We start from the raw sequence: 55,065 nt of genomic DNA, 5'->3' as shown, positions 1-55,065 counted from the left end.
CAACTATGAAAGACCACACCAAGCAAACAAAGGAAGGCCACCTCTAATGGCTGCTTAACCTCTACTTTTAACTTCGGTTATTTATGGGAGGATTACCCAATAATCATTTCGATATTGATAGAGTACACAGCATAGGATTTGAACTTGCTGAGTATTAAAATTTAAAATGTATGATGCTGATTGACCATTTAGAAAATGATCAATCCAATACTTACACTGAATAAAATATTGAATGGATTCAGCGTAGTGAAGCTGTGCTGAATAGAAGTGTTGAAAGGCTTCATATAATGTACTGAGTGAATGTTTGAATTGTTGTTCACCCACCTGTTCGAAACAGACATCATAAACAAAATCTTCAATTGCAATGCAAAGATTAGATTCATTCCAGATCACTGTAGTCAAATTCATGTCGTGATACTCATCATGTTAGGATTCATATCACAGCCATGTCTGTAATCTTTTAATTGTTTACCCATATATATGAGTAAAGAATCATTCAAAAATTAAGCAAGATATTGATAAATATATAATTAACAATATATTTAATAATTTTAATAACCTACTAAGGCCAATCTACGGCTTAACAACAAATTGGTTAGACCTACTGAGCATAGAACACATGAATTAACCGAGCAAAGAGAAGCTAAAGTTAATTTTTTGGGTTACTACTATTATCATTTGTTGTCTTAGAACCTTTGATCAGTACCTTTGGCACATCTTTTTGGCTATCGAGCTGAAATAAATCACGATAGACAATAAATTTGATGAGAGTTTCCAAAATGAAGTGATGAGCATTTTTTTCTTTAGCCCGAATCAATAAAAAACTTTCAGTATATTCAGATTTGGAACGATAAATGGGCAACAACTCAATTGATGTATGTCGGATACATGTATGCGGCACACCCAAAAAAGTCGTGCATTTTTCTATAATAAAATGATTCCAATATTCTGATAGCAATTGTTCAATATGACTCACCTGTTTCTCACAGCCTTTTTCAAGAAACATGTATATATCCACGTAAGGATTATTATGAGCATCTGATTGCCACAAACCTAAGTAACCTAACAACCATTTGAGCGGTTTGGCACGCTTTCCCGTTCTTAAAAAACTGGTAAATGCTTTTGATAAATTGTCTTGGCTCAATACACCGCTGCTCAATTCACAACTTAACTTGACATGCAGCAGATAAACATCTTCTGTTAATAGCAGCTTAACATATCGTTGTGAACTCGCTAAACGTTTATCACAGACCTTTCGCTTATGATCAAGAGGCTTTGTTGCACAAACCTATCTGTAAAGGCTTTTTCAGCGATATAATTTTCAAATGAAGAAGCCTACACACAAAATCTACCGCACAACCAATTGGCCCGCATATAACCGAGCACTCATGAGTCGCGGAAATATTGCCATTTGGTTTGATCCTGCTACGCAATGGTATGCGCCATCAAAAGGTAAACAAGGGCGAAATCAAACCTACTCCGACGCAGCCATCCAATGCTGCTTAATGATTAAATCCTTATTCCGTCTATCTTTACGTATAGTCACTGGCTTTGTGCAAAGTCTGATTAAACTTTGCGGATTAAATTGGACCGCACCAGATTACAGTACGCTTTGTAGAAGACAAAAGCATATTGATATTGCAATCAGCTACCAAAAAAGTAGCGATGGGCTGCATCTACTCGTAGACTCTACAGGCATGAAGTTTCTAGGTGAGGGCGAATGGAAACGCAAGAAACATGGAGCTGAATATCGTCGCCAATGGCGTAAACTACATATTGGTATAGATGCCAAAACCCTACAAATACGCGCTATTCAGCTCACAACCAATAATGTCAGTGATTCACAGGTGCTTGGTGATTTACTTAATCAGATTCCACAAGATGAGCAGATTGACTCTGTTTATACCGATGGAGCTTATGACACCAAGCAATGCCGTCAGGTCATTGCAGATCGGCAAGCGCATGCGGTGATTCCACCTAGAAAAAATGCGAAATCATGGAAAGATACAAAGAGTAGCTCGCTAGAGCGAAATGAATTACTTCGAACAATTAAACGTTTAGGCAGGACACTATGGAAAAAATGGTCAGGCTATCATCGGCGAAGTTTGGTTGAAACTAAGATGCATTGCATCAAATTATTAGGAGATAAACTCAGTGCAAGGAGTTTTGATAGCCAAGTGAATGAGATCCATGCACGTGTAGCAGTCCTTAACAGATTTACGGAATTAGGTCGACCACTTACCCAAGTTACGCCTTAAATTTGGCTCAATTAGGGGCGCTTTGCATTTCAAATCTTTGTGCAACAAAGCCTGATCAAGATATAAACTTAATGTGTCAGAATTACTCTCAAGATACATTTTAAAATCAGCATTATTTTCAGATGTTAAAAAAATACTATTCATTGACTTATGCTGGAGTTCATACCAAAAGGATGCAAATTCATTAACATATTTGGCACTATGAAAATTTATTGATTCCTCAAGGATTAGTGTACTTGTGGAAAAGTTTAAATTTTCAAACATTGATAGTGCATTCAAACCGACATTTCGTTTTTTATCGTCCAGCGACAATTGGTTCAGTAAGCTACTTCGCTTCAACAGCGACAATAGCCGCTTACCAGTCAGACTCAAACATTTCCGAAGCTCTTTGTCAGTTAATGGCTGATCTGATGGCCGTATAGGGATTAAAAAGGGTTGCTCAATATTTTGCTGCAACATTACAGCCATAATTTCAAAATCAAGTAAATATTGTTTTAAACATTGATTATCAGCGAATCGTTCACTGTAATACAACTCGGCCAGATCTATGTATATTTTCATTTTCTTTGACAATTGGCGAGTCGACCAAATTTTCTTTTCATCTGTTTGAGTAACTAATTGTTGCAATTTGAGCACTGGCTTAGGATTAACTATAACAACATCCATAACTTGAGGTATAGCAGGAGTCAACGCGAAGCAAGTAAAATTGATTTCGTAAGGTTGTTCATTCAGCTCATTGATACATTCCAACTTAATATAGTCATCAACTAAAGAAAAATAACTTAAAATCCAATACTTGAATTGCTCGATCTTTCCGCGATTTGCTTTACCTATATGGCCAACTGCTTTATTTGAAAAGTTTTTACGGACAACTTCATTCCAATTTCGTATCTTTATATAAAATTGATTCCTAAAGTTTAAATCAAACAAATATTGCAAATGTTCAACTAAATTCTTTTCATCAAATTTCGGAGAATGCTTAAGAATAAGAATACAATGCAAATTCACACCTAAATGAAAATCATGCTCAAATTTTATGTTTGCACGAACAAAGTTGGGTAAGTTTTGTAAAATATTACCTACCAATTCGTATTTTTGGTAAATGAGATTGAAAAAATTATCGAAGTTATTGGCATAGTGGTTTTGATAATGATTGATAAATCGGATATCAACACAAAGAACATATAAACTTCCCAGTTGTTCAAACAATTGATCAAAAGATACATACAATCTGTCTAAATGATCCCGTCTTTCTATTCTTTTTTCCCCTCTAGAGATGTAATCACACTCGTCTTGCTCTTGAATTTTAGATATACCATCAAAGCACTTTTCTTTAGGAAAACTGTCTACATTCCAATTTTTATCGATTTCAATATTAATATCATCAATTTGAAAAAATGGCTGGTTAAGTAAGTGCAACTCTTTCAGATCAGTGACTTCTTCCATCCGAAGTCGTTGCGATAATTTTATTATTCGCTCTGGATTTATGTAGATTTTTTTAAAAATATTGAAATTATCACTAAATTATACGTTTGATAATTTCATCATATTACGATGAAAACGCAATGCACTGAAAGTTGCATGTACTTTATCAACCCGCTTTTGGTCATTATTTATGATCGCATTTTCATAATTATTTAGGCTGGTATTCACCCTATCCAAAGCATCATCCACGAAAAATTCGATGTTTTTCAGAGTATGTATTGATTCATTAAAAAATAAATCGCTTTCAAAATTTTCAGATTTTCGCGTTCTAACGGATCGCTGAACACGCTGGTCTAAAATTTTAAAAATGTCATTTTTTTTAATTTCTATTCTTTTCATTTTTCAATTAAATATCAGTTAAAGTAAGCATTATAGCAGACAAATTAATTCCATATTTACACTATTAATCACATTTATATAAACTATTAATTCATAATCAAAATACACATAACTTTTTAGAATTCAGATGAAAATGATTATTATTACTATTTGGTGAGGGTGAAATTTATCCATGACTTATTCTTTTTCTGAAAAATATAATTTTACGAATAATGGAAAAAATAAATTAGATTAAGAAGTTTGAAGAAATAAGAATCGAACTTAGATCAGCAGTTTCAGATATCAAATATAAGTAAGGCACAATTAAGTTTATCTTAATAATAATTTTAATACATACACTATGCCCAATAACATAGCGTTTCAATAAATTAGACGTTCAATCATTTCATAACCTGCTCCCCATACCACTGCATAATTTTTACCCGTTCGTCCCAATACTGTGCTCGGTTATATGCCGACCGGATTCGGTTCTGTAGTCGATGGGTAAGCCCTAAACCTGCAGTACTTCAATCATCATGCTCGTCAACGATATACGATGCGGAAGATGGTTTTTCATACGTGACAGCTAATGTCGTTGAATAAATCCATAAATAATTTAATTAGCATTTAAGAATATCAAGCCCATTAAAATGGGCTTGATATTCTTAAAAATTAGGTAAATTTCACTCAACTATTCATCTCTGATTTCAATAGATGCAAACTCTTGTTCAGGCGTGCCTTCCACCAGATGATGTCTGCTATACAGCAGATAATACAGAATGAATAAACCATAAATTAGCGCTGCCAAACACCATACTTTTGGATTAACCATTAAACCAGCCACCACTGCAGCACAGGCCAAAACCAATGCAATACTTGAAGTGACGATGCCGCCGGGTGTTTTATATGGTCGTGCTAAATCTGGACGGGAAAAACGCAATTTAATATGCGACATCATCATCAACACATAAGAAATGGTGGCACCAAACACCGCAATCAAAATCAGCAAATCTCCTTCACCCGTTAATGACAATACAAAGCCAATTACCCCAGGAATCACAATCGCCCATTTCGGCGCTTGTTTATTATTGGTGAGCGATAATATTTTCGGTAAATAACCCGCACGCGATAGGGCAAACACTTGACGCGAATAAGCATAAATAATCGAGAAGAAGCTTGCTACTAAACCTGCTAATCCCACAAAATTCACAAAACTGGCAATCCATGAATGCTGTCCATAGACTGCAATTAATGCATCAACCAATGGTGCTCCTGAGTTTTTCACTTGCTCTGCACCCATCGCACCAGCACTTAAAAACAAAATCAGCAGGGCAAATGCAGCCAGAATCAACATTGAACCAATTAAACCACGTGGTAAAGATTTGACTGGATCTTTGGCTTCTTCAGCAGCCAAAGGCACGCCTTCAACTGCAAGGAAAAACCAGATTGCAAACGGGACAGCAGCCCAAATGCCCATGTAACCGAGAGGCAAAAATGAACTCGCCCCCGCAGTATTTGGCATTACTGCAATATTAAATAAATTGGCAGCATTAAAGTGTGGAACCATTGTCACTATAAACACCAACAGCGCCACACAAGCAATTGCGGTAATGCCAAACATTATTTTCAGAGCCTCACCTGCACCTTTTAAATGAATTGCCATGAAAAACACATAGCAAAACAGATAAATCGGCCAGCCACCTATGCCAAATAAAGCTTCACAATAATTGCCAATAAAAACTGCAATTGCGGCAGGTGCGACTGCATATTCAATCAGAATTGCAGTCCCTGTAAGATAACCACCAAATTGCCCAAACGCCACTCGCGCAAAACTATAGCCCCCGCCTGCTGTTGGCAGCATGGTCGACATTTCTGACATCGACAAGCTCATGCATAGATACATAAATGCCACTACAATCGTAGCAACAAATAATCCGCCCCAACCACCTTGCGCAATACCAAAATTCCAACCTGCGAAGTCACCCGAAATCACATAAGACACCCCTAACCCCACCAACAGTAACCAACCGACGGCACCCTTTTTCAGTTGGCGTTGGGCAAAATATTCGGTGTTATCTGCGACACTCTCCGTCATTATCATTTCATTTTTCATGATGCTCGATCACCTTTTCACCAAATTCGACCACTTTAATATCGGTGAAATATCGGCTTTAAACTTGACAATAAATCATGAGCATAGTCGCTTGAAGTCAAGTTGCTCTTTTTTTTCTTTTATAAGATCAGCTCAAAGTCTGGGACTCCGCACCCAAGATCAGCATGAAAAGGAGTACAACATGAGCGTCCAACAAAATGAATATTTAAGCATTCAACAACTCTACGAATTGGCAAAAAAAGCCATGCAAACCTATCCAGCATGCTATCAAGGCGAGATCAAATTACTCTGCCAATCTGAAAATGCCACCTTTGTTGTGAAAACCGCTCAACAACAATATGCACTACGCATTCATCGTCCCAATTATCATTCAAAACAACAAATCAAAAGTGAACTAGCATGGTTAGATGCGTTAAATGCGCATGGCATCGCGGTGCCGATTGCCATTGCCGACTGTCATGGAGATAAAGTCCAAACATTGGCACTCAGTCCAGATATTTCAAGGCATGCAGTGCTGTTTCATTGGGTAAAAGGTGTGATGCCTACAGCAGATAATGTCGATCCATGTGATTTTAAGCAGTTGGGTGAAATCACAGCACAACTGCACCTGCACAGTAAAACATGGGAGATGCCCGCCGACTTCCAACGTATTGTTTGGGATCATGAAAGTATGGTTTTTGCCGATGGACATTGGGGTGACTGGCGTCATGCCCCACAGTTAAAATCGGTAGATCATGCCGTGATTGATGAGGCAATTTGCCGTGTTGCCTCCGAGCTAAATCAATTTGGGAAGTCCAAAGATCGCTATGGGCTGATCCATGCTGATCTCAGACTGACCAATCTGTTGTTGAATGAAAAAAAGGTTGGTGTGATTGATTTTGACGACTGCGGCATGGGCTGGTTTATGCATGACTTAGCTGCAGCAATTAGTTTTAATGAACACTATACTGCTGCACCCAAGTGGGTCGAACAATGGTTGAATGGTTATGAAAAAATTGGGCATGTGAGTGCAGAAGAGTATGCGTTGGTTCCCACCTTTATTATGCAACGTAGAATCCAATTGATGGCTTGGTTCGGTTCACATGCCTATACCGACATGGCCAAAAGTTTGGGAGCGCAATGGTCGGATGAAACTGTGCGACTTTGCAAAAAATATCTTAACAACCGGATTCCAGCAGGTATATAAAAAAATACCTGTAGGCAGTATCAAACCGTAAAAACATTGAATGGCATAGCTCTTGCTTAATTTAGAACAATATCGGTTCTGTATTAAAAGAGGCTATGCATGATTCAATTTAATCCTCTCTCCATCAACGCTCAAGACATCAGCAATCAAGGCATTTTATCAGCTGCCGCGACAGGCCTGAGTAACTTTATTCTGCATAAAGGTGCCGATGTCGATCGCATTTTTGGGATCAGTGGTATTAATCCTGAATTATTGCTCAGCCCCACCCTCAGTTTGCAACTCACCAATTATTGCGAAGTCTTGGAACAATCCGCAAAACTATCACATTGCGATAATTTCGGACTGCATTATGGACAGCAATTTCATCCCAAAGCCTTAGGACTGATTGGTTATATTGGTTTATGTTCAACATCACTGGAAGATGCATTAAAGAACATGACCTCGCATTTTAATCTGCATCAAAAAGATACTTTATGCCGTATGGTTGAAGTCAATGATGCCTATCGTTTCGACTACCAAGTCCAGCATGGTGCAATTTTATCGCGACGACAAGATGCCGAACTTACAGTGGGCATGTTTATGAATGTAATTCGTGAAGTCTTGGGCACACACTATTCACCACGCGAAATTCATTTTGAACACCCACGTCCCGAGTTTTGGCAAGAACACAGCAAACTGTTTAATGCATCAGTGTTTTTTGATCAACCATTCAATTCAATTTTGATTGCCAAATCAGACCTTAAAACCGCAATGCCACAGTCAGACCCGTTGCTGCTCACCATGATGCTCGACACTTTAAAAATTCTGAATACGCAATCGCAGTCACAAAGTTTAACCAATCAAGTCCGTGCGCACATTCAGCAAGATTTGATTCATGGTGAACCTAATTTGGAAAAAGTTGCACTAGATTTACATATGAGTCCATGTACCTTATCACGGCGCTTAAAATCACACGACATCACCTTTACTCAACTAATTGATCAAGTTCGTTATGAACTGGCCAAACTCTATATTCAACAGAAGAATTTACCGATTTCTGAAGTAGCATTTTTATTAGGCTATTCCGAAGTCAGTGCCTTTTCCCGTGCATTCAAGCGTTGGTTTGGCTGTACGCCGCGCCAATTACGACATTAAGAGGTAAGAGATCAATAAAAAAGAAACCCCGCTCAATGAGCGGGGTTAAATATGTATGACATTTAAGTTTATTTTTGCAGTTTACTTAAGGCTTGATCCAACGCCCCAACTAACCAATCAATATCCTTTTCTTGGAACACCAATGGTGGACGTAACTTCAAGACATTGCCATATGGTCCTGCAACAGAGGTCAGCACACGATGCGTATTACGCAATTCTTCAATCAAATCCAATGCCAGAGCTTTATCAGGCATTTTGGTGAAACGATCTTGTACCAATTCGAAACCAATAAATAAACCAGCACCACGCACATCACCAACACAGTCATACTTTTCCATCAGCTTACGCAATTCTGTCAAAAGTAGACCACCAAGGCGCTGACTATGGGCTTGTAACTCTTCTTCTTGAATAGATTTCAGCACGGCCTGCGCCGCTGCCATCGCCACAGGATTCCCCCCAAAGGTATTGAAATAAGGGATTTTTTGACTAAAGGCAGACAACACATGATCTTTCGCGAGTAAACCTGATACTGGAATACCATTGCCCATCGGCTTGCCTGTGGTAATGATGTCTGGCACTACGCCATGACGCCCAAAGCCCCAAAAAGAATCACCTGTACGAGCAAAACCAGGCTGCACTTCATCGGCAATGAAAATACCATCATTGGCATGTACCACATCCACGGCTTTTTTCAAAAAACCAACAGGATTTGGCATCACCCCATCTGAGGAAAAAATGGAATCGGCTAAGAAGCCCGCAAACTTGATGCCATTGGCATTCATATCATCAATTTGTGCTTGAATTTGCGCGGCGAACCAGTCACCTAAATCTTCACCCTCAAAACGATATTGATCAGGTGCTGACACCAAACGAGTTGTAGCAGCTAAGGTCTGTCCTGTACCAAGCGCAGGCGAACAGCCCGAAGTAAGATCACTAGTACCATGATAGGCTTCTTGAGACACAATAATGCCCGTACCACCACTGTATTCACGGGCAATACGAATAGCCAAATCATTCGCCTCAGAACCCGTACACATATACATGGCTTTGTTAATTTCAGTCGGTGTGGTCGCTAAAAGCTCGTCGGTATAATCTAAAATGCGCTCATGTAAATAACGAGTATGTGTATTCAACATTTGCATTTGTTCATTGACAGCATTGATGACCGCAGGATGGCAATGTCCTATACTAGCGACATTGTTATAAGCATCCAAGTATTGATTGCCTGCAGCATCCCAAAGGTATTGTCCTTGCCCTTTTACAAGATGCACTGGGTTTCGATAAAACAAGCGGTAAGATTCACCTAAATTTTGGCTACGTCGATCGGTCAGTTTTCGGGTTTCAGAATCTAGTGCACTCGCATGCTCGGCACGGAAGCTATTGGTATCCATAATGGTAGATCGTGTATTCATCTACTATTCCTCTCTCACAAACTGTTTTTTAGTGCATTTGAATGATTTTTATATTGCACAGTGCTCATTTTAAAGACTTGACTTTAGAGCGCGATATGTAATTTTTGAAGTCAAATCTTATAAGATAATTTCTTCACAATACGAGCGATAGGATATCTATCTGAGCACTTTTACTATGAAAAGTGAATAAATAGCCTTTAAATGAATTCGCTAAAGAAGCCTGACAAAAAATAAAGTTGAATTCCATCATCCCTAATAAATGATAAAACTACTGAAATTTATTTACAGGCTCTATATTAGTAATATGCATTTATCAACATACAAACTGAACTTTGAGCTATTTAGCAATACTCATCCAATTTTTTACTTGCTCCCCGTACCATTCCATCAACCTTACCCGCTCATCCCAGTACTGTGCACGGTTATAGGCTGAGCGAATTCTGTTTTGAGGAACATGAGCAAGCTGGCGTTCAATGGCATCGGAATTAAATAGGTTTGACTCATTAAGGACCGTACTGAATAACGATCTAAAACCATGTGTTGTCATTCGACCTGCATAGCCTGACCGCTTAATCACAGCTAAGATCGATTCACTACGCATAGATTCTTTATTATTTAAACGATGTGGAAATAGCAGTTCCTGATTGTGAGTAAGTCTTAATGCATGAAGCTCTGCAATCATTCTGTCCGTCAATGGTACACGATGCGGAAGACGATTCTTCATACGTTCTTCAGGAATATCCCACTTACGCCCTTCCAAATCAAATTCATCCCAACGTGCTTGTAGTAACTCACTGACTCGAACACCAGTCAGCATAATTAAAATGATGGCATGATGTGTCTGAGCATCACTTGGATAAGCTCTAACTTTTCTTAGAAATTCAGGCATATCTGAAGCAGATAATGATGCTAAATTTTTCACACGCTTATTTTTTAGTGCATAGACCAAATCACCTGCAGGATTATCGTAGCGATAGCCGTGTGCAATAGCGTACTTCATGACCATGCCACAGCGAGATAAAGTACGTTTGGCTACTTCAAGTGAGCCTCTTGCCTCAATCTTTTTTATGATCTGTAAAATTTCAGGTGCTTGAATCTGATTAATACGCTTATTTTCTAATGAAAGATACAATTCATCTAGGGATGCTCTGACATTGCTAATGTGCTTCGGGGACCACGTTTCTTTCTGATTCTCAAACCAATCTTCAGCTACTTCTTTAAAGAAAGGCTTTATGTCCTCATGAAGTACTGATTTTGAATGTTTATACTTAAGTTCATAAGCCATTTCTCTAGCTTTTTTCAAACTAAGTTCTGGGTATGGTCCTAGTGACTCAGATTGACGCTGCCCATGAACGGTATAGCGGACATTCCAATACTTCTGACCTTTAGTCGTAATAATCAGCGATAAACCATGTGAATCTGATAGACGATATTGCTTATCTTTCGGTTGAGCTTTTCTACATTCTGCATCTGTAAGTGACATATCTTTAACCAGAATTTGTTGTGATAATTTCTGGGTAAATTTTGCCAATTTTTACCCACACAAAGCAAAAATAGGGTCAAATCGCTTAGTACAGTATCGGACAATACAGACAATAAAAAAGCCCTTAAACATTGAGTTTAAAGGCTTTTTTATATTCCGATGGACTACTTCGGAAAGAATTTTGGTGGAGGTGGCGGGAGTTGAACCCGCGTCCGCCAGCACTACGCTCAAGAATACTACATGCTTAGATATCGTCTACTGTTTTAACTTTTTGTGACCCGACGAACAGGGTACAAATCGCGATCCTCTTAATTTAGTACAAAACCCCGAGGATTGGTTTTATACGGACTTGTGTGCGTGCGCTTCAGTCGGACTCTCTAACCACAAGTATTCAGAGAGGCGGACAAGCTGCCCTTAGGCAGCTAGAGCGTATGATTCGTCGTTTGCGACTAAAAAATGCAAATTTGATTTACGAGAGAAAATGCGCTCTCGACATGCATCTATGAGTTTCATCACCAGCGTCGAAGCCAGAAACACCCCCAAAGTAGCGACAATCATAGCATAGTTGCTAGAAAATACGATCTATTTTCTAAACAAACACACATATTGATGCGCTTAATTACATAATTGCGCTAATATTTTGGTTTTCAAGTCCAACAATAAAATAATTTATGAGCTACTTACTTGCACTCGACCAAGGAACCACTTCGAGTCGTGCCATTATTTTCAATGAACAAGGTCAAGTTCAGGCAACGGCGCAACGCGAAACACGTATACATACCCCCCAATCTGGCTGGGTAGAACAAGATGCCCAAGAGATTTGGAGCTCACAAATTGCAGTTGTACAGCAGGCTCTGGCCTCTGCTCGTATTTTGGCCAAAGACATTAAAGCCATTGGTCTTACTAACCAAAGAGAAACGACTGTCGTATGGGATAAGCGTACAGGACAGCCGCTTGCACCAGCCATTATCTGGCAAGATCGTCGCGCATTTGAATGGTGCAATCAGCTCCTACAGCAAAACTTAAAAGATAGGATTCAATCCAAAACTGGACTCCGAATCGATCCTTATTTTAGTGCAGGAAAATTGGTCTGGTTACTTGAGCATGTCAATGGTCTACGCAGACTGGCTGAACAGGGGCATGTGGCCTTTGGCACGATTGATAGTTGGCTGATTTGGAATCTCACCCAAGGCGCTCAACATGTCATCGAAGTCAGCAATGCCTCTCGCACCATGCTCATGAACTTAAGTACCCAGCAGTGGGATGAAGAGCTCTTAGATCTATTTAATATTCCACCTACATTACTGCCAAGAATCATCAACTCAGATACCTACGTCGCAGATACCGCGGCAGGATTGCTCGGTGCCAATATTCCGATCACAGGCATATTAGGTGACCAGCAGTCTGCACTGTTTGGACAGTCCTGTTTTGACATTGGGACTGCAAAAAATACCTATGGCACAGGTTGTTTTATGCTGTTCAATACAGGCGAGACCGTTCAATACAGTAAAAACAAACTGCTTTCGACACTGGGTTGGAAAACGCAACATCAAACCACTTATGCCCTAGAAGGCAGTGTATTTATGGCAGGTGCGATTGTTCAGTGGCTACGGGATAATTTAGGCATTATTCAAAAAAGTAGCGATGTTGAAAAATTAGCTTGTACAGTTCAAGATACCGATGGCGTCATGTTGGTTCCTGCCTTTACTGGACTCGGTGCGCCACACTGGGACAGTGAAGCGCGTGCCCTATTATGTGGAATGTCACGCGGTACCAATAAGGCCCATATTGCTCGTGCGGCTTTAGAGTCCATTGCCTTTCAAGTTTCGGATGTACTGGCCGCCATGCAAGCCGACATTCAGCAGCCATTGAAAGAACTCCGTGTCGATGGTGGTGCCAGTCAAAATGACATGCTTATGCAGTTTCAAGCCGATATTTTAAATGTGCCTGTACTACGCCCTAAGATGCAGGAGTCGACCGCATGGGGCGCGGCGGCCATGGCGGGTTTAAGGTGTGGCGTATTTTCAAGTTTGGATGAAATTGCACAGTCTTGGCAGCTTGAACGTGCTTTTGAACCGAAAATGAGTCCAGATCAACGTGAATTTCACTTACAACAATGGCAATCTGCCTTGAAACGCGCAAAGTCAGAACTTTGATTATTTAACGCTATTGTTTTGATATCTCAAAATATCATAAAACGGCATAACATACATAGTAAAAACCGCTTCTAAAAGCGGTTTTTACTACCCTAATGCGCATGTCCGCCACCGCCTGCCCCTATTTTAGGTTTAGGACAGAGCCAAATAATGGATGCTGCAAATAGAAACACCAAAGCTAGGATTAGGAAAATATAGTTTGCCGACAAGGTCAATGCTTCTTTATCCACTAAACTAGAAATATAGCCTAATGCACCTTCCGCGCTCATTCCCTGCTGCATCAACACCGACTGGGTTTGATCTGTATGCAAACTGCCGACCATTTCGCTACGTGCAACTTTGGTATGGTCGTCCCAAATAGTGACAGCAATAGAGGCGCCTATCGCCCCTGCCATAGTTCTTAAGAAGTTCATTAAACCTGCGGCTGATGCCATTTCATGTGGCAATACCGATGACAGCGCCATATTTGATAATGGGATAAAGAAAAATGGTACAGCAAAGCCCTGCAAGATTTGTGGCAATGCCAATGCAAAAAAGTCTGCGTCTGTAGTCCAGAACGAGCGCATCAAGGTTACCCCGCCCAAGATACTCAAGCCAAAACTGGCCAGGGCACGTTGGTCATATTTGGTTGCTAATTTCGCCACAATAGGTGACATAGTTAAACTACCAAAACCCATGGTTGCGGTTAAATAACCAGCCCAAGTTGCGGTATAGCCCAAATTGATCTGTAACCACTGCGGAATCAGTACAATACTGCCGAAAAATGCGCCAAAGCCAAAGGCCAGTGCCAAGACAGAAATCGTGAAGCTACGGTATCTAAAGATTTGAATATTCACCACTGGATGCCGTTCGGTCAGCTCCCAAATGGTAAAAATCACCAAGCCAATCACAGCCGTTAAAGCCAGTATCACGATCGCAGGGCTATTAAACCAGTCGCGTTCATGCCCCAAATCGAGCATGAGCTGTAATGCCCCAATCCATAAAATCAGGAGGATCAATCCACCGCGATCAATTTTGAGTTTGGCCGTTGCGGTTTCCGCAGGTTTAAGCAGACGCATCGCTGCAAAAGCACATGCGATCCCAACAGGAATATTAATAAAGAAAATCCAATGCCAAGACATGTTGTCACTGATGGTTCCGCCTAAAATTGGACCAAGAATCGGGCCAACCACTGTCGTCATTGCCCACATGCCCATCGCTTGGGATTGCTTTTCTGGAGGGAAAATCCGCATCAGTAACATCTGACTGAGCGGCATGATCGGGCCACCAAATAAACCTTGACCAATTCGGCAGAAAACTAGCATTTCCAAACTGGTCGATAAACCACACAGTACCGAAAATATGGTGAAGCCAATCAAACTTAAGGTAAAAACCCTCACGCCACCAAAACGACCTGCGAGCCAGCCTGTTAAAGGGACACAAATCGCTTCAGCCACGGCATAAGAGGTAATCACCCATGTCCCTTGCGAACTCGATACTGCAAGGCTTCCCGTAATATGAGGCACAGAAACATTGGCAATGGTCATGTCTAGCACGACCATAAAGTTGGCCAAAGCAAGGACGAAAGCCGCCAGCATCAGGCGACCACCCTTTAAGTCACCATAGGGAACGTAGCTATTCATGCACAACTACTTCGATTTCAAATCGATTTGAGCTTCCATCGACAAGCCAACACGTAAAGGATGTTCAGCCAACTCTTTCGGGTCGAGTTGAATACGTACAGGCAAACGCTGTACCACTTTAATCCAGTTACCGGTGGCATTTTGTGCAGGAATCAGCGCGAAGGCAGAACCTGTTCCACCAGAGAAGCCCAAGACCGTGCCATGGAACTCAACTGAGTCGCCATACAAATCTGAGGTTAAAACTGCTTTTTGCCCTGGGCGTACATTTTCAAGCTGGCTTTCTTTAAAGTTCGCGTCGACATATAACTGTGAAATTGGCACCACCACCATGAGCACCGAACCCGGTGCGACACGCTGTCCAACTTGAATTTTTCGGCTCGTCACCACCCCATCAAATGGTGCTTTAATTTCAGTACGCTCTAAATCAAGTAAAGCTTGTTTTAGTTTTGCTTGAGCAACCAAAACATCGGGGGTCGAATTTTCATTGCTGCCTTGAATTAAGGCTTCATTTGCAGCCAAATTGCTTTGTGCAGCTTTCTGACTGGATTTAGCCTGCGCCAAACCCGCTTGCGCCAAGTTATAGCCTGCTTGCGCATTATTTAAAGCAGCTTGTGCCGTGCTTAATTCTTCTTTAGAAATCGCGCCTGTCGCACTCAACTGCTGACGACGATTCAAGTCATCTTGCGCTTTATCCAACTCTGCTTTGGCTTTAGCCACTTGTGCTTCAGCACTGTGAATGACGTCATCACTCACAAAGACTTGCGAGTTTAGAGAGCTGCTGTTAGCCGCGCTTTGTTTATACTGGCGCTGTGCTTTAAGTAGTTCGGCTTGAGCTTGGGCTACAGCAATTTCGGCATCACGATGATCGACCAAAACCAACACATCGCCTTGCTTTACAGTTTGCGTGTCACTGACCAACACTTTTTCAACTTGGCCTGTCACCATAGAGGTAATCGAGGCCGTTTCTGCGCCCACATAAGCATTATCCGTTGAAACCGAATGGTTAAAAAAAAGTTTCCAAATCAAAAATAAAATGGCAGCAATGATCAGAATCACAGCTACGAAACCTAAGCTTTTCTTACGTTTAGCTTTCAGTGCTTGATCATTGATTTGATCGGCTGGATCAGTATCTGGCAGTGTATTTGGGGCATCTGTCATTGATTTTTCCTAAATCTAACAGACTTGGTCAGCCGGCATCATCCCTACGAAAGGGACAGCAGACAAGTATTGTCTGCATTGGTGTCGATGAGAAAGTCACAATAAAATTTGATGCATTCTAAGAGCAAATAATCACATTTTGAGAAAATAAATTGTAACTGCTCAGTCTATTTTAGTTTTCAGCATCCAACTTCCTATTAGATGCTATAAATTTCACTTGAATATTAAATACTTAATTAATTTAAAACTAATAAGCATAAGAAGCAATCGCTGTTGCAATCGATTTGCCTTCATCATTGACCATGGTCATGCGCATCGTGCAGCCTTTACGCCCCAATCTTAAAGTTTCAGCACGGGCAATAAAATATTTTCCACGTCCCGGCGCGAGATAATCGACCCGCATATCGACTGTAGCTAAACGGGATACTTTTTTAATGGTGTCCGTAATCGTGTCAGGTTCCGCTTTTTTATACAGTTCTCCCATCGCTACAATGCCACCAATACTGTCTAAAACTGTTGCAGCCACGCCCCCATGTAAAATTTGAAACGCGACATTGCCAATTAAGTAATCTTGCATATCGATATAGGCTTCAATTTGCCCATCAACGACTCGCATAGTCATGGTGTTGTGCTTAAAAAATGGCGACGCATTAAAAGCCTTAACCAACTGCTCAAAAACTACATCAATATCCACTTTTGCTCCTAAGTGTATGCTGCCCGTCCAGCTTTTTTCACCACTACTCATAACAATCTGCTTCACTCTTAAAACAATAAAAACCCGTCAATATGTGCCCAAAGCCATAAGATAGGTCTACAATACTGACCTAGTTTAATACCGATTATCGAGATTTGTATGACCTATACGTTCAATCGTCCCGCCTTCCCCGCTACTCGCATGCGCCGTATTCGTAAAAATGAACATCTGCGCTCTATGGTTCGCGAGACCCATTTAACGACAGATCATCTTATCTATCCAGTATTTGTCCTGCCGGGACAGAACCAGACGCAAGACATCCCCAGTATGCCGAAGGTGCAACGCCTATCTGCGGACTTACTCTTAAAAAAAGCAGAACGTTTACTTGAACTTGGCGTATCGAAACTGGCGTTATTTCCAGTTACTCCTCAAGAAGATAAAAGCTTAAGTGCCGAAGCAGCATGGCGTGAAGATGGTGTGGTTCAAAACACGCTACGTCTGCTCAAAAAAGAATTACCTGAAATGGTGCTGATTACCGATGGCGCACTTGACCCGTATACTACGCATGGTCAAGACGGCATCATTAATGAAACAGGTTATGTACTCAATGACGAAACCGTTGAGGCCCTGATCAAACAAGGGTTAAGCCACGCTGAAGCTGGAGCAGATGTCTTTGCGCCAAGTGACATGATGGATGGTCGTATCGGGGCGATTCGTCAAGCCTTTGAAGCCAATGGTCATATCTACACCTCAATCATGGCCTATTCAGCAAAATACGCGTCGAGCTTCTATGGCCCTTTCCGTGACGCGGTCGGTTCATCCAGCAACCTTAAAGGTGGCAACAAATACAACTATCAAATGGATGTCGGCAACCGCGCAGAAGCATTACATGAAATTGCCCTTGATATTCAAGAAGGGGCTGACATGGTGATTGTGAAACCGGGTATGCCGTATTTGGACATTGTCCGTGAAGTCAAAGACAACTTCGGTGTACCGACTTTCGTTTACCAAGTCAGTGGCGAATATGCCATGCTCGCAGCGGCCATCCAAAACGACTGGTTATCGGACAGCGTGATTATTGAATCACTGATGAGCTGCCGCCGCGCGGGTGCGGATGGTATCTGGACCTATTTTGCAGAAGAAGCTGCACTGAAACTAAAAGACATGAAGTAACAGCCTGTTTAGAAGGATTGAATTTCAATGCATATTGCCATCATTGGCGCAGGAATCAGTGGTTTACTGACAGCGCTTGAGCTGATTGAACACGGTTGTTCGGTTGAGATTTTTGACCAACAGCAAGCGGGACAAGCGGCTTCATGGGCAGGTGGAGGGATTCTCTCCCCGATGTACCCATGGCGCTATCCACAAAGTGTCAATGACCTCGCCAAATATGGCAAAAGCATGTATCAAGCATGGAATGAAAAAGTTAGTCCTGTTTCGGGGATAGATTTTGAAATCCACGAAACAGGTATGCTGATTTTTGATGAAGCTGATTTTGACATTGGCCTAAATTATAAAGACCAACATCAAGAACCGATGCAGCATTGTGAACTTTTGCAACGCGAACAACTGGAACAGGTCAATCCGCGCATTTCTTCGCGCTTTCAAAAAGCTATCCATTTTCCACAGTTAGCCAATGTCCGTAATCCTCGACTGCTCAAGTCGATTGTGGAATACCTCAAACGGCAGCCACAAGTCACCTTTCATGAGCAAGCGTGGGTACATACCTTTGACATGCTCAATCAGAAAGTTCAAGGGATAAAAACTGCCGATGGACAAAGCTACCACGCAGATCATGTAGTGGTTGCAACAGGCGCATGGTCACAGCATTGGTCCGAACAACTCCAGTGCAGCATTCCAGTGAACCCCGTACAAGGGCAAATGTTACTGTTTAAAACCCCGGAAAACTGGCTACCAACCATGTGTATGAATCAGGTTATGTATCTAATTCCACGTTTAGACGGTCATATCGTTTGTGGTTCAAGCATGGCGGATGTCGGTTTTGACCAACGTCCTTCTCTACAGATCCAGCAAAATATTTATAAAGCCTGTTTGGACATGGTGCCTGAACTGACCGATTTTCCCATTGTGAAGCATTGGGCGGGTCTACGCCCAAGTTCGCCAACGGGCGTCCCTTATATCGGAGCATTTCCTGAAATAGCCAATCTCTGGGCAAACTTCGGTCACTATAGAAATGGTCTATGTATGGGGCCTGCATCTGCACGACTGCTACGAGAATTGATGTTAGGCCAAAACTTAACGGTTGATGCGACTGCCTATACTCCAGAACGTTTAGCACATTTTGCGTGATGATGCTTCGCCACAATCAGGCTTTGGGCTGAATGAGATGAAGCAATGCTTCTTTTAAAGTCGGATACTTAAACTCAAATCCCTGTGCTTTCAATGCTTCGGGGCGAACAAATTGACCATTCAACACCAGTTGAGACTGCTCGCCTAAAAGTAATTTCAACACAAAAGCGGGTAAAGAAAGTACAGGTCTACGTTTTAGAATTTGCGCTGCAGTTTGTGCAAATGCTGACTGAGTGACTTTTTCTGGACTGACGATATTAAAGACTTGTGCAGTGGTTTCATGCAACATTAGAAACTCAATCGCTCGCAGTACATCTTGAATATGCACCCAGACCACAGGTTGCCACCCCGAACCAATACGACCACATAAGTTCATTTTGATCGGAAACAACATTTGCGGCAAAATGCCAGCCCCACGTCCAAAGACCACACCTAAACGAATAATTTTGGTATTTTGCGATGTGTCTTGCCGTGCAGATTGTTCCCATTTTTGACACAACTCTGACATAAAAATAGACTGCGGCGCTGACTGCTCATTACAACACTCTGTCCATTGTTCAGTCGGATCGATACCATAATAGCCCACTGCTGAACCTGAAATAATACATTTCGGTTTAATCTTTCTTTTAGCGAGATATTGATAGAGCATCGTCGTGGTTTCAACACGACTGGCGATCAGCTTTTGTTTGCGGGCATCTGTCCAACGCCCCTGAGCAATACTTTCCCCAGCCAAATTCACCACATAATCAATGCGATGATGCTTGAGTTCTTCTAAAGCTCGAATCCAAGTCAAATGCGGGTGAATTTTAGGCAGGTTTTTCTGTCGACTTAAGCCGATCACTTCATAATCTTTTTCTAATAAATAATCGAGCAAGTTTGAACCAATAAAACCACTTGCTCCTGTCACCAATACACGTTCTTTTTGCATAGCGTGATCTCAAATGATGCTTTTGATCAACTATAGCATTTAGAAGAAAGCTTTACGATTAATCGATTATTTTTGCTGCCATACGCTCTGCTTGTTTGCCATAAAACCAGTACGTCAGCACATACAGCGGAATCGCGATCAATAAAATCAGAATCACCACCATACTGATAAATTGCGGTTGTTGGACGTAGAGCATAAAGTTTTGCCAAACTTCAGCATCTCCCTGCGCAAAGATAAATAAACCTAACATAAGAAAGGCAAAGTTATAGCTCCAAAAAATCAGACTAAAACCTAAAGTGAATTTTTTCCTTTCTACTTGGGTTGGCGCACGGCGTTGTTGCTTAATAAATTTAAGTAAAACCCAAATCATGGCCACCAAATAAGGTACAGCCGTTAATACCGTTCCCATCCCTGTCGGAAGTAGTGCAGCGAGCACACCACAGACACAACTAAAGACAAAACATATGAAAAAAAACCAGAGAAAATATCGTGTTAGCGAAATCATAGCGCTACTTTAAACCCAGCCAAAAAATCATTATAAAAAAAATTCGGTTTTTTTTCATTTTCATGTCAACCAATCGAAGTTGATGTGCGTTAAATAGGGTACAAGGTCGCAGCAACCGTCAACATTGTACCGGCATCCACAATACGTACGGTGACCTTTCCTATAGCAATAAGATTGGCTCCAAATTTAAATGTTGTCAGCAGCCGACATTTAAGCATGAAGCAGTTTTCTTTGACCGACGATTTCATCATCACTCGAATCGTCGGTCTTTATTTTTTTTAGGACTGATTTTTCAGTGCTCCCCCACCTCAATAGATCAAGAAGCCCTTAAAAGTTAATATGAGTTTAAGTGCTGGACGTCTTCTGCATCCTGAATGACATAACCATTACGTCCCCGCTCTTTGGCCAAATAGAGATTCTGATCGACCTCTTTTAAAAAGGCCATTTTGTCATTTTTTTGCGTTGGGATAATGGTCTTCACCCCTAAACTGACCGATAAACGCTGATCCAATGGTGATGTACTATGGCAAATATCAGCGGTACGGATACTCTGTAAAATACGCTCCACCACTTCAATTGCAGACGCTTGTGTTGTATCAGGCAATATCAAAATAAACTCTTCCCCGCCAAAACGTGCGACCAAATCACGTGGTCGTGAGACACTTTTTTTCAGTATTTGTGCAATTTGTTTCAGACAAGCATCACCGAGAAGATGACCATTATGATCGTTGTATTGTTTAAAATAATCGATATCCAATAAGATGAGGGTCAAAGGTTGCTGTTCACGCTGGGCATTGAGCCACTCACGTTGGTAACTATCTTCAAAGAAGCGACGGTTGGCAATCTCCGTCAGACCGTCTTGATACGAATATTCTTCCAGTTGTTTTTTCAGTATTTCTAACTCTTGTTCCTGTTTTTTACGCTCCGAAATATCGAACATAAATCCAACCAAACTATCGACTTCCCCATTGGGTTTGCGTACTACATGCACCACATCGCGAATCCAAATATATTCTCCATTTATGGTCAGTGCACGATAATCCGCCTCATGATCAACCCCAGAAATCGACTGCGCAACACAAAAATCAACCACCCATGCACGATCATTTTCATGCATTCGCATCGCCCAATCTTCGACTGTTCTCCACGAGTCTTGCTTCCAACCCAGCACTTTTTCAATTTGTGGGCCAATATAACTAAACTTTTTGGTACCCCAATCAATACTCCAAGGAATAGCAAGTGTTGATTCAATCAGCGTCTTATACACCAGATCATTGACAATACGGGGCGAACTGAAAATAGAATCAGACATAGTTATGTTCTCCTTATACCTTGTCCTATTCAAGGCATAACTTATTTTTTAGACATTCTGCATAAATCATTCTTATAAAGTCTCAAAATTGAATCCGTGATCGATGTTCACATTTCATTTACGACTTCGACACGATATACAATTTCACAGAATTACATAATACCCCATTAAAAGAACATTTTTTAATCAAAATTTATCTTTTTACTATCGTGTTAATCAAATAAACCCATCACATTCTTTTTCACATAATCGCTCAATAGTTTTTCTGATCAATTCAACTTAAAAATAGGCACTCAACTATCAGGTCAAAGATTGTCGTCGTAGCGACAATTATCCATCGCATAATTTTGATTTATGTTAGCTTATAGCTCTATTGCACTTTGAGCTTGGGGTATCTATGGCTGTTCGTTTTTTTCATACATCTGATTGGCATTTGGGACAGTTTTTTTATAACCATTCCCGTCAGTATGAACATGAACAGTTTTTAGCATGGTTACTGGAACAAATCAGTGCAAGACAGCCAAATGCGCTTTTGATTGCAGGAGACATTTTCGATGTCATCAACCCTGCATCGTCCGCACAAAAGCAACTCTATCAGTTCTTAGCAGATGCGCATGCACGTGCACCGCATATGCAAACCCTGATGATTGCAGGCAACCACGACTCAGGCTACCGCATTGAACAAGTTGAACCGTTATTGGCCAAATACAATGCCAAAGCGGTGGGAGTGATTCATAAAAATAGTCAACAGCAGATCGATCTTGAGCACTTATTGGTACCAATTTTAGATGAGCAACAAAATACTGTGGCATGGTGTCTGAGCCTGCCCTTTTTACGTCCTGCTGAAATTACAGGCTTTAATGAACACACCACCAATAGCCAAAACGCGATTGCCTATTTGCATCAACAATTGATCGCCGAGGCTAAAGCTCGAAAAACAACGGATCAAGCCCTGATTTTAATGTCTCATGCACATATGCAAGGCGGCGAAACCTCTGACTCTGAGCGTCCTATTGTAATTGGGAATGAAGAAGCACTCTCCACGACATTATTTGATGAAATCATTGACTATGTGGCACTCGGGCATTTGCATAAACCGCAAAAAGTCGGTGAAGAGCATGTTCGCTATAGTGGCTCCCCAATTCCACTATCTTTTAGTGAAATTAACTATAAGCATCAAGTTGTTGAAGTGACACTTGATCCCACACAAAACGATTCCTCCCGTTTTCAGTTGAATGTTTTAGCGATACCACGAAGCATTCAACTGCATAAAATACGCGGTGAACTCAATGAAGTACTGGAAAAGCTGCAAGCATTGCCTCAAGGCATCATCCCAGAGATTGATCAACGTGAATATGTCGATATTGAATACCATACTGCTGTTCCACCGCAGCCCAATTTAAGACAACAATTCGAAGAGGCTCTACCCAAAGACCGTTATCGTTTAGTCCGTATTTCACGTCAATATTTAGCGACTGAGCAAGACCCTAATGCACCTGCTAAAGTAAGTTTAGTGCCGCCCACACCAGAAAAACTGTTTCAGCAAATTTGGGAAAAACAGGGTTATCACAATGATGCAGAAGTGTTAAACGATTTCATGAGCTTAATGCGTGAAGCAGAACAATCCCTTGCAGATGAACACGAGGCTTAAAGGTTTAGTATGAATATTTTATCAATTCGAATTAAGAACCTTGCTTCACTTTCTGGGGAACATCTGATTGATTTTGAAAGTGATCCCTTAGCCAGTGCAGGTCTGATTGCCATTGTAGGGAAAACAGGCGCAGGTAAATCCACCATTTTAGATGCCATGTGTTTGGCCCTATTTAACCGTATTCCACGGTTAAAAGACAGTGATGGGAAACTTCAAGATGTCGATGGCTCAGAGTTGCTCACCAACTCCCCATTGACCGTTCTGCGTCGTGGCACTGCACATGGTTATGCAGACCTTTGCTTTATTGCACAAGACCAAAAGCGCTATATCGCGCGTTGGGAATTAAAACGTTCGCGTGAAAAAGCCGATGGCAAACTACAAAGTGTGCAACGTTCTTTAAAATGTGTCACCGATGGTGTTGTGGTTGCGGATAAAAGAAGTAGTGTCGATCAAGAAATTAAAAGAATTACTCAGCTCAGTTTTGAACAATTTACTCGTGCCGTTTTATTGGCTCAATCTGAGGTCACTGTTTTTTTAAAAGCACGGGACAATGAACGTGGCGAATTGCTGGAATATCTAACCAATTCCGCTATTTTTGGGAAAATTGGTCAACTGGCTTATGATAAAACCAAATCCGTCGCCACGCAGCGCAAAGAACTGGAAAATGTGCTGGGTCATATTGAACTGTTAACCGATGAACAAGTCACTGCATTATCGACAGAGTTTCAGCAGTGCGATAGAGATTATAAACTGCTTGAAACTCAAAAATCGCAACTGGAAAAACAACAACAATGGTTTGAGCGCAAACATAAACTCGACAGTGAAATCATTAGCAAACAACAACTCTTCGATACACAAAGCAAGTTACAACAAGATTTAACTCCTGAGCGCGAACACTTGGCTCGTTTGGAGATCTTTTCAGAAATTCGTGCTGTGGTATTCCAACAACAACAGTTACAGCAAACTGTGCAGCAAATGACGCCCCGTATTCAACAACAGCAACAACTGTTCGATCATTTACAACTTAAATTTGAAAGTGAAAAAGTCCAATTTACGCAAGCTGAAATGGCAGTCAATAAACTACAACAGTTTGAAAGTACCCATCATGCTGCATTAAATGAGGTGCGTAAATGTATTCAAGAACGTGATTTTATTGGGGCTGAGTTTAAGAAAGTTCAGGAAAAATTGCAGGCTTTAGAGCAGTCTAAGCTGCCCCTAACTCAGCAACAACAAAAACTTGAACAGCAGATTCAACACATTGAGCGACAGCAAACCGAGTGTAAGCAGCAACTGGAAAGCTCACAACAGTTTGTAAACCTAGACAAAGGTCTCAGCGCCCATACTCAACAGCTAGAACAGTTCATTCATCAATATCAAAAAATTGAACATCAACTCGGGCCACGTACTCAGGCTGAACATCGGCTAGCATCAGAAAAACAACAATTACAGCAGTCTATTCAACAGTTCGGGACGATCGAACAGCTTGAAATCAAAGTTGAGCAGACACAACAGCAACGCGAGTTGAAAATCAATCAACTCAGCCAATTCGAGCTGATTCAGCAAAAAATTCAGCAGTTTTTTGACTTACAGGCTGAGTCTACAGAACAGCAAGTACTGCTCGACAACGCCAAAACACAGCTTCAAGCCGTGCAGCACAATAGCCGACAAGCTGAACAGGCCTTTCAGGCTGCCAAAAGTGAACGCATTCAGCTACAACTGGTTTTGCAACAGCAGCGACTTTTACATGCTGAAAATATCGAAGATTTACGCTCGGCCCTCCAAGACGGCGAACCCTGTTTAGTCTGTGGAAGTACCTCACATCCTTATAAGCTGGAAGATACTGCGCTCTCCAAGGCCCTGTTTGAGCTTCAACAACAGCAGGAACAACAGGCAACGCTAAAAGAACAGAATTGCTTTGATGGCTGGCAACAAGCGCAGCAACAGCTGACTAAATTGAATACTGAAATAGAACAACGACAAACTCTAATTCAGCAACTTTCTGAAAAAATCAGTGCTTTGCAACACGTGTTAATCGAGCACAGTCAAACGGCAAATATTACACTCGACTTCACCCTAACGGCATCGGAGTTGAAGACTCAGTTCATGCAAATGGCTGAGCAATATCACTCGGATTTGCAACAACTCAAACAACAGTCTGAGCAGTTCCAACACAATATTAAAACCCAGCAACAATGCATCCAAAACATTCAACAGATTGAACATTTACTACAAACAGCAAACGGTTTGCACAACCAAGTTCAGCATATCGTGCAGTGTTTATCTGAGGCTGAAAAAATAACTTGGCAACAGCAGACCCCCCAAACCGCTAAGCAAATTTTGGTACGCCTAAATACCCGTTCGCAACAACTGGAACAGCTGGAACAATGGCGTCAGCAAAGCGAACAAACCACGCAACAGTTCAAGACCAATCAACTGAATATCGAAAATACCAGTAGACACATCACTGAAACCAACGAGCAGCTCAATGAGATCAAACGAAAAGGACAGCAAAATACAGAAAAAGCCAATCAATTGATCCAAAAAATGACAGGCTTAACTGACATCAAAGCCAATGAGTGGCTCATCCAGCACGATCAACATCGCCAACAGACGCAAAGCCATTATCAACAACTGAAACAGCATTTTGAGCAATTGCGCCATCAATTCGAACAGGAAAAAAATCAGCTAGAACAGCTCAAAGCCCAGTTGCAGCAGAATCAGACCAGTGCCAGCCAAGTAGAAAATACCCTTCAGCACTGGCTCAATGCGCACCCTGATTTCCATAAGCCTGATTTAGATGCGCTGGCTCAAATTAGCTCGGCTCAGGAACAACAGATCCGTCAGAAATTACAGCATGCAGAACGCCTAGTAAATGAAGCACATGCTGCATTGAAAACTATGCAAGAGCAGTTGAGTGAACATCTGGGCCATCAACCTAAAATTGACCCAACACAGTTACAACAGCAAATGCAGGAGCATCAAGTCGCACTGCAAACACAACTTGAACTACGCGATCAACTCAAACTCAAACTTGAGTTGCATCAGCAAAATGTCGCCAAACAAAAGCAATTTGCAGATCAGATTCAAGCCATACAACAGGAAGAACACCGTTGGGGGAAAATTTCAGGTCTGATGGGAGATGCTACAGGCAAAAAATTCCGTGATTATGCGCAGCAATATAATCTCGATATTTTACTGGAACATGCCAACCAACAGCTCAACCAACTCTCACAGCGCTATACCTTAAAGCGTTTGGATCATTCGCTGAGTCTGGCTATTATTGATCATGACATGGATGGAGAAACCCGCTCCGTTGCATCACTTTCTGGGGGGGAGTCGTTCCTGACTGCCCTTGCCCTATCTCTTGCCATTGCCAATATGGCCTCAGGGTCAATGAAAATCGAATCTCTATTTATTGATGAAGGCTTTGGGACTTTAGATGCATCGTGCCTGCACATGGTCATGAATGCTCTCGACCAATTGCAGAATCAAGGACGTAAGGTGGTGCTGATTTCACACATCCAAGAAATGCATGAACGTATTCCCGTCCAAATCCAAGTTAAAGCTTTGGGTGCAGGTGCCAGTACCATTGAGGTAGTGGGATAATTTCAGATTTTTGAAAGTCAAAGTTTGATCTGTTTTAAGACACCATCTCACGGTTAAAAATAAAGGGAGCATCCTACTTAATGTAAGTGCTCCCTGTGAAATCCAAACGAATGCTTTAATCTGCTGGGAATGCTTTTGGTGGAGGTGCATATTTAGATGCATCTGCTGCTTTGTCCGTAGCCGCCATAGACTGTAGCGGATAGATCACTGTACCAATCACACCTGTATTTTGGATGGAACCATGATCTGAGTTTGCAGCATAGGCGTCTTCAGGTCGACTAAAGGTAAAGGAAGCCACTGCAGAGTCACTCTTACGGAAACCTTCAATAATCAACTCCCCCTGTGGACGAAGCACATAACCTGAATTGCTGCGTGATGCTGCACGTCCATCAATAACATCTAAACCATCCACACTGGCAACCACTTCAAATGCGCTATTGCTATGGTTTTGGTATTTGAGTTGATAACTTTGTCCATCTTTACCAGATAAATAATACTGCTGACCATCTCGAAATAAAGGCAGTGGACGCTGTGTATCATCTACAATCGAAAAACTGATTTTTCCAGCGACCAATGACAGGCTGTTCACGGCTTTCCCCACGTATTTTTTGCTGGCATAGCGAACTTGTGATTCAGCAATTGGACTACTGGATAAACGTTTTAAATTGACTTCCGTGACGTTTGAACTGATCTCATCGCCCCACTTGGTGCCTAATTTTTCACTTTTAGCGACCTGAGCATTCTGAACCGTAGATTCCGCACTCATCTCACTCATTTTGGTATTTGTGCTACTACAAGCTGCTACAAATAAACTCAAAAGCAGGGAGATAAATAAATAGAGTTTTTTCATTTTGGCTTCATCCTAAATGCAATTTTTATCGTTGTCAGGCAATCATTTTTCATGGTTCATCTGTCTAATCTATAGATGATTCAATGCATGAGTTTAAATTAAGCCTATTTTTTCAGCAGCCTATTAGTTTTATATAATTGTAAGTTAAACCCTTATCACTGCCTTTAAACTCAAGAAGCCCTATTTAGACTTAATGCTGTGAATAATCTCTCACTCCGAACAAGGCGGTTCCAACGCGAACCATAGTCGACCCAGCTGCAATCGCATCGACCATATCGCCTGACATACCCATGCTTAAGGTATCCCAGTCTTCAGGATGTACATGCAGCTCTTTCACTTGGTCAAATAACACTTTCGCGGCCTTAAAGGCTTGGGTATTGTTCGGCGCCGGAATCACCATCAACCCACGCAGTTTGATGTTAGGCAACTGACTGATACTTTTTACCAACTCAACAACCTCATCAGGTTGGCAGCCATCTTTGCTGTCTTGAGCATCGATATTGACCTGTAGACAAAGATTTAATGGTGGTTGTGTTATCAGACGCTGCGCCGATAAACGCTCTGCAATAATTAAACGATCAACTCCATGCACCCATGCAAACTTTTCAGCCAAATGTTTGGTTTTATTGCGTTGTACATGCCCAATAAAATGCCATTCAATGTCTAAATTCTGTAGCGCCTCTATCTTCTGCAAAGCCTCTTGTAGGTAGTTCTCACCAAAGGCGCGTTGACCACAAGCATACATGTCTTGTAACACTTCGCTTGGATGTGTTTTAGAAACCGCCAAAAGCTCTACAGACTCCACGTCACGACCTGAAATTTCGCAGGCCTGTTGAATTTGGGATAACACGTGTTGACGTGAATTTTGCAAGATATTCATTGACGAGGGTCTCATTTCGGTCATCTTTTTTGCTTTGCCTTTCAACAAACTGTTGGTTAAGTTGATTGAAAGCCTTATTATTCTATCAAAATAATTAGCATTTAAATGAACTCGGGGAAATAATGGATATCACAGAATTACTAGCCTTTTCGGCTAAGAACGGGGCATCAGATTTACACTTATCTGCAGGTATGCCACCGATGATTCGTGTCGATGGCGAAGTTCGTCGTATCAATTTACCAGCTTTAGAACACAAAGAAGTGCATAAACTGGTCTATGACATCATGAATGACAAACAACGTCGTGATTTCGAAGAAAAACTAGAAACAGACTTTTCCTTTGAAGTTCCAAGTATTGCTCGTTTTCGTGTGAACGCATTCAACCAAAACCGTGGTGCAGGTGCAGTATTCCGTACCATTCCGTCTAAAGTCCTGACCATGGAAGACTTAGGTTTAGGACAAACCTTTAAAGAGTTGTGTGAATTGCCACGTGGTTTAGTTTTAGTGACGGGGCCTACTGGTTCTGGTAAATCTACCACGTTGGCTGCAATGATCGATTATATTAACGATAACCGCTATGACCACATCTTAACGGTTGAAGACCCAATCGAATTTGTACACCAGTCAAAAAAATGCTTGATCAACCAACGTGAAGTACACCGCGATACGCACGGTTTTAACGAAGCGCTGCGTTCTGCACTACGTGAAGACCCCGATATTATTCTCGTGGGTGAGATGCGTGACCTTGAAACCATTCGTTTGGCACTCACTGCCGCTGAAACGGGTCACTTGGTCTTCGGTACACTCCACACCACCTCTGCGGCAAAAACCATTGACCGTGTAATTGACGTATTCCCTGCTGAAGAAAAAGACATGGTTCGTGCCATGTTATCTGAATCGCTACAAGCCGTGATTTCTCAAACCTTACTCAAGAAAAATGGCGGTGGCCGTGTTGCTGCGCATGAAATCATGATTGGTATTCCTGCCATTCGTAACTTAATTCGTGAGAACAAAGTGGCACAGATGTATTCTGCTATTCAGACTGGTGCAAACTACGGTATGACCACACTGGATCAAAGTTTGAAAAACTTGGTCACCAAAGGGGTGATCAGTCCACAGACTGCCCGTACAGCTGCCAAGCAACCTGAAACCTTCTTATAAGAAAACAATGGATTTGGGGTATAGATATGGATTTTAACGACTTACTCAATTATATGATTCAACAAAAAGCGTCAGATTTATTTATCACCGCTGATGTTGAACCTTCAATGAAAATTAACGGTCAAATTGTGCCTGTAGCTAAAGGCAAACTGACAGGTGATGTCGCAGGACAACTGCTGAACTCCATCATGAGCGAGAAGCAGCGTAAAGAATTTGCGGATACACGTGAGTGTAACTTCGCGATTATGAATCGTGATAAAACGGCACGTTTTCGTGTCAGTGCCTTTCAACAACGTGATATGCCTGGTATGGTTTTGCGTCGGATTGAGACGCAAATTCCAACCATGGATGAGTTAAAACTCCCGCCTGTGCTTAAAGAGTTGGCCATGACTAAACGTGGCATCATCATCTTTGTGGGTGCAACAGGTACAGGTAAATCGACCTCTTTGGCATCGATCATTGGTTATCGTAATCAAAACTCGAAAGGTCATATCATTACCATTGAAGACCCAATTGAATTTATTCATGAGCATGCAGGCTGTATCATTACACAGCGTGAAGTGGGCATTGATACGGACTCTTTTGAAATCGCGCTGAAAAACACCTTACGTCAGGCACCCGATGTAATCCTGATTGGTGAGATTCGTTCCCGTGAAACTATGGATTATGCGATTGCCTTTGCTGAAACAGGTCACTTGGTATTTGCAACGCTGCACGCCAACAACGCCAACCAAGCCATCGACCGCATTATTCACTTCTTTGAAGCAGACCGTCATAGCCAATTGTTTATGGACTTGTCTTTAAACCTTAAAGCGATGGTTGCTCAGCAGTTGATTCCAACACTAGACGGTAATTCTCGTCGCGCCGCAATTGAGATTTTGATTAACTCACCGTTAATTTCCGATTTGATCCGTAAAGGTGAAATCCACGAAATTAAAGACCTGATGAAGCGTTCTCGTGAACTTGGTATGCAAACTTTTGACCAAGCCTTATTCGATTTGTACAAAGCTAAGCAGATTAGCTATAAAGATGCGCTGAAACACGCCGATTCCCCGAATGACTTACGTTTACAAATCAAGTTGTCCGAAGAAGGCGGTGATCGTCTATTGCATGCCAGTGCAAACATCACGTTTGACGGACAAGCTTAAGCATTTCTTTAAGCAATAAAAAAGGGCTTCTCAGGAAGCCCTTTTTTGGGTCTAAGTTATTACTTTTTACGCAGTGCTTCTTGGCACTCCGCAGCATCACAGTAACCATATAGGTTGAGTGAGTGACCTGTTAAAGTAAAGCCATGCTTTTCAGCGACTTCGTGCTGCTCATGCTCAATCACTTCGTTGCTAAACTCAACCACTTTGTTGCAGTTTTGACAAACGATATGATCATGGTGATCGTCTTGCATGATTTCGAAAACAGAGTGGTTATTTTCAAAGTGATGGCGCTGAATAATGCCCGCTGCTTCAAATTGCGTTAACACGCGGTAAACAGTTGCTAAACCGACATCTTCACCTTGTTCAAGTAAAGTCTTATAAATATCTTCCGCACTTAAATGGTGTTGCTTTGAATTTTCTAGTAGTTCTAATATTTTAATTCGTGGAAGTGTAACTTTAAGTCCAGCTTTGCGTAGATCTTGATTTGAAATTGGCATGTAAAAAGGTCTCTCAACAAATTTAAAGTTAGAATATGCAACAAAGTGTAGATGCAGTATGATCTATCCGTGGCTCAATTGCATCATAATTAATTTGGGATAGTGTAGCAAAATGCAAAAAATCATGTTGGCGTTATTCGTCACTTCACTGCTCGCAGGCTGTTCGACCTTGGGCGTTTATAAAGTTGATATTCCTCAAGGTACTCCATTAACTCAAGCACAAGCGTCAAAAATACAAGTAGGCATGAGCCATCAACAAGTTCGCTTTTTGCTTGGCAGCCCGACAGTTTCAGATCCAATGAATCCGCTACGTTGGGACTATATTTACAATTATACCCCAGGAACGTATGCTAAAAAAGCCAAGATTCCTGCTGCACAAGGCCAACATCTGAAAGTCTATTTCGACTCAAATGGTATTGTGCAAAAAATTGAAGGCTTAGAAACCATTCCTGCATCTCAGCCGGGCTTACCAGCATCGAAAGAAGCGATTCTAAACGCGCCCCCACTATAAAGCCTTATTCTAAAAAAGAAACCCCTCAACTGAGGGGTTTTTCATATCATTTCGATTGTTTTAAGCGATTGCCTTTTGCAAAGCGACCCACAGGATTATTTTGTGCACGTATCCTTCGAATATCTTTAGGATTAATGCTCAAAGGACGATAAATTTCAACACGATCCCCTACCTGCAAAATCTGTTGAGGGTCTTTCAAGCGGACACCAAAGATGCCCAATTGTAAAGGCTCAGGCAATTCAACCTGCGAGCCTATACCACTCAGTTGAATCGCATCTTGTGCCGTCATTCCCTCAGAAAACGGCACACTAATATGAAACTGCTGGTCTGCTGTTGCATAAGCAACCCAGACTTGTTGAAGCATGCTCATTAAATCAGTTTTCCAAGCACGGCTACAATTGCCAATACGATAGAAACAGGTAATACCACACGCACGGCAATGCGCCAAATATTATAAAAAACTTCATTACTAAAGTTCATCGACTTACGTAAATGGCTAATTTTCATAATCCAACCAGCAAAAATGGCATAAATCAAACAAATCACTAAGCCCCACAGCATCAATAAGATGTTAAAAATCGGGCCAGTGGCTGGAATTAACCACACCAACGTTGCAGCTAGCAATACGAGCCACTGAATCACAATATTTAACTGGCGCTGTGCCAACTGCTCACGTGCCATCTGTAACAGCACGGCTGCCGCTGCAATCGCAGTTAAGGCAATCGCATACGCAGGTAATGCCGCTTGGACTGCAAAAAATGCAAAAGCAACCACAGCTAAAATTTGTGCAATCCAAATCGGTAAAACAGTCTTGGTTGCAGCATCTTGCTGTTGAACTTGTGCCAAACTGTTCTGCCAGTACAGACCGAGTCCTAAACCGCTTGCCACCAAAGCCAATACCGTTGCACTGCCCCATTCTGAAAATTCAACCGGCGTCACTTGCCACTCAGCGGTTCCTGTACCAGAGAGGTTTGCAAACACTAAGGAAATCAGCACACCGACCGCCGTTAACGCTAAGGCCAACAGACGTGGGGCAAAAGACAACGCAATGGCAACCACAGCCAAAGCAATAAAGATCACGGACGATGTCATATCCTCAAGTGCGTATTGATTTAATAATTGCGCAGCATTAGACAACATGCCGCCCGCTAAAAAAGGAATAAAGACGACAGCAAGCCATCCAACAAGACGCCACGTCTGAGAAGCATCGGCATCACGCGTCAAACTCGATAAAGCATTCAATGCGGTGGTTTTTGAGCGCTTGGCTAAGGCAATTTCTAAGTAACACACAGGCAAAGCCAAGATCACCATGGTCACTAACCAAAGTAACCAAAAGTCGAGCTGACGTTCAACCTGAATTCCCACCAAGGGTGCAAGTGTGGCAATAATAATAAATGATAAACAAAATGCCATCAGCGGCGATAACCATCGTGACAGAGCATTGTCTTGCATGATGCGTTCCTTCAATAAGTCTTGCGCTATTTTGCCTTGCTCTCTTATGAAAATCAAAAACAAAAAGCAAACCATCAAAACTGATGATTTGCTGCGCTAAATATAATTAAAATTTATTGTTTTTATCCCTCGTTTAGCTCACTTATGAAAAGAACCGAGCAAACCAATTTTTCCCTTTTTTCTTTTCTTTTTCTTTGATAATGCCCATCATATTTTCTTTTACGGCACCAACATAATCTGCATCATCATGCTGGATATGATTAATCAGCCATTTCGACAACACTTCATGGAGTTCAGCTTCGATTGAATGCCCCATCTCAAAACGGTCCCGATAAGATTCAATTTTTTTAATAAATAAATCATGTACACGTTTGTGGGGTACACGATATTTATAACCCGCTTCTTCTTGGAGAGACTCTTCAAAAGTAAAGTGAGACTGTGTGTAATCAATAATATTTTCTAAAATCTGTTTAACGCGTTCACGGCCAGTATTGAAATCGATCGCATCAATTTCATTGATATAATCGAGAATACGGCGGTGTTGATCGTCAATCACATCGATACCAGTATTATATTCTGGAACCCACTTCATTATCATTCCGACCACCCAATAAAAATTAATAGATTAATTACATGAATTAATCATATCGATTAGAATTAAAAATAAAAGTGAATCAAATTAGTTGGTTTTATACTATTTCCACAAAATCAAACTTAAGTATATATTTTAAATAGGTAAATAAATTTAAATCCGACCAAAAGAATCAGTTATTATTTAATCTATTTTATTATTTGACAAGTAAAAATCAAAATAAGAGCACGTTTTATATTATTATCAACATGCCTTTATATTCTAATCATTTTGAAATAAATTAATATTGATCTGCTTTAGTGACGCGTTTTAAAGACGGATCTTTGGCTTCTCGGATTAAACGTTCCACATGGGTCATTTGGTGGCGGATCGCTTTGCCATATTGAAATAAAATCATTTCACCGGGTGCAAAGACTGTCCACGCTTCATTTTGAGTCAACGGTTCGGTAGTAATCACGGCCACACGATCTTCTGCTGTAGTGACTTGGCTAAAATCAACCTCAACATCAATATCAATCAGTTGCGCAGGTTTAAATGGGTACTCACGCACCAACCAATGCAGTTTGGTAATGGCATAACTAAACAGGGCTTGTCCATTAGATAAACAAAAATTGAAAGTGCCATGCTCCGCAATCCGTGGAGAAACATCAGTTAATAAATCAAAAACTTGATCTAGACTTGGCTCGGTATAGCCAAATTTATTCACCAGTTGGTCCAGTAAATAGCAAAATGCACGTTCACTGTCGGTATTGCCCACTGGGGTAAAGCGTCCTGAAAGTACAGGATCAAAGTCATGCAAATCGCCATTATGCGCAAAAATCCACTGTCGACCCCATAGCTCACGGCTAAATGGATGTGAGTTTTCTAAGTTAATTTTTCCCTGTGTCGCTTTGCGGATATGTGCAATCACATTGCGTGATTTGATCGGATAATTACGAATTAATTCAGCAATCGGCGATTCAACTGCAGATTGATTGTCAACAAATAAACGGCAGGCTTTATCCTCAAAAAAAGCAATCCCGAAACCGTCACAATGGTCTGAAGTAATCCCCGCGCGCTGTGAAAAGCCTCGAAATGAAAAGGTAATATCAGTCGGTGTTGCACAGTTCATTCCGAGCAGTTGGCACATAATCTTGATCTTATTTAAACATATTTATTGATGATGGTTTTATTGTGCATGAGTCCTGACTGGCTTGCAATTCACAATGCTTCATAACCCGAACACATTCAGGCATAAAACCATTTTTATAAAACGTATAGGCCTAAAAAAAGCCTCCGAGGAGGCTTTCAAAATACTTAGTGTTTACTGCGATTGGTAATCAATGTACCCACGCCATGATCGGTGAAAATCTCCAACAGTGTTGCATGTGGCACACGACCATCCACAATATGCGCGCTTACCACACCACCTTTCACCGCATCTAGAGCACAACCCACTTTCGGAATCATCCCGCCATAAATCACACCCGTTTCAATGAGACGGTCAACTTCTTGGGTGGTTAGACCAGTGAGCAGGTTTTTATTTTCATCTAAAACACCTGAAATATTGGTCAACAAAATCAGCTTTTCAGCACCGAGGGCTTCAGCCACTTTTCCAGCCACCAAATCAGCGTTAATGTTATAGGTATTGCCCTCTTCATCCACACCTAAGGGTGCAATCACAGGAATAAAATCACCACTGCTAAACATTTCCAATACATCGGTTTTAACACTGGTCACTTCACCCACTAGACCAAGATCAATTTTTTGTACTGTGCCATCTTCCGCAGTTTTTTCCATCAGTAACTTTTGTGCACGCAGTAAGTTACCATCTTTACCCGTTAAACCAATGGCACGACCGCCATGTTGGTTAATCAAGTTCACGATAGATTTATTCACACTACCACCCAGCACCATTTCGACCACTTCCATGGTCGCTGGATCGGTCACACGCATGCCATCAATACGGTCAGACTCACGCCCCAATTGCTTTAAAAACGAGTCTACTTGTGGGCCACCACCATGAACTACAATTGGGTTCAATCCAACGGTTTTTAACAAAACGATGTCACGTGCAAACGAGCTCTCAAGCTCAGGATCAGTCATTGCATTGCCACCATATTTCACTACTAGCGTTTTTCCAGAAAAACGTTGAATATACGGCAAAGCTTCAGTCAGGACTTGTGCTTTGTCGAGGCCAGTATGTTGATGTGGCATGTGCCTCTCCTTAATGGGCGTCTAATAGGTCTTGTGCAATCTGCGGATAATCTGCCGTCAGCATGTGCACAAAGTTATGGCGAATTTGATGGAGCCGCTGATCACTGTCCGCGTCGAAACGTACGGTAAAATACTCACCCGTATTCGATGCTCGAATAATGCCAAATCCATCCTCAAAATCAAGTCTTACGCCATCAATTTTACTCATTTCCGCTTGAAAGTGCTGACATTGTTTTTCCACATTCGCTAAAACCAGCGCGGGTGAAATCTGATGGGTGCTAATATAAATATCCTCTGTACTGGCACGTTCTGGGTAGTCTGCCAGTGCTTCCGACAAAGTACATTGCTTCAAGCTTAAGTATTCCAACACACGTAGTGCGGCATATAAACCATCGTCATAACCAAAGCCACGACCATCATTAAATACATAATGCCCTGCATATTCACCGCCAAAAACCGCATGCCCTTTAGATTGCGCCAAATATTTACGCAAAAAAGAGCTGCCTGTTCGAATCATTTTTGGAATACCCTGATGGGCCAATACCGTATTTCGAACCATGGTGGAACATTTCACATCAAAAACCACTTCATGTGCTGGATGATCAGCCAAACACATGTGCGCAAACAAGGACAATAAACGGTCTGCTGAAATGATTACGCCCATTTCATCAATCAATACAACACGATCACCATCACCATCAAAGGCAATACCGATATCAGCATGCTGCTGTTGCACGGCGTTTCGTAGCAGATATAGATGTTTGGCTTGAGAGGGATCGGGGGCATGTTCAGGAAATTCACCATTGGCCTCACAGCGTAAAGCATGTACCTCACAGCCGAGTTCCTTTAAGACCAAGACGGCGCAGCGTCCCGCCGAACCATATAAACCATCCACCACAACTTTATAGGGTCGCGGTTGAGGCATGAGCTGTATATCATTGAGCAATGCCGCCTGATAAGCCAGACAATATTCAGGCACGATCTGATGTGGCAACTTTTGCCATTTCATCACTGCATGGCTGTCAAAATATTCATTTGCATCGCGTGCCACCTGCTGGATTGCCTCAGGTAAAGGGGGCTCACCCTGCATAATCCATTTGATCCCATTATCCGACTTCGGATTGTGGCTGGCTGTCACCATAATGCCATTGCCATCAAACTGACGTGCCGTGTAATACAACACAGGGCTAGCACAACATCCGATGATTTGCGCATCTAAGCCCTGTTTAAGACATTCTTTGTAAATAATTTCTGCAAAAGCAGGACTGCTTTGTCTAGCATCATAACCAATGGCTAAACGTGTCTGCCCAGTCTTTAAATATTGAGTTGCAAGCGCTTGTGCAATAGCAAGAATCAGCTCAGCACTCATGACATCCAATTTGCCACGAATGTCATAGGCACGAAAAATATGTGCAGGAAATTTTGGCTGAAAATCCATAGGTCTAACTTCTAATTTATTCAGATCAACAGCTCTTTCAGCTGTCCTTGTTGTTATGCTTAACGCTGGGTTTAATTTTACTAAGGATTCAAAAAAGAGTTGTAACTTTTTATGAACTAAAAATGATCATTCAGCATTAAAACAACAAAGCCTCTTTCATAGAGAGGCTTTGTTGTTTTACTTTATCACTGAGAGATTAGTTTTGACCAGTATGTCCGAAACCACCTGCACCACGTTCTGTCGCTTCAAATTCATTCACAATATCGAACTGGGCTTGAATCACAGGCACAAGTACATACTGTGCAAGACGTTCACCCGGTTCTAAACTGAAAGCTGTTTGGCTACGGTTCCAAACTGAAACCATCAATTCACCTTGATAGTCCGAATCAATTAATCCCACCAAGTTACCCAAAACAATGCCGTGCTTATGACCTAGGCCTGAACGCGGTAAAATTAAACCTGCAAAGTGTGGGTCTTCAATATAAATAGATAAACCCGTTTTGACCAAAACAGTTTGTCCTGGTTCAATGACGGTCGTAGCATCGACACATGCACGAAGGTCTAAGCCTGCTGAACCCGTTGTCGCATAGGTTGGCATTGGCCATTCATTGCCTAAACGTGAATCCAACACTTTAACCTGAACTTTCATTCTCTTTTTCCTAGTACAATAAATTTCTAAAACAAAAAAATATTTAGCGCTTAATCAAAGCACGTAAATTGTCCAAATAGTGTTGTGCTTGTAATTTCGGATCGACATTGCCCGCCAGTTTCTTTTTACGCCCCAGCCATTCCAACTCATCTTGCGGCAACTCATCCAAGAAGCGACTTGGTGTCATTTGCTTCATTTGACCACCCGCCTTACGTTGTTCTGCAAGCGTGATGGTTAAACCCTGACGCGCACGGGTGATGCCCACGTACATCAAGCGACGCTCTTCCTCAACCGTATCTGCGGCAATCGAGTTTTTATGCGGCAGTAACTCTTCCTCAAGACCAATCAGATAGACATATGGAAACTCTAGACCTTTAGATGCATGTAACGTGAGCAGGTTTACTTTGTCAGTGTCTTCTTCTTCTTGCTGCTGCTCTAACATATCCAGCAACACCATTTTACGAATTACACTTTCAATGTTTTTCTCATCAACATCTTCAGCACGGTTAATCAAACTTTGAATACTGCTATACAGCACTTCAATATTATCCAGCTTAGTTTTTTCTTGCGCAGGCGTTGCCGCAGACTCTTTGACATAGTCGATATAACCCGCTTCAACCATCATCTTTCGAATAATCGGTACAGGTTCATCATCCTCAAGCAACTCACGGGTAAAGGTGGTAATGAAGTCTGCAAACTCCGCCAACTGCGTGGTGGCTTTTTTAGGAATCACCATGGTGAGACGCTGATCACCTGCGGCAGAGAGCAAAGACAAATGATTTTCTTGTGCAAACAGACCCAGCTTTTCTAAAGTCACAGGCCCAATGGCGCGTTTAGGTGTATTGATGATCCGCAAAAATGCACTGTCATCTTCAGGATTAATAATGACGCGCAAATAGCTCATCACGTCTTTGATTTCAGCGCGTCCGAAGAACGACTGACCACCCGATAATTTATACGGAATCTGCATTTGACGCAGTTGTGTTTCCAGCGCACGTGCTTGAAAGTTCCCCCGATACAAAATGGCGTAATCTTTCCAATTTTTACCATTCATCAGTTTATGCGTAATTAAGTCTTTCACCACGCGTTCTGACTCATCGTCATCATTGCGGCAGGTTATCACTCGAATGACTTCACCATGACCTTTGTCTGACCACAGTTTTTTATCAAAAATATGTGGATTGTTACCAATCACGGTATTGGCCGCTTTTAAAATACGACTGGTCGAACGATAGTTCTGTTCGAGTTTAATCACTTTTAAATTGTGAAAATCTTCATTGAGCAAAGCCATATTTTCAGGCTTGGCACCACGCCATGCGTAGATCGATTGATCATCATCACCCACCGCAGTGAACTGTCCCATCACCCCCACTAGCAATTTCACCAAAATATACTGCGCGGTGTTGGTGTCTTGATACTCATCGACCAATAAATAGCGAATGCGATTTTGCCAGCGCTCACGAACTTCTGCGTTTTCTTGTAAAAGACGCGTCGGCATCACAATTAGGTCATCAAAATCAACCGCATTATAGGCACGTAAATTACGTTCATACAGTTGATACAAGTGCGCAAACTGAATATCTTCTGCGGTTTCACAGGTGGTGTGTGCTTGCTCAGGTGGAATCAGATCGTTTTTCCAATCTGAAATCATCTTCATGGCTTTGGCAATCAGTTCTTTACTTTCCGCACCGGATAAATTGTCACGGTGCATCAAGTCCATCAAAATACGCTTACAGTCGTCCGCATCTAAAATAGAAAAATTATTTTTTAATGGCGTGTGTTTCAGTTCTAAACGCAGCATGTTTAGACCGAAGGTATGGAAAGTTGAAACTGAAAGCCCTTTTGCCTCTTCACGTGACAGCAGCTTGGTGACACGTTCTTTCATTTCACGTGCTGCTTTGTTGGTAAACGTCATCGCGGTAATACGATAAGCAGGAATGCCGCAGTGTTTCACCAAGTAGGCAATCTTACGGGTAATCACCGAAGTTTTTCCTGAACCAGCCCCTGCAAGTACTAACAAGGGTCCTTGAGTGTATTTCATGGCTTCAAGTTGCTTGTCGTTTAATTGACTTGCCAGTGACATAGTCTTTCCTCTATTTCATTCCGAGCTCGATTATAGTCATCTCCGCTACAGATGCATAATGCAAATTCATATTTTAACAGTCATAAAAAAACCACCCGAAGGTGGTTTTTCAGTCTTCAATAAAAATTATTGAATTGCGTAGATGCTGATTTCTACACGACGGTTTTGCTCACGGCCTTCAGCAGTCGCGTTAGACGCGATTGGGTTTGCTGAACCTTGACCTTGCGCATTAATACGTGTTGTAGAAACACCTTGAGATGCCAAGTAACTTGCTACAGATTGCGCACGCGCTTGAGACAGAGGAATGTTAATTGAATCATTACCTGTACTATCTGTATAACCTGTTACAAGAATACCGCTCTTGTTATCTTCAGTTAAGGTTTGCGCAACTTTGTTTAAAGTTGAATAGAAGTTCGGCTTGATGTTTGATTTGTTGGTATCAAAAGTAATGTTACCCGGCATGATTAAGCCTACAGAGCCATCTGGATTACGGTTAACTTCTACACCAGTCCCCGCCATTTGTTGACGAAGTTTCTTCTCTTTGTTGTCAAGGTAAACACCAGTTGCGCCACCAAGTACAGCACCAATCGCTGCAGCACGGTTATTCTGACGACTCGTGTTTGCGTTTCCTTTAGAAACACCATAACCTGCAGCAGCACCAATTAAGGTCCCTAAAGCAGCTTTATCGTATTCTACACCGCCAATGTTATTACCAGTGCTTTGACAACCTGTAAGAACCATTGCCCCAACGACTGCGGAAATTGCTAGTGCACGCATCGCATGCCTCCTTCTTTGTGTGTTTTGTTTATAGACCGAATATTGTCGTAAAACGATGATCTAGACCATTGATTTTTTGTTAACAATAAAGCCTTTATTTACAATATGTAATAAAAAATTTCCTTTTCAAGGCGTTCTTCGTCACAATTTCTACACAGTTAATGCTTGGTGCTTTTCTATTTGATCATCCCGTACTATATTGAGCTTTAGAAATAGAACGAGTTGCGAAACGCATTATATTTTAGGGTTTATTTTTATGTCATCACCAAACCAAAAACAACCTTTATTAAAAAAAATCACACGTGGTTTAACTGTTGGTTCAGTCATTACAGGCAGTACTTTTTTTCATGGCCCTCCAGTGCTTGCGCTTGGCCTAACCAAACTGTTTAAAAAATCTAAAAAGGTGGATGAGACGAATATTCAAATCACCAACAGTTGGCTGGCTGTGAACAATTATTTAATCGATCATGTCTTGCCCAGCACGAAATGGGATATTTCTGTCGATGATGGTCTTGAGCTAAGTATGCAAGGTCGTTATCTCATGACCTGTAACCACCAAAGTTGGGTCGACACCACGGTTAACCAATATTTTGGTTTAACCCGTATGCCCCTTACCCGCTTCTTTACCAAGTGGGAACTTATTTTTATTCCATTTGTCGGCCAAGCCTTTAAAATTCTAGGTTTTCCAATGATGAAAAGGCATAGTAAAGAACAAATTGCAAAAAATCCTGCGTTGAAAACACGCGATATGGAAGAGGCACGTAAGTCGTGTGAACAACTGCTTAGCCAACCATTCACCCTGTTAAACTATTTGGAAGGCACACGTTTTACTCCAGAAAAACATGCACAGCAGCAATCGCCTTACCAAAATTTACTTAAACCAAAAGCGGGTGGCTTGGCCCTAGCCTTAAATATTTTAGGTAATGACATTGATGCCTTAGTGGATATGACCATTGTCTATCCCGACGGCGCACCTGGCTATAGCGAATTTTGGCTCGGGGAAGTCCCACGAATTGCGGTCAATTTGCGTAAAATTGATATTCCAGCATGGGTACTCGCTGGAAACTATGAAGACGATGCAGACTTTCGAGAAAAATTCCAACAGTGGGTCGATCAACTTTGGACTGAAAAAGACCAGTTGATTGAAAAAATGAAAGCCAAATACTCAAAGTCGAATTTAACCCAGTAAGGGTCTATACATGATGCAGAATAACCAAGTCAAAAAGTCTAAATATCATCAGGTTGATCCTCAAAGTTTGTATTTCAAACTGTTTTTGATCTATGACATTTTTATGGTGTTTCTCATCATTTTTAACTTGTTTTGTTTGTGTGCTAATTTTTTTATCATGAGCAATATCGGTGGATGGTTTTTCCATGCCATTCACCTAGAAAGTGTCTTAAGCTTCTATCGTGAGCATTTGCATCCGTGGGTTATCACCACTGAAGCTTGGTTTATTCTGTTCTTAATTACTGAATTATTGGTGCGTTGGTGCATTGCCATCGTGTATCGACACCATCGTCGCTGGTTTTTCTTTCCCTTTATTCATTGGTACGAAATTTTAGCGATTATTCCTCATTTACGTTTTTTAAGATTATTTCGTGCAGGAGTGATTGCTTTTCGACTGCATGAATTAGGCTATAACGTAATTCCTAAGTCGTTACAAATCAAGGCCAAATTTTACTACCGTGTGGTGATGGAAGAACTCTCTGACCGAGTCGTCATTACTGTATTAGATGGGGTGAAGCACGAATTAAATACCAGTTCGACCCATAAAAAAATTATCCATGATCTGGTCGATCATCATCGGGCTTTATTTGCACAAGCATTGGCTGAAATTTTACAAGAGTCTTTGGCCACTGAATTGAAACAGCGACAGTATTTCATTGCCCAAAATGTCGGTCTGATTGTCAATCGTGCGATTGAAGATACCCCTGAACTGACCCAATTACTGCGTTTGATTCCAATTGTGGGTGGAAGAATTGAGCAACAAATTCAAAGTATCGGACAACGACTCGGTGAAAACATCACACAAGGTTTACTGGAACCAATGGTGACTGGGAATCCTACACAGCCCAATGCTACCTATCGCTTGATAGCCGAAAAAGTCAGTGATTTAAAAATTGATAATCAGTCTTTGGAACAGTTGGTTGAGTCTGTGGTCTATGAAAGTTTGGATGCTATTCGCAAGCAAGTTAAGGTGAAACAGTGGTTAGAAGAGCTCGAAAAAGATGATCAAGCCAAAGAATAAGCATTAAGATAAAAATATTACAAACGCAGCTAGTGCAATCCTTCATTTTGTTCTAGGATTTGCTCTATTTACAACATCACTTCTTTAGTAAAAAATAAATCTGAGAAGTCTTAAGGAAAAATTATGGCTGATATACGGATAACTGGCAGAATGGTCAATGCGATTCGCATTACCCTTGACACCAATGATCATGATGCAATCCGACAGCAATTAAGTAAAACATTACAAAATTCATCGACTGCTGGAGCATTAGTTGTTCTAGAAAGTAGCGTTGAGCAAGAATTAATTTCCTTGATTCAATTATTGCTGGATCTGGATGTACAGCCAATGGCAGTACAAGAAGGAATTTTGGCGGAACAAGCCCGTGCCATTCAATTCCCCGTGATTCCTGCGCAAGGTCATGGTATTAGCTCTCAACTTCAAGAAGTCAAAGCAACCAAAGAGCAAGTGGTTGAAGCCCCAGCTCCGGCTGCGACAGCTTCTACCAATGCACCAGTTGCGGCAGCACCTGTTATTCGTCATGCAACTTCATACCATGACGAAATTTTACGTACAGGTCAGTGCTTGGTGCAAAATCAAGGCGATATCATTATTACCGCAGGCATTAACAGCGGCTCGGAAGTGATTGCTTCAGGAAATATACATATTTATGGTAGTGCTCGTGGTAGAGTCATTGCCGGCGCGGACGGAAACAGCGCTGCACGTATCTTCTGTCATGCTCTAGAAGCTGAATTGGTTTCAATTGCAGGGACCTATTGTGTTGCAGATGATATTCCAGCGCAGCATTTAAAACGCTCAACACATATTTACTTAAATGATCAACAAGAGCTTGTATTTGAAGCGCTTGAATTTTAATGTATAAATAAACACCAAAAGCCCCAAATGATAAATAAGGGGATTTAAACCATAACAGGAGTGGATTCGGTGGCGAAAATTGTTGTCGTAACATCAGGCAAAGGTGGCGTAGGCAAAACTACGACGAGCGCATCTTTTGCAACAGGTTTAGCCCTACGTGGTCACAAAACTGTTGTGATCGATTTTGACGTAGGTTTACGTAACCTTGATTTGATCATGGGTTGTGAACGCCGCGTTGTGTATGATTTTGTCAATGTATTAAATAATGAAGCTCGATTACAACAAGCGCTTATCCGCGATAAAGATATCGAGAATTTATATATTTTACCTGCATCGCAAACCCGTGATAAAGATGCCTTAACTGATGAAGGTGTAGCTCGTGTCATGGATGAGTTGTCACAAGAGTTTGACTACATTATTTGTGACTCACCTGCGGGTATCGAACGCGGTGCAATTTTAGCAATGTACCATGCCGATGAAGCGATTATTGTAACCAACCCTGAAATTTCATCTGTACGTGACTCTGACCGTATTATTGGTATGCTCGACAGCAAAACCAAAAAAGTTGAAATGAATGAAGGTCGTATTCGTAAACACTTGTGTATCACACGCTTCAACCCTGAACGTGCCGATAAACAAGAAATGTTAACCATTGACGACATTTCTAAAGATATTTTACGTGTGCCAACTTTGGGAGTGATTCCTGAGTGTAAGAGTGTTTTACAAGCATCTAACGAAGGTAAACCAGTGATTCTCTTTACTGAAGAAGCAGCAGGCCAAGCCTATGATGACCTTGTGGCACGTTTTTTAGGTGAAGAACGTCCTTACCGTCATATTACGGTGAAGCCTAAAGGCTGGTTAGCACGACTATTTGGAGCGTAGACATGGCAGGATTTTGGAGTAAGCTTTTTAGTAATGATGAAAAACCGTCTAGTGCTCAAACCGCAAAAGATCGTTTGAAAGTCATCGTAGCGTCTGAAAGCGGTTTAGGTAAACGTCTTAGCCAAGACAAAATCGACCAAATGAAGAAAGAAATCATGCAAGTGGTGAATCGCTATGTTCGCGGTGTAGATGAACAGCACATTCAAATGGCTGTCCGTTCTGAAGCGAATATTGAAATGCTTGAAATGAATATCAATTTGCCTGAAGAACGTTAATCTGATTTCTGATTAGTCAAGTAAATTGAATCAAGGCAGAATATGCGCAGACACAAGAAAGTATTTTCTTTGTCTCCCATATTTTGCCTTTTTTAATGATTAAACCAGCAAGGAGATTGCTATGGCATTATCTCAGCCAGCAACGTTCAATGAAGAATGGTCAGATGAGCGTGTATTTGCCTACTTAACTCAGCTTCCTCCTGAAGGTGTGAATGGCGACTTTCATGTGTTGTACCATGCCTTTAAACACATGCGCCCAAGTGATTATGAGCGTCTACTCACCCAATTTAAAACGGATGGTCGCGATATTAACGCAACTAATCCAGAAGGTCAGCGCATTCATGACGTCATTGCCGCTTACCCACGTCAGGCAGCACCGTTTTTAGAAGTCTTGGCTAAATTTGCCTAACTCTTCAAAAACAGCAATTTTAAAATGCCAGCTCAGTACGGTGAACTGGCATTTTTTATGTCTGTAAAAACCACATCCAAAGTGGAAAAGTCAAACCGAAACACAAAGTTTGCAAACTAATGATTGCCGCCATGAGTTGACTATCCCCTTGAAAATATTTGGTTAGGACATAGGCTGCTGAGGCTGTTGGGAGCGAGAAGAATACCACCACAATCATGGTTTCAAATGCTGCTAAACCAAATAAAAGACAGCCTACATAGGCTAAAATAGGCACGAAGATTAAACGCCCAAAGGTATTTAGAATTAGCGCTCGGCCAGCATATTTTAACGCATTAAACTGGAGTGCTGCGCCCACACACAAGAGCCCAAGCGGAAGGCTCATCCCTGCTACTAGCTTTAAAGATTGGCTCATGCTCTCGAGCAAATGCATACCTGAAAAATTAAAAATAATCCCGACCAGACAAGCCAAAATCAGCGGATTTTTCGCAACTGACCACGCAATATTTTTATAAGACAGTCCCTGCCCTTGAGAAAAACCAAGTACGGACAGTACATTCACTAAAGGAATAACAAAGGCAATAATCATGGCAAAGACTTGCATCCCTGCAGCGCCAAAAATCAAAGCCATACTGGTCAAACCAATATAAGTATTAAAGCGAATATGACTCTGTAAATAAACGCCAAATTGCGACACAGGCGTACCATACAGCGCTTTTAATACCCATAGCACCACACTCATCAGCAAGGTCACACTAAAGACCACAGCAAGCGCTGGCAAGACTTGCCCGACATTAAAATGAACGGTGGCTAGACTACTGAACAGCAAAACAGGAAACAAAATCCAATAATTCAGTCTTTCAGCACCTTGCCAAAATTCTACCGTTAAAAAGCGATACCGCTTTAATACATACCCCATGGCAATGAGTACCACCAATGGAATTAATGCATCAATAATTTGCATGACTGGATGCCTAAACTGAATGATTAAGAAAAAGCCTGCAATCCGCAGGCTTTCTTTTTAAACTAAAATTTCTCGCTTACCGTTCGCACCTTGCGCACTCACGATCCCGTTTTCTTCCATTTGGTCGACAATCCGCGCGGCACGGTTATAGCCTAAACTAAACTTACGTTGTAGCGAGGACACGGAAACCTTGCGTGTTTCCAATACAAAGGATACGCACTGGTCATAAAGTGCATCACGGTTTGGATCGCCATCACCATCTTCAAAGCCGCGAGAACTAGGCTCTTCATCAAATGGCGTTAAGATTTCATCAACATAATTTGGCGAGCCGCGTTCACGCCAAGCATCACAGATGCGGTTCACTTCATCATCGGCAATAAAGGCACCATGTACACGTTCAGGTTCAATTTTACCCGGGCCTAAGAACAACATATCACCATGACCCAGTAGGTCTTCCGCCCCACCAGCATCCAAAATCGTGCGTGAGTCAATTTTAGAGTTCACACGTAAAGCCACACGTGTTGGAATGTTAGCTTTAATCAGACCCGTAATTACATCGACCGATGGACGCTGCGTTGCAAGTAACAAATGAATGCCTGCGGCACGTGACTTTTGTGCCAAACGCGTAATCATTTCTTCAGCTTTCTTACCGACCTGCATAATCATATCGGCAAATTCATCTGCCACAATCACAATCGATGGTAATGGAGTCAAACGTGGTGCACGCTCACCTGCAACCGAATCACTGGCTTTCCAAGTCGGATCAATCAGCTCTTCACCATTGGCAATCGCTTCTTCCACTTTTCGGTTATAGTCGGCAAGCTTACGAATTTTTAGGAAAGACATCAGCTTATAACGGCGTTCCATTTCATTCACACACCAGTTCAAGGCACTGACTGCATCCTTCATGTCCGTGACCACAGGGGTAAGCAAATGTGGAATATCGTTATAGTTAGCAAGTTCTAACTGTTTCGGGTCAATCAAAATTAAACGCAACTCATTCGGCGTATATTTCAACAACATCGATAAAATCATCGAGTTCACTGCCACCGATTTACCTGAACCTGTGGTGCCTGCAACCAGCATATGCGGGGCTTTACCTAAGTCAGCAATGACAGGATTCCCAGAAATATCTTTGCCCATTGCCATCGAAAGAATGCTATTCGGATCGGTAAAAGCAGGAATGGTCAACAACTCGATTAAACGCACCATTTCCCGTGTGCTATTCGGCACTTCAATCCCGATATACGGTTTACCCGGAATGACTTCAACCACACGTACAGATGCCATCGACATTGAACGCGCAAGGTCACGGGAAATATTGGTCACTTTAGAGGCTTTCACGCCCGGTGCTAAATCCAACTCAAAACGAGTTACTACGGGCCCTGGCTGCGCTTCGACCACTTTGGCTTTGACATTGAACTCTTGTAGTTTAATTTCAAGTAATTCAGATAAACGCGCTAACTGTTCAGCAGTGAAATTGACTTTTTTATTGAGGTCAACTTCATCCAGTAAGTCTAATCCTGGCAGCGGTGATAAATCACGACGACGTTCTGCTACTTGCATGGACAACGACATTGGACGGCCTGATGCATCCGTCAGTGGCGCATCAAAATCGAAGTCTTCTTCTTGCGGTTTTCCAGCAGTGTCCTGCCATGCTTCAATAAACGCTTCTTTGGACAAAACTTCTTTGGCTACAGCCACTGTAGCAATTGTGCTTACGGTATTGTGATGCTGAATAGGTGCTTGTACAAAAGCAGATGACTGCGCATAACTACTGCTGGTGCGTACATCTGAAGTAGCTACTTTCTGCTCCGACCAATCTTCAGCAAGGAATTCGTCTAAATCATCCAACTCATCGAGCTGTGCTTTTGCAATTCCACTCGGCGCTGGTTGTAATGCAACGGGACTTGCAGCAACACTTGAGTTTACAACCTCGGCTACCGCAATTGGATCTTCAACCACATGTAAATGAGACACAGGTTCAGGCGTATTGAATGGACTGTGGACATCTGTTGCTGTTTTGCCATTGGGTACGGCAGCAAGCAGCTCGTCAAAGATTTCATCATCATCCCAATCGACATTTTTCTTCTGTGCAGGGGCATCGTCTTGGAAATAATGAGGATCAGCAATTGGCGCTGTATGATCTTGCACCACTGCTTGAAAATGTCGTTCTGGGCTAAATGGGCGATCTTCTTCGGCAGCACGAAGTAAAGCATCAATATCATTTTTATGACGTTGATCTTCACCTGAGTTTAATGCACGCCACACTTCTCCTGTCGCTACCACGCGCTGACTGTCTTGTTCTAATTGGTGCGCTTTTTCTATAGTCCGCTCAAGTTCTGCTTCATCATCCACATCCACCTGTTGTTCTTGAACACGTTGCTCTTTGGCCACCATGTCATTAAACAAATGCTCTGCTGAATAGTCGCGCTGAGGTGCTTTAACTGATGCCTCTTGCACGGCTGGTGCCTCGACCAATTCGGTCTCTTCAACACTCTTTTTCGGTGCCGTTGCAATCACTTCTTTTTTCACACTTGGCGTCGTGCGATCAAAGGCAGACTCGCTTTCAGGCACATTACGGTAAAATAAATCTTGTAAATATGCAGGAGTTGCTTTGATCGTCGCGAAAGTACGGTTCCATTTGATACCGAAAGCCAAGGTCAATAAGACCACGGTAAACACGACCAAAAATAAGGTTGCACCATAAATAGTTAAAATCTGCGACAAACTTTGTCCCAGTTCATAACCAATAATACCGCCAGAGGCATTGTCTAAAGTGTCCGCTGGAACTTTCCAAAACAAGAACAGTAAGCTGGCGGTTGCAAGCAAAATAAAGAATTGTGCAGCATAACGAAATGGACGGTTTAAAAAACTATGCGGCCACCAGACTTGAATAGCTTCAATGAACAAAAACACAGGAATAAGTAGACTTGCCCAACCTAAAAAACCGAACAGTAAGTCAGCAATCCACGCCCCTGCAACGCCACTGGCATTCGAGACTTGCAAAGTATCACTTGATATATGCATCCAGCCCGGATCAAATGGGGTATAGGTCACGGTAGCAAGGAACAAATAAATGCCAAACGAGACTAAAAATAATGTCATTAATAAGCGCTGTGCATAAGCACCCGACACCTCAGTCATATACTGTCCTGTAACAAATTCTTCATTAATGTTTTTGTTCGAAACCTAAAGCAAAAGTTTCACAATAAACGTCATATTATGCACCTCTTCTTTATAAAAAGATGCACTATTCTTAAATGCTTTATGTATAGCGAGTAGATGATTTATCCTCTTTTACCCGCTCTACACCGCATATTTCTTCTATATAGCTCAAAACGATTTATATGATCAATAATATCGACATTGAACTCACACAACTGTTATAGAGTTTCACGTATAATTCCACAAATTTCTAAATAAAAAAAGGATTCTACGTATGAGCGCTCGTCACTCACGTTTGATTATTCTCGGTTCAGGCCCTGCGGGTTACAGCGCTGCGGTATATGCTGCGCGTGCCAACTTAAAGCCTACATTGATTGCAGGTATCCAACTCGGTGGTCAGCTCACCACAACGACTGAAGTGGATAACTGGCCGGGTGACCCTGAAGGCTTAACAGGCCCTGCACTCATGGAACGTATGCAAGCCCATGCAGAACGTTTTGGTACTGAAATCATCTACGATCATATCAATGAAGTCGATCTTTCTGTACGTCCATTCGTCCTTAAAGGTGATATGGATGAGTTCACTTGTGATGCACTGATTATTGCCACAGGTGCGACCGCTCAGTACTTAGGTCTTGAATCTGAAGCTGCTTTTATGGGTCAAGGCGTAAGCGCATGTGCAACTTGTGATGGTTTCTTCTACAAAAACCAAAAAGTGATGGTTGTGGGTGGAGGCAATACTGCCGTTGAAGAGGCGCTGTATTTGTCTAAAATTGCATCGCATGTGACTTTGGTTCACCGTCGTGATTCATTACGTTCTGAAAAGATTCTTCAAGATCATTTATTTGAGAAAGAAAAAGAAGGCAAAATCAGCATCATTTGGAACCATCAAGTAGATGAAGTTTTAGGTGACAACACAGGTGTAACCGCAGTTCGCTTAAAATCAACTCAAGACGAATCTACACAAGAAATTGATGTTCAAGGTTTGTTTGTTGCCATTGGCCATAAACCAAACAGTGTAATGTTTGATGGTCAATTGAACTTACGTGATGGCTATATCCAAGTCCAAAGCGGTACATCTGGTAACGCGACTGCCACTTCTGTCGCAGGTGTATTCGCAGCAGGTGATATTGCTGATAGCGTTTATCGTCAAGCGATAACTTCAGCAGGTTCTGGCTGTATGGCTGCGCTAGATGCAGAAAAATATTTGGATGCTTTAGGTGAATAATCTGAGCCTTGAAAAAGACCGCCTTCCATAGGCGGTTTTTTTATGTATGATCTTAAAGTCATTTTTTTCATATATACACACCACTATGCAGCAGTTACCACCTTCTGAGTATATCTTTCCCGATCCGCTTGAAGTTGACCCCGAGGGTGAAGGCTTAATTTGTATCGGTGCAGACCTCTCCCCTTCTACCCTGTTTGAAGCCTACAGCCATGGTTTGTTTCCATGGTTCTCTACAGGCGAACCCATCTGCTGGTGGTGCCCCGAGCCACGTTGCATCATCCGTCCGCAGGATTATCAGCCCAGTAAAACTCTCATTCGGAGTATGAAAAAGCAAGATTATCGCATCACCATCAATCAGGCTTTTGAACGGGTGATCCGTGCCTGCTCACTACCTCGCAGCTATGCCGATGACACGTGGATCAGTGAAGACATTATTGATGGCTACTGTGCAATGTTTGATGCGGGTTATGGCTATAGCGTTGAAGTTTGGAATCAAACACGCTTGGTTGGTGGACTATACGGCGTCAGCATTGGACACGGCTGTTTTGGGGAGTCCATGTTCAGTACCGAAACGGATGTCTCAAAAATGGCATTTTATACGCTGATGTTGATTGGACGTGAAAATAAGCTGCCTTGGATCGACTGCCAATTGGTCAATGATCATCTTTTAAGCCTTGGTGCTTGTACACTTTCTCGGCAAACCTACTTAAAATCGTTACAAGATGTTGTAAATCAACCCGCTATCGATTGGAAAATGTATCAGGACGGTGTATTTTCAAGTAAAACAATAGCGCAAAATGCGCGACTGACTGAATAAAGAATAATAGAGGGATTTATCATGAATTCGTATCACCCGAAGTCCCTACTGAATGATTTACAGTATTACATCACGCCACCGCATGACTGTAGCTATCTAGAAAAAAAGTCAGCTCGGATGGTATTTCTCGATCCAGCACATCGTATTGATGTCGTCACGCTGTCTGAACTTTCTCGGGTGGGTTTTCGCCGGAGTGGTGATTTTGTCTACCGCCCAGAGTGTCATCTGTGTCGACAGTGCCTATCTAGCCGCGTACCTGTGCGCGAATTTAAAATGAACAGCAGTCAAAAAAAAGCATGGAAACGCAATCAAGATCTGACTTTAAAAATTACCCGCACTGCGGATGCCACCAAAAAACATTATGACTTATATGAGCGTTATATCTTTAAACGCCATGCCGATGGAGACATGTTCCCGCCTAGCCGCGATCAGTTTGATAAATTCCTCGTGCATAGCTGTACCGAGAGCTTTTTCTTAGAGCTGTGGAAAGAAGACCAGCTCATCTGTGTTTCGACCTGCGATCCTTTAGATGATGGTTTATCTGCGGTTTATACGTTTTTTGATCCCGATGAAAACAAACGCTCACTAGGGACTTTCGCCATTTTAAAACAAATCGAGCTCGCCAAAGCACGCGCTTTACAGTTTGTGTATTTAGGCTATTGGGTGCCGCACTCAGAAAAAATGAACTATAAATCGCAGTATTTACCGCTAGAATTGTTAATTGATGGTCAGTGGCGCAGACTCAATCATAGTCTGAGCAGCGAGGAAGTGCAGCAACTGGGAAACTCCTTAATGACCACCCTACCTTCGGGGTGGAATAACGCCATTATTAAATAATGACGTTATACAAAAGCTGAACTGTTCTCTTATTTAAACAACTCGGAAAAGTCATCACTACACGATTTCACCATAATAATGGCATGCTCACGGCCACCATCTGGTTTAGGATAATAGTTTTTACGCAAATCAATTTGATGAAAACCGGACTTTTCATACAAGGCAATCGCTGCCTGATTGCTCTCACGGACTTCTAAGAACACTTGTATCGGGTTGTTTTTGAGTTGTGCCAGTGATGTATCTAATAGCTGGTAACCCAACCCTTTGCCTTGCTGGCTTGGATGAATGGCCATCAACAATAAATTAGCTTCATCAAGAACAGGCTGGAGGATACAAAAGCCTACGACCTGCCCCGCCTGTTCAATCACGGTACTATGATAAGACTGTATAGACTCTTGGAACTGTTGTAGGCTCCAAGGGTGCGTTTGAACTAAATTTTCAATCTGCGCAACTCGGCCTAAGTCCGCAGCTTGCATTAAACGAATCATCTTCGTTTATCTTTCTAAAATGTGGAGGTTACAGTATAAAAAATTTGTGCTAAAAACCGAACAAAAAAAAGAGCGATTTACATCGCTCAAAGAGCCAAAACTGCTTAAAACCCTAATTTTAGCTTCCACTTCTCAAGTAACGCATCGGTGTCGTAATGATTAGGATGAAAACCCGGTTTAAAGTACATGATCATTTCACGTGCCATCCCTGTAATAATTCCTTTCGATGGACTATATGCATAGGTATAAATATCCTTCAACGCTGCCCTGTTCAGTTGTTTATCTTGCTGTAATAAACGAAATACAAAATACGACTGAACGCAGAATAAAATGCTCATGGCTGCAACCAACGATCCCGTTCGTAGTAGATAGGATTTAATTCCCTTTCCAAAAACACCTTCAAACACATCATAAGCCACAGCTTTGTGCTCATTTTCTTCAATGGCATGCCATAACCACATGGTTTTCATGGTTTCATCGCTCATCAGCTCTTGAATGTGGTTATTGACTAACAACTGAGAGGCAATAGTTGCAGTGAAATGTTCCAGCGCGGTGGTTGCCGTTAAATCCACCATCTCTTGAGTAATACCCACAGGCTTGCCGAGAAAAGCAAAAACCTTACGCGTGGTTTGAATTGCGCGATTGGTATAGCGGTCAAGTGTTGCAACATCATGTCCATACTTTTGCGCAGAGGCATTAAAACCTTCATGTTCTTGCGTATGCATCGCTTCTTGACCAATAAAGGCTGAAATCTCTTTTTGTAATTCGACATTGTCTTTGATCGAAGGATGCTGTCTGACCGCACGAACACTATCGATAAAAAACATTTCACCTGCTGGAAAGAGTGCTGACAGTGCGGTCATAAAATGGGTCAGTCCAGCTGAACCATTCATCCAATATTCAGGTACGCTTTCAAACTCAAAGTTCATCCGGCGTACAGGGAAACTCGCGCCCGCACGGTTGGTGATTTTTACCTTCGCATTCATCTTTTTTCTCCTATGAACATCCTGAAGACATCCACTGCTTATAGTTGTTTTCGTCTTTTAATCTTACGTGATTGGGCTCCGCCCATAAGTGCAGTTAGGGTCAGCAAAATATCAGTTTAGGACAGTTTTCAGGGTGGATTGTTAGACAATTTAGTGTGCGTAAAGTTCTACGGTACTTTTAGGATGAACACTAAAGCATGCTGTATCTTGCCCTAAAATAATCACTTAATTGCTAAGATTGTCTTGTCGTGAAATAGATTGACAGTATTCCACTTCAAACCGAGTTAAGCAATTAGCTCGGTTTTAGTTTGCTCATACATCTGATTCGGGGTGTTCATATTTAAAC

Annotated in this window: 50 protein-coding genes and 1 other RNA gene; 20 read left to right on the top strand and 31 right to left on the bottom strand. The window is 41.8% G+C overall.

The window, feature by feature from the left end:
* Positions 1-81: 81 nt before the first annotated feature.
* Positions 82-408: a hypothetical protein gene (locus ACG9ZB_RS12585; RefSeq protein ID WP_419326086.1), complete on the bottom strand. Its 327-nt coding sequence runs from the start codon at positions 406-408 to the stop codon at positions 82-84.
* A 241-nt stretch (positions 409-649) separates the two neighbouring features.
* Complete coding sequence (locus ACG9ZB_RS12580; protein WP_419326084.1) at positions 650-1,159, bottom strand: hypothetical protein; 510 nt, start codon at positions 1,157-1,159, stop codon at positions 650-652.
* A 166-nt stretch (positions 1,160-1,325) separates the two neighbouring features.
* On the opposite strand from ACG9ZB_RS12580, the gene ACG9ZB_RS12575 reads away from it, so the two are divergent.
* Complete coding sequence (locus ACG9ZB_RS12575) at positions 1,326-2,258, top strand: IS5-like element IS17 family transposase (RefSeq protein WP_419326083.1); 933 nt, start codon at positions 1,326-1,328, stop codon at positions 2,256-2,258.
* Here ACG9ZB_RS12575 and ACG9ZB_RS12570 read toward each other — a convergent pair.
* From ACG9ZB_RS12570 to eat, 3 genes are all read right to left on the bottom strand, one after another.
* Positions 2,226-3,704, bottom strand: a complete 1,479-nt coding sequence (locus ACG9ZB_RS12570; protein WP_419326082.1) for a hypothetical protein — start codon at positions 3,702-3,704, stop codon at positions 2,226-2,228. The two genes, ACG9ZB_RS12575 and ACG9ZB_RS12570, sit on opposite strands and share 33 nt — an antisense overlap.
* 78 nt (positions 3,705-3,782) lie before the next feature.
* Complete coding sequence (locus ACG9ZB_RS12565; protein WP_419326081.1) at positions 3,783-4,082, bottom strand: hypothetical protein; 300 nt, start codon at positions 4,080-4,082, stop codon at positions 3,783-3,785.
* 670 nt (positions 4,083-4,752) lie between these two features.
* The gene (gene eat / locus ACG9ZB_RS12560; RefSeq protein ID WP_419326080.1) at positions 4,753-6,174 is read right to left on the bottom strand and encodes an ethanolamine permease; all 1,422 of its coding nucleotides are present in this window, start codon (positions 6,172-6,174) and stop codon (positions 4,753-4,755) included.
* 181 nt (positions 6,175-6,355) lie between these two features.
* On the opposite strand from eat, the gene ACG9ZB_RS12555 reads away from it, so the two are divergent.
* Both ACG9ZB_RS12555 and ACG9ZB_RS12550 read left to right on the top strand, forming a co-directional pair.
* Positions 6,356-7,360, top strand: a complete 1,005-nt coding sequence (locus tag ACG9ZB_RS12555) for a phosphotransferase enzyme family protein (protein ID WP_419326079.1) — start codon at positions 6,356-6,358, stop codon at positions 7,358-7,360.
* A 99-nt stretch (positions 7,361-7,459) separates the two neighbouring features.
* Positions 7,460-8,494 (top strand): AraC family transcriptional regulator, encoded by a 1,035-nt coding sequence (locus tag ACG9ZB_RS12550; RefSeq protein WP_419326078.1) that lies wholly within the window; start codon positions 7,460-7,462, stop codon positions 8,492-8,494.
* 68 nt (positions 8,495-8,562) lie between these two features.
* Here the strand turns inward: ACG9ZB_RS12550 and ACG9ZB_RS12545 are convergent, their stop codons facing one another.
* From ACG9ZB_RS12545 to ssrA, 3 genes are all read right to left on the bottom strand, one after another.
* Positions 8,563-9,906 carry an aspartate aminotransferase family protein gene (locus ACG9ZB_RS12545; protein WP_419326077.1) on the bottom strand — a complete coding sequence of 448 codons (1,344 nt, stop codon included), beginning with the start codon at positions 9,904-9,906 and terminating at the stop codon, positions 8,563-8,565.
* A 337-nt stretch (positions 9,907-10,243) separates the two neighbouring features.
* Positions 10,244-11,389: a tyrosine-type recombinase/integrase gene (locus ACG9ZB_RS12540; RefSeq protein ID WP_419326075.1), complete on the bottom strand. Its 1,146-nt coding sequence runs from the start codon at positions 11,387-11,389 to the stop codon at positions 10,244-10,246.
* A 182-nt stretch (positions 11,390-11,571) separates the two neighbouring features.
* Positions 11,572-11,930: a transfer-messenger RNA gene (gene ssrA / locus ACG9ZB_RS12535) on the bottom strand.
* Between the two features lie 130 nt (positions 11,931-12,060).
* On the opposite strand from ssrA, the gene glpK reads away from it, so the two are divergent.
* Entirely contained in the window at positions 12,061-13,545 is a 1,485-nt protein-coding gene (gene glpK / locus ACG9ZB_RS12530; protein ID WP_419326073.1) for a glycerol kinase GlpK, read from the top strand.
* A 92-nt stretch (positions 13,546-13,637) separates the two neighbouring features.
* On the opposite strand, the gene ACG9ZB_RS12525 is transcribed toward glpK, so the two are convergent.
* The 3 genes from ACG9ZB_RS12525 to ACG9ZB_RS12515 all read right to left on the bottom strand — a co-directional run bounded on the left by ACG9ZB_RS12525 (position 13,638) and on the right by ACG9ZB_RS12515 (position 17,070).
* Positions 13,638-15,167 carry a DHA2 family efflux MFS transporter permease subunit gene (locus tag ACG9ZB_RS12525; protein WP_419326072.1) on the bottom strand — a complete coding sequence of 510 codons (1,530 nt, stop codon included), beginning with the start codon at positions 15,165-15,167 and terminating at the stop codon, positions 13,638-13,640.
* 6 nt (positions 15,168-15,173) lie between these two features.
* Positions 15,174-16,325, bottom strand: coding sequence for an efflux RND transporter periplasmic adaptor subunit (locus tag ACG9ZB_RS12520; RefSeq protein WP_419326071.1), 1,152 nt, complete (start codon positions 16,323-16,325; stop codon positions 15,174-15,176).
* 247 nt (positions 16,326-16,572) lie between these two features.
* Positions 16,573-17,070 carry a thioesterase family protein gene (locus ACG9ZB_RS12515; RefSeq protein ID WP_205668145.1) on the bottom strand — a complete coding sequence of 166 codons (498 nt, stop codon included), beginning with the start codon at positions 17,068-17,070 and terminating at the stop codon, positions 16,573-16,575.
* Positions 17,071-17,178: 108 nt separating this feature from the next.
* Between ACG9ZB_RS12515 and hemB the strand changes: the two genes are divergently transcribed.
* Entirely contained in the window at positions 17,179-18,192 is a 1,014-nt protein-coding gene (gene hemB / locus ACG9ZB_RS12510; RefSeq protein ID WP_419326070.1) for a porphobilinogen synthase, read from the top strand.
* A gap of 27 nt (positions 18,193-18,219) precedes the next feature.
* A complete protein-coding gene (gene thiO, locus ACG9ZB_RS12505; protein ID WP_419326069.1) occupies positions 18,220-19,329 on the top strand; it encodes a glycine oxidase ThiO in 1,110 nt (369 codons plus the stop codon).
* Between the two features lie 16 nt (positions 19,330-19,345).
* Here the strand turns inward: thiO and ACG9ZB_RS12500 are convergent, their stop codons facing one another.
* The 4 genes from ACG9ZB_RS12500 to ACG9ZB_RS12485 form a co-directional block, all read right to left on the bottom strand.
* Complete coding sequence (locus ACG9ZB_RS12500) at positions 19,346-20,257, bottom strand: TIGR01777 family oxidoreductase (RefSeq protein ID WP_419326068.1); 912 nt, start codon at positions 20,255-20,257, stop codon at positions 19,346-19,348.
* A 58-nt stretch (positions 20,258-20,315) separates the two neighbouring features.
* Complete coding sequence (locus ACG9ZB_RS12495) at positions 20,316-20,762, bottom strand: ABZJ_00895 family protein (RefSeq protein WP_419326067.1); 447 nt, start codon at positions 20,760-20,762, stop codon at positions 20,316-20,318.
* An 89-nt stretch (positions 20,763-20,851) separates the two neighbouring features.
* Positions 20,852-20,980, bottom strand: coding sequence for a hypothetical protein (locus ACG9ZB_RS12490; protein ID WP_419326066.1), 129 nt, complete (start codon positions 20,978-20,980; stop codon positions 20,852-20,854).
* A gap of 116 nt (positions 20,981-21,096) precedes the next feature.
* Positions 21,097-22,074 (bottom strand): GGDEF domain-containing protein, encoded by a 978-nt coding sequence (locus tag ACG9ZB_RS12485; RefSeq protein ID WP_010326025.1) that lies wholly within the window; start codon positions 22,072-22,074, stop codon positions 21,097-21,099.
* Positions 22,075-22,471: 397 nt separating this feature from the next.
* Here ACG9ZB_RS12485 and ACG9ZB_RS12480 point away from each other — a divergent pair, with 397 nt between their 5' ends.
* Both ACG9ZB_RS12480 and ACG9ZB_RS12475 read left to right on the top strand, forming a co-directional pair.
* Entirely contained in the window at positions 22,472-23,725 is a 1,254-nt protein-coding gene (locus tag ACG9ZB_RS12480) for an exonuclease SbcCD subunit D C-terminal domain-containing protein (RefSeq protein WP_419326064.1), read from the top strand.
* Between the two features lie 9 nt (positions 23,726-23,734).
* A complete protein-coding gene (locus ACG9ZB_RS12475) occupies positions 23,735-27,331 on the top strand; it encodes an AAA family ATPase (protein ID WP_419326063.1) in 3,597 nt (1,198 codons plus the stop codon).
* Positions 27,332-27,446: 115 nt separating this feature from the next.
* Here ACG9ZB_RS12475 and ACG9ZB_RS12470 read toward each other — a convergent pair whose 3' ends face one another.
* Together ACG9ZB_RS12470 and ACG9ZB_RS12465 are read right to left on the bottom strand one after the other, a co-directional pair.
* Positions 27,447-28,181: a hypothetical protein gene (locus ACG9ZB_RS12470; protein WP_419326061.1), complete on the bottom strand. Its 735-nt coding sequence runs from the start codon at positions 28,179-28,181 to the stop codon at positions 27,447-27,449.
* A 190-nt stretch (positions 28,182-28,371) separates the two neighbouring features.
* Positions 28,372-29,061 (bottom strand): YggS family pyridoxal phosphate-dependent enzyme, encoded by a 690-nt coding sequence (locus ACG9ZB_RS12465; RefSeq protein ID WP_419326059.1) that lies wholly within the window; start codon positions 29,059-29,061, stop codon positions 28,372-28,374.
* Between the two features lie 122 nt (positions 29,062-29,183).
* Between ACG9ZB_RS12465 and ACG9ZB_RS12460 the strand changes: the two genes are divergently transcribed.
* On the top strand, positions 29,184-30,221 hold the full coding sequence (locus ACG9ZB_RS12460) for a type IV pilus twitching motility protein PilT (RefSeq protein WP_004694862.1): 1,038 nt from the start codon (positions 29,184-29,186) through the stop codon (positions 30,219-30,221).
* Between the two features lie 26 nt (positions 30,222-30,247).
* Positions 30,248-31,369: a PilT/PilU family type 4a pilus ATPase gene (locus ACG9ZB_RS12455; protein WP_419326058.1), complete on the top strand. Its 1,122-nt coding sequence runs from the start codon at positions 30,248-30,250 to the stop codon at positions 31,367-31,369.
* Positions 31,370-31,428: 59 nt separating this feature from the next.
* Here the strand turns inward: ACG9ZB_RS12455 and fur are convergent, their stop codons facing one another.
* Positions 31,429-31,866: a ferric iron uptake transcriptional regulator gene (gene fur, locus ACG9ZB_RS12450; protein ID WP_004694866.1), complete on the bottom strand. Its 438-nt coding sequence runs from the start codon at positions 31,864-31,866 to the stop codon at positions 31,429-31,431.
* Between the two features lie 112 nt (positions 31,867-31,978).
* Between fur and ACG9ZB_RS12445 the strand changes: the two genes are divergently transcribed.
* Complete coding sequence (locus ACG9ZB_RS12445; RefSeq protein WP_087528300.1) at positions 31,979-32,377, top strand: outer membrane protein assembly factor BamE; 399 nt, start codon at positions 31,979-31,981, stop codon at positions 32,375-32,377.
* Positions 32,378-32,423: 46 nt separating this feature from the next.
* On the opposite strand, the gene ACG9ZB_RS12440 is transcribed toward ACG9ZB_RS12445, so the two are convergent.
* The 9 genes from ACG9ZB_RS12440 to ACG9ZB_RS12400 all read right to left on the bottom strand — a co-directional run bounded on the left by ACG9ZB_RS12440 (position 32,424) and on the right by ACG9ZB_RS12400 (position 41,564).
* Positions 32,424-32,747, bottom strand: coding sequence for an RnfH family protein (locus ACG9ZB_RS12440; RefSeq protein ID WP_419326056.1), 324 nt, complete (start codon positions 32,745-32,747; stop codon positions 32,424-32,426).
* Positions 32,747-33,829: a hypothetical protein gene (locus ACG9ZB_RS12435; RefSeq protein ID WP_419326055.1), complete on the bottom strand. Its 1,083-nt coding sequence runs from the start codon at positions 33,827-33,829 to the stop codon at positions 32,747-32,749. The genes ACG9ZB_RS12440 and ACG9ZB_RS12435 overlap by 1 nt, the downstream gene beginning before the upstream one ends.
* Before the next feature lie 142 nt (positions 33,830-33,971).
* Complete coding sequence (locus ACG9ZB_RS12430; protein ID WP_419326054.1) at positions 33,972-34,427, bottom strand: bacteriohemerythrin; 456 nt, start codon at positions 34,425-34,427, stop codon at positions 33,972-33,974.
* Positions 34,428-34,701: 274 nt separating this feature from the next.
* The gene (locus ACG9ZB_RS12425) at positions 34,702-35,550 is read right to left on the bottom strand and encodes a class II glutamine amidotransferase (RefSeq protein WP_419326052.1); all 849 of its coding nucleotides are present in this window, start codon (positions 35,548-35,550) and stop codon (positions 34,702-34,704) included.
* Between the two features lie 167 nt (positions 35,551-35,717).
* Positions 35,718-36,617, bottom strand: coding sequence for an acetylglutamate kinase (argB, locus tag ACG9ZB_RS12420; RefSeq protein ID WP_419326050.1), 900 nt, complete (start codon positions 36,615-36,617; stop codon positions 35,718-35,720).
* Between the two features lie 10 nt (positions 36,618-36,627).
* Positions 36,628-38,055, bottom strand: a complete 1,428-nt coding sequence (locus ACG9ZB_RS12415) for a phosphomannomutase/phosphoglucomutase (protein ID WP_419326048.1) — start codon at positions 38,053-38,055, stop codon at positions 36,628-36,630.
* Positions 38,056-38,251: 196 nt separating this feature from the next.
* Complete coding sequence (gene dut / locus ACG9ZB_RS12410) at positions 38,252-38,704, bottom strand: dUTP diphosphatase (protein ID WP_062034241.1); 453 nt, start codon at positions 38,702-38,704, stop codon at positions 38,252-38,254.
* A 43-nt stretch (positions 38,705-38,747) separates the two neighbouring features.
* Complete coding sequence (locus tag ACG9ZB_RS12405) at positions 38,748-40,787, bottom strand: UvrD-helicase domain-containing protein (RefSeq protein WP_183173955.1); 2,040 nt, start codon at positions 40,785-40,787, stop codon at positions 38,748-38,750.
* Positions 40,788-40,913: 126 nt separating this feature from the next.
* On the bottom strand, positions 40,914-41,564 hold the full coding sequence (locus ACG9ZB_RS12400; RefSeq protein WP_078389445.1) for an OmpA family protein: 651 nt from the start codon (positions 41,562-41,564) through the stop codon (positions 40,914-40,916).
* Positions 41,565-41,820: 256 nt separating this feature from the next.
* Between ACG9ZB_RS12400 and ACG9ZB_RS12395 the strand changes: the two genes are divergently transcribed.
* From ACG9ZB_RS12395 to ACG9ZB_RS12370, 6 genes are all read left to right on the top strand, one after another.
* Positions 41,821-42,753: an acyltransferase gene (locus ACG9ZB_RS12395; protein ID WP_419326047.1), complete on the top strand. Its 933-nt coding sequence runs from the start codon at positions 41,821-41,823 to the stop codon at positions 42,751-42,753.
* 10 nt (positions 42,754-42,763) lie between these two features.
* Positions 42,764-43,813 (top strand): preprotein translocase subunit SecA, encoded by a 1,050-nt coding sequence (locus ACG9ZB_RS12390; RefSeq protein WP_419326046.1) that lies wholly within the window; start codon positions 42,764-42,766, stop codon positions 43,811-43,813.
* Positions 43,814-43,936: 123 nt separating this feature from the next.
* Complete coding sequence (gene minC / locus ACG9ZB_RS12385; protein ID WP_419326044.1) at positions 43,937-44,668, top strand: septum site-determining protein MinC; 732 nt, start codon at positions 43,937-43,939, stop codon at positions 44,666-44,668.
* 69 nt (positions 44,669-44,737) lie between these two features.
* Positions 44,738-45,550, top strand: a complete 813-nt coding sequence (minD, locus tag ACG9ZB_RS12380) for a septum site-determining protein MinD (RefSeq protein ID WP_010326008.1) — start codon at positions 44,738-44,740, stop codon at positions 45,548-45,550.
* Positions 45,551-45,552: 2 nt separating this feature from the next.
* A complete protein-coding gene (gene minE / locus ACG9ZB_RS12375) occupies positions 45,553-45,825 on the top strand; it encodes a cell division topological specificity factor MinE (RefSeq protein ID WP_004694905.1) in 273 nt (90 codons plus the stop codon).
* Between the two features lie 121 nt (positions 45,826-45,946).
* Complete coding sequence (locus ACG9ZB_RS12370; protein WP_004694907.1) at positions 45,947-46,234, top strand: PA4642 family protein; 288 nt, start codon at positions 45,947-45,949, stop codon at positions 46,232-46,234.
* 55 nt (positions 46,235-46,289) lie between these two features.
* Here ACG9ZB_RS12370 and ACG9ZB_RS12365 read toward each other — a convergent pair whose 3' ends face one another.
* Entirely contained in the window at positions 46,290-47,195 is a 906-nt protein-coding gene (locus ACG9ZB_RS12365) for an AEC family transporter (protein WP_419326043.1), read from the bottom strand.
* A gap of 57 nt (positions 47,196-47,252) precedes the next feature.
* Positions 47,253-50,342: a DNA translocase FtsK gene (locus ACG9ZB_RS12360; RefSeq protein ID WP_419326041.1), complete on the bottom strand. Its 3,090-nt coding sequence runs from the start codon at positions 50,340-50,342 to the stop codon at positions 47,253-47,255.
* Positions 50,343-50,637: 295 nt separating this feature from the next.
* Here ACG9ZB_RS12360 and trxB point away from each other — a divergent pair, with 295 nt between their 5' ends.
* The 3 genes from trxB (at position 50,638) to ACG9ZB_RS12345 (ending at position 53,245) form a co-directional block, all read left to right on the top strand.
* The gene (gene trxB, locus ACG9ZB_RS12355; RefSeq protein WP_419326039.1) at positions 50,638-51,591 is read left to right on the top strand and encodes a thioredoxin-disulfide reductase; all 954 of its coding nucleotides are present in this window, start codon (positions 50,638-50,640) and stop codon (positions 51,589-51,591) included.
* Positions 51,592-51,676: 85 nt separating this feature from the next.
* Positions 51,677-52,408 (top strand): leucyl/phenylalanyl-tRNA--protein transferase, encoded by a 732-nt coding sequence (gene aat / locus ACG9ZB_RS12350; protein ID WP_348929102.1) that lies wholly within the window; start codon positions 51,677-51,679, stop codon positions 52,406-52,408.
* A gap of 21 nt (positions 52,409-52,429) precedes the next feature.
* On the top strand, positions 52,430-53,245 hold the full coding sequence (locus tag ACG9ZB_RS12345) for an arginyltransferase (RefSeq protein WP_004694916.1): 816 nt from the start codon (positions 52,430-52,432) through the stop codon (positions 53,243-53,245).
* 29 nt (positions 53,246-53,274) lie between these two features.
* Here ACG9ZB_RS12345 and rimI read toward each other — a convergent pair whose 3' ends face one another.
* Positions 53,275-53,733: a ribosomal protein S18-alanine N-acetyltransferase gene (gene rimI / locus ACG9ZB_RS12340; RefSeq protein ID WP_419326037.1), complete on the bottom strand. Its 459-nt coding sequence runs from the start codon at positions 53,731-53,733 to the stop codon at positions 53,275-53,277.
* Positions 53,734-53,837: 104 nt separating this feature from the next.
* Positions 53,838-54,719 carry a metal-dependent hydrolase gene (locus ACG9ZB_RS12335; RefSeq protein WP_419326036.1) on the bottom strand — a complete coding sequence of 294 codons (882 nt, stop codon included), beginning with the start codon at positions 54,717-54,719 and terminating at the stop codon, positions 53,838-53,840.
* Between the last annotated feature and the right edge of the window lie 346 nt (positions 54,720-55,065).

It is taken from the genome of Acinetobacter johnsonii (assembly GCF_048551975.1).
Lineage (GTDB): Bacteria > Pseudomonadota > Gammaproteobacteria > Pseudomonadales > Moraxellaceae > Acinetobacter > Acinetobacter johnsonii_A.
Note: the sequence above shows the minus strand (reverse complement) of the source record. Positions and strands in the feature narration are given on the sequence as shown.

Excerpts from the sequence above, each read along its gene's own strand:
- ACG9ZB_RS12585 (WP_419326086.1), bottom strand. The coding sequence starts at position 408 with ATGAATTTGACTACAGTGATCTGGAATGAATCTAATCTTTGCATTGCA.
- ACG9ZB_RS12575 (WP_419326083.1), top strand. The coding sequence starts at position 1,326 with ATGAAGAAGCCTACACACAAAATCTACCGCACAACCAATTGGCCCGCA.
- ACG9ZB_RS12570 (WP_419326082.1), bottom strand. The coding sequence starts at position 3,704 with ATGGAAGAAGTCACTGATCTGAAAGAGTTGCACTTACTTAACCAGCCA.
- ACG9ZB_RS12565 (WP_419326081.1), bottom strand. The coding sequence starts at position 4,082 with ATGAAAAGAATAGAAATTAAAAAAAATGACATTTTTAAAATTTTAGAC.
- eat (WP_419326080.1), bottom strand. The coding sequence starts at position 6,174 with ATGAAAAATGAAATGATAATGACGGAGAGTGTCGCAGATAACACCGAA.
- ACG9ZB_RS12555 (WP_419326079.1), top strand. The coding sequence starts at position 6,356 with ATGAGCGTCCAACAAAATGAATATTTAAGCATTCAACAACTCTACGAA.
- ACG9ZB_RS12550 (WP_419326078.1), top strand. The coding sequence starts at position 7,460 with ATGATTCAATTTAATCCTCTCTCCATCAACGCTCAAGACATCAGCAAT.
- ACG9ZB_RS12545 (WP_419326077.1), bottom strand. The coding sequence starts at position 9,906 with ATGAATACACGATCTACCATTATGGATACCAATAGCTTCCGTGCCGAG.
- ACG9ZB_RS12540 (WP_419326075.1), bottom strand. The coding sequence starts at position 11,389 with ATGTCACTTACAGATGCAGAATGTAGAAAAGCTCAACCGAAAGATAAG.
- glpK (WP_419326073.1), top strand. The coding sequence starts at position 12,061 with ATGAGCTACTTACTTGCACTCGACCAAGGAACCACTTCGAGTCGTGCC.
- ACG9ZB_RS12525 (WP_419326072.1), bottom strand. The coding sequence starts at position 15,167 with ATGAATAGCTACGTTCCCTATGGTGACTTAAAGGGTGGTCGCCTGATG.
- ACG9ZB_RS12520 (WP_419326071.1), bottom strand. The coding sequence starts at position 16,325 with ATGACAGATGCCCCAAATACACTGCCAGATACTGATCCAGCCGATCAA.
- ACG9ZB_RS12515 (WP_205668145.1), bottom strand. The coding sequence starts at position 17,070 with ATGAGTAGTGGTGAAAAAAGCTGGACGGGCAGCATACACTTAGGAGCA.
- hemB (WP_419326070.1), top strand. The coding sequence starts at position 17,179 with ATGACCTATACGTTCAATCGTCCCGCCTTCCCCGCTACTCGCATGCGC.
- thiO (WP_419326069.1), top strand. The coding sequence starts at position 18,220 with ATGCATATTGCCATCATTGGCGCAGGAATCAGTGGTTTACTGACAGCG.
- ACG9ZB_RS12500 (WP_419326068.1), bottom strand. The coding sequence starts at position 20,257 with ATGCAAAAAGAACGTGTATTGGTGACAGGAGCAAGTGGTTTTATTGGT.
- ACG9ZB_RS12495 (WP_419326067.1), bottom strand. The coding sequence starts at position 20,762 with ATGATTTCGCTAACACGATATTTTCTCTGGTTTTTTTTCATATGTTTT.
- ACG9ZB_RS12490 (WP_419326066.1), bottom strand. The coding sequence starts at position 20,980 with ATGCTTAAATGTCGGCTGCTGACAACATTTAAATTTGGAGCCAATCTT.
- ACG9ZB_RS12485 (WP_010326025.1), bottom strand. The coding sequence starts at position 22,074 with ATGTCTGATTCTATTTTCAGTTCGCCCCGTATTGTCAATGATCTGGTG.
- ACG9ZB_RS12480 (WP_419326064.1), top strand. The coding sequence starts at position 22,472 with ATGGCTGTTCGTTTTTTTCATACATCTGATTGGCATTTGGGACAGTTT.
- ACG9ZB_RS12475 (WP_419326063.1), top strand. The coding sequence starts at position 23,735 with ATGAATATTTTATCAATTCGAATTAAGAACCTTGCTTCACTTTCTGGG.
- ACG9ZB_RS12470 (WP_419326061.1), bottom strand. The coding sequence starts at position 28,181 with ATGAAAAAACTCTATTTATTTATCTCCCTGCTTTTGAGTTTATTTGTA.
- ACG9ZB_RS12465 (WP_419326059.1), bottom strand. The coding sequence starts at position 29,061 with ATGAATATCTTGCAAAATTCACGTCAACACGTGTTATCCCAAATTCAA.
- ACG9ZB_RS12460 (WP_004694862.1), top strand. The coding sequence starts at position 29,184 with ATGGATATCACAGAATTACTAGCCTTTTCGGCTAAGAACGGGGCATCA.
- ACG9ZB_RS12455 (WP_419326058.1), top strand. The coding sequence starts at position 30,248 with ATGGATTTTAACGACTTACTCAATTATATGATTCAACAAAAAGCGTCA.
- fur (WP_004694866.1), bottom strand. The coding sequence starts at position 31,866 with ATGCCAATTTCAAATCAAGATCTACGCAAAGCTGGACTTAAAGTTACA.
- ACG9ZB_RS12445 (WP_087528300.1), top strand. The coding sequence starts at position 31,979 with ATGCAAAAAATCATGTTGGCGTTATTCGTCACTTCACTGCTCGCAGGC.
- ACG9ZB_RS12440 (WP_419326056.1), bottom strand. The coding sequence starts at position 32,747 with ATGAGCATGCTTCAACAAGTCTGGGTTGCTTATGCAACAGCAGACCAG.
- ACG9ZB_RS12435 (WP_419326055.1), bottom strand. The coding sequence starts at position 33,829 with ATGCAAGACAATGCTCTGTCACGATGGTTATCGCCGCTGATGGCATTT.
- ACG9ZB_RS12430 (WP_419326054.1), bottom strand. The coding sequence starts at position 34,427 with ATGATAATGAAGTGGGTTCCAGAATATAATACTGGTATCGATGTGATT.
- ACG9ZB_RS12425 (WP_419326052.1), bottom strand. The coding sequence starts at position 35,550 with ATGTGCCAACTGCTCGGAATGAACTGTGCAACACCGACTGATATTACC.
- argB (WP_419326050.1), bottom strand. The coding sequence starts at position 36,617 with ATGCCACATCAACATACTGGCCTCGACAAAGCACAAGTCCTGACTGAA.
- ACG9ZB_RS12415 (WP_419326048.1), bottom strand. The coding sequence starts at position 38,055 with ATGGATTTTCAGCCAAAATTTCCTGCACATATTTTTCGTGCCTATGAC.
- dut (WP_062034241.1), bottom strand. The coding sequence starts at position 38,704 with ATGAAAGTTCAGGTTAAAGTGTTGGATTCACGTTTAGGCAATGAATGG.
- ACG9ZB_RS12405 (WP_183173955.1), bottom strand. The coding sequence starts at position 40,787 with ATGTCACTGGCAAGTCAATTAAACGACAAGCAACTTGAAGCCATGAAA.
- ACG9ZB_RS12400 (WP_078389445.1), bottom strand. The coding sequence starts at position 41,564 with ATGCGTGCACTAGCAATTTCCGCAGTCGTTGGGGCAATGGTTCTTACA.
- ACG9ZB_RS12395 (WP_419326047.1), top strand. The coding sequence starts at position 41,821 with ATGTCATCACCAAACCAAAAACAACCTTTATTAAAAAAAATCACACGT.
- ACG9ZB_RS12390 (WP_419326046.1), top strand. The coding sequence starts at position 42,764 with ATGATGCAGAATAACCAAGTCAAAAAGTCTAAATATCATCAGGTTGAT.
- minC (WP_419326044.1), top strand. The coding sequence starts at position 43,937 with ATGGCTGATATACGGATAACTGGCAGAATGGTCAATGCGATTCGCATT.
- minE (WP_004694905.1), top strand. The coding sequence starts at position 45,553 with ATGGCAGGATTTTGGAGTAAGCTTTTTAGTAATGATGAAAAACCGTCT.
- ACG9ZB_RS12370 (WP_004694907.1), top strand. The coding sequence starts at position 45,947 with ATGGCATTATCTCAGCCAGCAACGTTCAATGAAGAATGGTCAGATGAG.
- ACG9ZB_RS12365 (WP_419326043.1), bottom strand. The coding sequence starts at position 47,195 with ATGCAAATTATTGATGCATTAATTCCATTGGTGGTACTCATTGCCATG.
- ACG9ZB_RS12360 (WP_419326041.1), bottom strand. The coding sequence starts at position 50,342 with ATGACTGAGGTGTCGGGTGCTTATGCACAGCGCTTATTAATGACATTA.
- trxB (WP_419326039.1), top strand. The coding sequence starts at position 50,638 with ATGAGCGCTCGTCACTCACGTTTGATTATTCTCGGTTCAGGCCCTGCG.
- aat (WP_348929102.1), top strand. The coding sequence starts at position 51,677 with ATGCAGCAGTTACCACCTTCTGAGTATATCTTTCCCGATCCGCTTGAA.
- ACG9ZB_RS12345 (WP_004694916.1), top strand. The coding sequence starts at position 52,430 with ATGAATTCGTATCACCCGAAGTCCCTACTGAATGATTTACAGTATTAC.
- rimI (WP_419326037.1), bottom strand. The coding sequence starts at position 53,733 with ATGATTCGTTTAATGCAAGCTGCGGACTTAGGCCGAGTTGCGCAGATT.
- ACG9ZB_RS12335 (WP_419326036.1), bottom strand. The coding sequence starts at position 54,719 with ATGAATGCGAAGGTAAAAATCACCAACCGTGCGGGCGCGAGTTTCCCT.